The sequence below is a fragment of the Allokutzneria sp. NRRL B-24872 genome (genome assembly GCF_002155965.1).
In the GTDB taxonomy this organism is placed as follows: domain Bacteria; phylum Actinomycetota; class Actinomycetes; order Mycobacteriales; family Pseudonocardiaceae; genus Allokutzneria.
On sequence record NZ_MUMH01000018.1, the window covers coordinates 55,824 to 113,075 of the forward strand.

At 70.2% G+C, this 57,252-nt stretch carries 53 protein-coding genes, 1 pseudogene and 1 riboswitch (2 of these 55 running past the window's edge); of the genes and pseudogenes, 25 read left to right on the forward strand and 29 right to left on the reverse strand.

Features of this window, described 5'->3' with window-relative positions; translation table 11 throughout:
• Positions 1–60: the beginning of a CoA-binding protein gene (locus CCN37_RS05120; protein WP_086819482.1), read on the reverse strand. 351 nt of this gene lie to the left of the window's left edge; 60 of the gene's 411 nt are visible here — the first part of the coding sequence; its start codon is at positions 58–60; its stop codon lies beyond the left edge, outside the window.
• A gap of 61 nt (positions 61–121) precedes the next feature.
• Here CCN37_RS05120 and CCN37_RS05125 point away from each other — a divergent pair, with 61 nt between their 5' ends.
• The 4 genes from CCN37_RS05125 (at position 122) to CCN37_RS05140 (ending at position 4,817) form a co-directional block, all read left to right on the forward strand.
• Positions 122–910, forward strand: a complete 789-nt coding sequence (locus CCN37_RS05125; protein ID WP_371503623.1) for an isoprenyl transferase — start codon at positions 122–124, stop codon at positions 908–910.
• Between the two features lie 15 nt (positions 911–925).
• A complete protein-coding gene (locus CCN37_RS05130) occupies positions 926–2,161 on the forward strand; it encodes a DUF885 domain-containing protein (protein ID WP_086819484.1) in 1,236 nt (411 codons plus the stop codon).
• A complete protein-coding gene (locus CCN37_RS05135; protein ID WP_246842819.1) occupies positions 2,151–3,083 on the forward strand; it encodes a PfkB family carbohydrate kinase in 933 nt (310 codons plus the stop codon). The genes CCN37_RS05130 and CCN37_RS05135 overlap by 11 nt, the downstream gene beginning before the upstream one ends.
• A gap of 456 nt (positions 3,084–3,539) precedes the next feature.
• Positions 3,540–4,817: a PhoH family protein gene (locus CCN37_RS05140; RefSeq protein ID WP_371503625.1), complete on the forward strand. Its 1,278-nt coding sequence runs from the start codon at positions 3,540–3,542 to the stop codon at positions 4,815–4,817.
• A 57-nt stretch (positions 4,818–4,874) separates the two neighbouring features.
• Here the strand turns inward: CCN37_RS05140 and CCN37_RS05145 are convergent, their stop codons facing one another.
• From CCN37_RS05145 to CCN37_RS05170, 6 genes are all read right to left on the reverse strand, one after another.
• Positions 4,875–6,314 carry a GuaB1 family IMP dehydrogenase-related protein gene (locus tag CCN37_RS05145; RefSeq protein WP_086819486.1) on the reverse strand — a complete coding sequence of 480 codons (1,440 nt, stop codon included), beginning with the start codon at positions 6,312–6,314 and terminating at the stop codon, positions 4,875–4,877.
• A 55-nt stretch (positions 6,315–6,369) separates the two neighbouring features.
• Positions 6,370–6,660, reverse strand: a complete 291-nt coding sequence (locus tag CCN37_RS05150; protein ID WP_168200525.1) for a DUF4288 domain-containing protein — start codon at positions 6,658–6,660, stop codon at positions 6,370–6,372.
• A gap of 22 nt (positions 6,661–6,682) precedes the next feature.
• Positions 6,683–6,904, reverse strand: coding sequence for a hypothetical protein (locus CCN37_RS05155; RefSeq protein ID WP_086819488.1), 222 nt, complete (start codon positions 6,902–6,904; stop codon positions 6,683–6,685).
• Positions 6,901–7,773, reverse strand: a complete 873-nt coding sequence (locus tag CCN37_RS05160) for a DUF4097 family beta strand repeat-containing protein (RefSeq protein ID WP_143261436.1) — start codon at positions 7,771–7,773, stop codon at positions 6,901–6,903. Before CCN37_RS05160 ends, CCN37_RS05155 begins: the two co-directional genes overlap by 4 nt.
• Before the next feature lie 122 nt (positions 7,774–7,895).
• Positions 7,896–9,410, reverse strand: a complete 1,515-nt coding sequence (locus CCN37_RS05165) for an ATP-dependent DNA ligase (protein WP_086819490.1) — start codon at positions 9,408–9,410, stop codon at positions 7,896–7,898.
• A gap of 72 nt (positions 9,411–9,482) precedes the next feature.
• Positions 9,483–10,871: a PLP-dependent aminotransferase family protein gene (locus CCN37_RS05170; protein WP_086819491.1), complete on the reverse strand. Its 1,389-nt coding sequence runs from the start codon at positions 10,869–10,871 to the stop codon at positions 9,483–9,485.
• 46 nt (positions 10,872–10,917) lie between these two features.
• Here CCN37_RS05170 and CCN37_RS05175 point away from each other — a divergent pair, with 46 nt between their 5' ends.
• Positions 10,918–11,844 (forward strand): DMT family transporter, encoded by a 927-nt coding sequence (locus tag CCN37_RS05175; protein ID WP_086819492.1) that lies wholly within the window; start codon positions 10,918–10,920, stop codon positions 11,842–11,844.
• Here CCN37_RS05175 and CCN37_RS05180 read toward each other — a convergent pair.
• Positions 11,783–13,180, reverse strand: a complete 1,398-nt coding sequence (locus CCN37_RS05180; RefSeq protein ID WP_086819493.1) for an aspartate ammonia-lyase — start codon at positions 13,178–13,180, stop codon at positions 11,783–11,785. The two genes, CCN37_RS05175 and CCN37_RS05180, sit on opposite strands and share 62 nt — an antisense overlap.
• A 65-nt stretch (positions 13,181–13,245) precedes the next feature.
• Between CCN37_RS05180 and CCN37_RS05185 the strand changes: the two genes are divergently transcribed.
• The gene (locus tag CCN37_RS05185) at positions 13,246–14,226 is read left to right on the forward strand and encodes an NAD(P)/FAD-dependent oxidoreductase (protein ID WP_086819494.1); all 981 of its coding nucleotides are present in this window, start codon (positions 13,246–13,248) and stop codon (positions 14,224–14,226) included.
• A gap of 48 nt (positions 14,227–14,274) precedes the next feature.
• Here the strand turns inward: CCN37_RS05185 and CCN37_RS05190 are convergent, their stop codons facing one another.
• The 10 genes from CCN37_RS05190 to CCN37_RS05235 form a co-directional block, all read right to left on the reverse strand.
• The gene (locus CCN37_RS05190) at positions 14,275–14,883 is read right to left on the reverse strand and encodes a L,D-transpeptidase (RefSeq protein WP_371503600.1); all 609 of its coding nucleotides are present in this window, start codon (positions 14,881–14,883) and stop codon (positions 14,275–14,277) included.
• 189 nt (positions 14,884–15,072) lie between these two features.
• Positions 15,073–15,861: a trypsin-like serine protease gene (locus tag CCN37_RS05195; protein WP_086819555.1), complete on the reverse strand. Its 789-nt coding sequence runs from the start codon at positions 15,859–15,861 to the stop codon at positions 15,073–15,075.
• Positions 15,862–16,078: 217 nt separating this feature from the next.
• Positions 16,079–16,846 (reverse strand): trypsin-like serine protease, encoded by a 768-nt coding sequence (locus CCN37_RS05200; protein WP_086819495.1) that lies wholly within the window; start codon positions 16,844–16,846, stop codon positions 16,079–16,081.
• Positions 16,847–17,065: 219 nt separating this feature from the next.
• Entirely contained in the window at positions 17,066–17,830 is a 765-nt protein-coding gene (locus tag CCN37_RS05205; protein WP_086819496.1) for a trypsin-like serine protease, read from the reverse strand.
• 172 nt (positions 17,831–18,002) lie between these two features.
• Positions 18,003–18,764: a trypsin-like serine protease gene (locus CCN37_RS05210; protein WP_086819497.1), complete on the reverse strand. Its 762-nt coding sequence runs from the start codon at positions 18,762–18,764 to the stop codon at positions 18,003–18,005.
• 144 nt (positions 18,765–18,908) lie between these two features.
• Complete coding sequence (glpX, locus tag CCN37_RS05215; protein ID WP_086819498.1) at positions 18,909–19,955, reverse strand: class II fructose-bisphosphatase; 1,047 nt, start codon at positions 19,953–19,955, stop codon at positions 18,909–18,911.
• A gap of 257 nt (positions 19,956–20,212) precedes the next feature.
• A complete protein-coding gene (locus CCN37_RS05220) occupies positions 20,213–20,455 on the reverse strand; it encodes an exodeoxyribonuclease VII small subunit (RefSeq protein ID WP_086819499.1) in 243 nt (80 codons plus the stop codon).
• Positions 20,452–20,781, reverse strand: coding sequence for a sugar ABC transporter substrate-binding protein (locus tag CCN37_RS05225; protein ID WP_371503601.1), 330 nt, complete (start codon positions 20,779–20,781; stop codon positions 20,452–20,454). Before CCN37_RS05225 ends, CCN37_RS05220 begins: the two co-directional genes overlap by 4 nt.
• Positions 20,782–20,899: 118 nt before the next feature.
• Entirely contained in the window at positions 20,900–22,129 is a 1,230-nt protein-coding gene (gene xseA, locus CCN37_RS05230; protein WP_086819501.1) for an exodeoxyribonuclease VII large subunit, read from the reverse strand.
• Complete coding sequence (locus CCN37_RS05235) at positions 22,126–22,638, reverse strand: lipid droplet-associated protein (RefSeq protein ID WP_086819502.1); 513 nt, start codon at positions 22,636–22,638, stop codon at positions 22,126–22,128. Before CCN37_RS05235 ends, xseA begins: the two co-directional genes overlap by 4 nt.
• 155 nt (positions 22,639–22,793) lie before the next feature.
• Here CCN37_RS05235 and CCN37_RS05240 point away from each other — a divergent pair, with 155 nt between their 5' ends.
• The gene (locus tag CCN37_RS05240; protein WP_086819503.1) at positions 22,794–23,762 is read left to right on the forward strand and encodes a 4-hydroxy-3-methylbut-2-enyl diphosphate reductase; all 969 of its coding nucleotides are present in this window, start codon (positions 22,794–22,796) and stop codon (positions 23,760–23,762) included.
• Between the two features lie 107 nt (positions 23,763–23,869).
• Here the strand turns inward: CCN37_RS05240 and CCN37_RS05245 are convergent, their stop codons facing one another.
• Positions 23,870–24,787 carry a DUF6542 domain-containing protein gene (locus tag CCN37_RS05245; protein ID WP_086819504.1) on the reverse strand — a complete coding sequence of 306 codons (918 nt, stop codon included), beginning with the start codon at positions 24,785–24,787 and terminating at the stop codon, positions 23,870–23,872.
• A gap of 179 nt (positions 24,788–24,966) precedes the next feature.
• Positions 24,967–25,929 (reverse strand): DNA recombination protein RmuC, encoded by a 963-nt coding sequence (locus tag CCN37_RS05250; protein WP_246842831.1) that lies wholly within the window; start codon positions 25,927–25,929, stop codon positions 24,967–24,969.
• 320 nt (positions 25,930–26,249) lie between these two features.
• On the opposite strand from CCN37_RS05250, the gene CCN37_RS05255 reads away from it, so the two are divergent.
• Together CCN37_RS05255 and CCN37_RS05260 are read left to right on the forward strand one after the other, a co-directional pair.
• Positions 26,250–27,401, forward strand: a complete 1,152-nt coding sequence (locus CCN37_RS05255) for an exonuclease SbcCD subunit D (RefSeq protein WP_086819556.1) — start codon at positions 26,250–26,252, stop codon at positions 27,399–27,401.
• Complete coding sequence (locus CCN37_RS05260; RefSeq protein ID WP_086819506.1) at positions 27,398–30,349, forward strand: AAA family ATPase; 2,952 nt, start codon at positions 27,398–27,400, stop codon at positions 30,347–30,349. The genes CCN37_RS05255 and CCN37_RS05260 overlap by 4 nt, the downstream gene beginning before the upstream one ends.
• 6 nt (positions 30,350–30,355) lie before the next feature.
• On the opposite strand, the gene CCN37_RS05265 is transcribed toward CCN37_RS05260, so the two are convergent.
• Both CCN37_RS05265 and CCN37_RS05270 read right to left on the reverse strand, forming a co-directional pair.
• Positions 30,356–30,868 (reverse strand): methylated-DNA--[protein]-cysteine S-methyltransferase, encoded by a 513-nt coding sequence (locus CCN37_RS05265; RefSeq protein ID WP_086819557.1) that lies wholly within the window; start codon positions 30,866–30,868, stop codon positions 30,356–30,358.
• Positions 30,865–32,361 carry a DNA-3-methyladenine glycosylase 2 gene (locus CCN37_RS05270; protein ID WP_210407875.1) on the reverse strand — a complete coding sequence of 499 codons (1,497 nt, stop codon included), beginning with the start codon at positions 32,359–32,361 and terminating at the stop codon, positions 30,865–30,867. Before CCN37_RS05270 ends, CCN37_RS05265 begins: the two co-directional genes overlap by 4 nt.
• 127 nt (positions 32,362–32,488) lie before the next feature.
• Between CCN37_RS05270 and ychF the strand changes: the two genes are divergently transcribed.
• Positions 32,489–33,568, forward strand: coding sequence for a redox-regulated ATPase YchF (ychF, locus tag CCN37_RS05275; RefSeq protein WP_086819507.1), 1,080 nt, complete (start codon positions 32,489–32,491; stop codon positions 33,566–33,568).
• 205 nt (positions 33,569–33,773) lie between these two features.
• Entirely contained in the window at positions 33,774–34,949 is a 1,176-nt protein-coding gene (locus CCN37_RS05280; RefSeq protein WP_086819508.1) for an alkaline phosphatase PhoX, read from the forward strand.
• On the opposite strand, the gene CCN37_RS05285 is transcribed toward CCN37_RS05280, so the two are convergent.
• The gene (locus CCN37_RS05285) at positions 34,927–35,244 is read right to left on the reverse strand and encodes a 4a-hydroxytetrahydrobiopterin dehydratase (protein WP_086819509.1); all 318 of its coding nucleotides are present in this window, start codon (positions 35,242–35,244) and stop codon (positions 34,927–34,929) included. The two genes, CCN37_RS05280 and CCN37_RS05285, sit on opposite strands and share 23 nt — an antisense overlap.
• Positions 35,245–35,292: 48 nt before the next feature.
• A riboswitch (TPP riboswitch) is annotated at positions 35,293–35,404 on the forward strand.
• 41 nt (positions 35,405–35,445) lie between these two features.
• Here CCN37_RS05285 and CCN37_RS05290 point away from each other — a divergent pair.
• The 3 genes and pseudogenes from CCN37_RS05290 to CCN37_RS05300 form a co-directional block, all read left to right on the forward strand.
• Positions 35,446–36,489 carry a thiamine ABC transporter substrate binding subunit gene (locus tag CCN37_RS05290; RefSeq protein WP_246842822.1) on the forward strand — a complete coding sequence of 348 codons (1,044 nt, stop codon included), beginning with the start codon at positions 35,446–35,448 and terminating at the stop codon, positions 36,487–36,489.
• Positions 36,490–36,492: 3 nt separating this feature from the next.
• Positions 36,493–38,088, forward strand: coding sequence for an iron ABC transporter permease (locus CCN37_RS05295; protein WP_210407876.1), 1,596 nt, complete (start codon positions 36,493–36,495; stop codon positions 38,086–38,088).
• Positions 38,088–38,789: pseudogene (locus tag CCN37_RS05300) on the forward strand (ABC transporter ATP-binding protein); the annotation flags it as partial. The gene CCN37_RS05295 and the pseudogene CCN37_RS05300, both read left to right, overlap by 1 nt.
• 51 nt (positions 38,790–38,840) lie before the next feature.
• Here the strand turns inward: CCN37_RS05300 and CCN37_RS05305 are convergent.
• From CCN37_RS05305 to CCN37_RS05315, 3 genes are read right to left on the reverse strand one after another with little or no spacing between them, the layout of a single operon-like run.
• Positions 38,841–39,707: an ABC transporter permease gene (locus CCN37_RS05305; RefSeq protein WP_086819512.1), complete on the reverse strand. Its 867-nt coding sequence runs from the start codon at positions 39,705–39,707 to the stop codon at positions 38,841–38,843.
• Complete coding sequence (locus tag CCN37_RS05310; protein ID WP_086819560.1) at positions 39,704–40,687, reverse strand: ABC transporter ATP-binding protein; 984 nt, start codon at positions 40,685–40,687, stop codon at positions 39,704–39,706. Before CCN37_RS05310 ends, CCN37_RS05305 begins: the two co-directional genes overlap by 4 nt.
• A gap of 2 nt (positions 40,688–40,689) precedes the next feature.
• Positions 40,690–41,799: a sigma-E factor regulatory protein RseB domain-containing protein gene (locus tag CCN37_RS05315; protein ID WP_086819513.1), complete on the reverse strand. Its 1,110-nt coding sequence runs from the start codon at positions 41,797–41,799 to the stop codon at positions 40,690–40,692.
• 145 nt (positions 41,800–41,944) lie between these two features.
• Here CCN37_RS05315 and CCN37_RS05320 point away from each other — a divergent pair, with 145 nt between their 5' ends.
• From CCN37_RS05320 to CCN37_RS41345, 3 genes are read left to right on the forward strand one after another with little or no spacing between them, the layout of a single operon-like run.
• Complete coding sequence (locus tag CCN37_RS05320; protein WP_246842823.1) at positions 41,945–42,646, forward strand: response regulator transcription factor; 702 nt, start codon at positions 41,945–41,947, stop codon at positions 42,644–42,646.
• Complete coding sequence (locus CCN37_RS05325) at positions 42,643–43,986, forward strand: cell wall metabolism sensor histidine kinase WalK (protein WP_086819514.1); 1,344 nt, start codon at positions 42,643–42,645, stop codon at positions 43,984–43,986. Before CCN37_RS05320 ends, CCN37_RS05325 begins: the two co-directional genes overlap by 4 nt.
• Before the next feature lie 18 nt (positions 43,987–44,004).
• A complete protein-coding gene (locus CCN37_RS41345; protein ID WP_246842824.1) occupies positions 44,005–44,850 on the forward strand; it encodes an NUDIX domain-containing protein in 846 nt (281 codons plus the stop codon).
• Positions 44,851–44,908: 58 nt separating this feature from the next.
• Here the strand turns inward: CCN37_RS41345 and trpS are convergent, their stop codons facing one another.
• A complete protein-coding gene (trpS, locus tag CCN37_RS05335; RefSeq protein WP_086819515.1) occupies positions 44,909–45,880 on the reverse strand; it encodes a tryptophan--tRNA ligase in 972 nt (323 codons plus the stop codon).
• Between the two features lie 203 nt (positions 45,881–46,083).
• Here trpS and CCN37_RS05340 point away from each other — a divergent pair, with 203 nt between their 5' ends.
• Together CCN37_RS05340 and typA are read left to right on the forward strand one after the other, a co-directional pair.
• Positions 46,084–46,389: a YciI family protein gene (locus CCN37_RS05340; protein WP_086819516.1), complete on the forward strand. Its 306-nt coding sequence runs from the start codon at positions 46,084–46,086 to the stop codon at positions 46,387–46,389.
• A gap of 368 nt (positions 46,390–46,757) precedes the next feature.
• Entirely contained in the window at positions 46,758–48,668 is a 1,911-nt protein-coding gene (gene typA / locus CCN37_RS05345) for a translational GTPase TypA (protein ID WP_086819517.1), read from the forward strand.
• A gap of 50 nt (positions 48,669–48,718) precedes the next feature.
• Here the strand turns inward: typA and CCN37_RS05350 are convergent, their stop codons facing one another.
• On the reverse strand, positions 48,719–49,081 hold the full coding sequence (locus CCN37_RS05350) for a hypothetical protein (RefSeq protein ID WP_086819518.1): 363 nt from the start codon (positions 49,079–49,081) through the stop codon (positions 48,719–48,721).
• Positions 49,078–49,530, reverse strand: a complete 453-nt coding sequence (locus CCN37_RS05355; protein ID WP_246842825.1) for a hypothetical protein — start codon at positions 49,528–49,530, stop codon at positions 49,078–49,080. The genes CCN37_RS05350 and CCN37_RS05355 overlap by 4 nt, the downstream gene beginning before the upstream one ends.
• Before the next feature lie 300 nt (positions 49,531–49,830).
• Here CCN37_RS05355 and CCN37_RS05360 point away from each other — a divergent pair, with 300 nt between their 5' ends.
• The 6 genes from CCN37_RS05360 to CCN37_RS05385 form a co-directional block, all read left to right on the forward strand.
• The gene (locus CCN37_RS05360) at positions 49,831–51,606 is read left to right on the forward strand and encodes an ABC transporter family substrate-binding protein (protein WP_371503606.1); all 1,776 of its coding nucleotides are present in this window, start codon (positions 49,831–49,833) and stop codon (positions 51,604–51,606) included.
• A gap of 482 nt (positions 51,607–52,088) precedes the next feature.
• Entirely contained in the window at positions 52,089–53,861 is a 1,773-nt protein-coding gene (locus CCN37_RS05365) for an ABC transporter family substrate-binding protein (RefSeq protein WP_246842826.1), read from the forward strand.
• Between the two features lie 218 nt (positions 53,862–54,079).
• Positions 54,080–55,078 (forward strand): ABC transporter permease, encoded by a 999-nt coding sequence (locus CCN37_RS05370; protein WP_086819564.1) that lies wholly within the window; start codon positions 54,080–54,082, stop codon positions 55,076–55,078.
• A gap of 7 nt (positions 55,079–55,085) precedes the next feature.
• Complete coding sequence (locus CCN37_RS05375) at positions 55,086–55,991, forward strand: ABC transporter permease (protein WP_246842832.1); 906 nt, start codon at positions 55,086–55,088, stop codon at positions 55,989–55,991.
• A complete protein-coding gene (locus CCN37_RS05380; protein WP_086819521.1) occupies positions 55,991–57,124 on the forward strand; it encodes an ABC transporter ATP-binding protein in 1,134 nt (377 codons plus the stop codon). The genes CCN37_RS05375 and CCN37_RS05380 overlap by 1 nt, the downstream gene beginning before the upstream one ends.
• Positions 57,121–57,252, forward strand: the 5' portion of a protein-coding gene (locus CCN37_RS05385) for an ABC transporter ATP-binding protein (RefSeq protein WP_086819522.1). Its footprint extends 909 nt past the window's final position; 132 of the gene's 1,041 nt are visible here — the first part of the coding sequence; its start codon is at positions 57,121–57,123; its stop codon lies beyond the right edge, outside the window. Before CCN37_RS05380 ends, CCN37_RS05385 begins: the two co-directional genes overlap by 4 nt.

Consider the following 57,252-nt stretch of genomic DNA (forward strand, 5'->3'; position numbering starts at 1 on the left):
GATCGTCCGCATGGACCGCAGGACCTGCTCCATCATCGTTGACTCTCCGTGTCCGCTCATGTGTCGAGTGTGGCCGGTTCGAGTGCCCCTTTCACCGCGCGTACCCTTTTCAGACGTGGGTGTGCGTGATACGCGGTTGTGGAAACGGGCCCGGGACATCGTCTACAAGGGCTACGAGTGGCGGCTCAGCCGGGCCATCGTCGGCCAGCAGCACCCCCGGCACGTCGGCGTCATGCTCGACGGCAACCGCCGGTGGGCGCGCGAGGCCGGGCTCGTCGACGTCAACGACGGCCACCGGGTCGGCGCCAGCCGGATCGCGCACCTGCTGAACTGGTGCCAGGACGCCGGGGTCGAGGTCGCGACGCTCTGGTTGCTCTCCACCGACAACCTCAACCGCGAGGAGTCCGAGCTCAAGCCGCTGCTGGAGATCATCGCGGGCGTTGTCGACGAGCTGGCCGCGCCGGAGACCCCGTGGCAGGTCCGCATCGTCGGCACACTGGACAAGATGCCGGAGGAGATCGCGCACAGCCTCTCCGCGGCCGCCGTGCGCACCAAGAACCGCACCGGCATGCAGGTCAACATCGCGGTGGGCTACGGCGGGCGGCAGGAGATCGCCGACGCCGTGCGCAAGCTGCTGCTCAAGCACGCCGAGGCGGGCACCAGCATCGAAGAGCTGGCCGAGGTCCTGGACGTCGACCACATCGCCGAGCACCTCTACACCTCCGGCCAGCCCGACCCGGACCTGGTCATCCGCACCTCCGGCGAGCAGCGCCTGTCCGGCTTCCTGCTGTGGCAGTCCGCGCACTCGGAGTTCTGGTTCTGCGACGCGTACTGGCCGGACTTCCGCCGCGTCGACTTCCTCCGCGCCCTGCGCGAGTTCGGCGCGCGGCACCGGCGTTTCGGGAACTAGCTAGGCTCCCCCTCCGTGGAGGGAACCCAGCTCGTTCGCGAGTACCTGCTGCTAGGCCTGCGGTTCGACCGCTTGGTCGAGGGCTTCGTCGACGCGTACACGGGAGATCCCGCGCTGCGCAGGCAGATCGAGAACGAGCCGAAGCCCGATCCGGCCGCGCTGGCCGCCCGCGCCAGGGACCTGCGCGGTGAGCTGGCGGGGATCGACCTCGCGCCTGAGCGCGTCCGCTTCCTCGACGCCCACCTCGTCGCGCTGGAGTGCTCCGGCCGCAAGCTGGCCGGGCAGGACGTCGGATTCGTCGACGAGGTCGAGGCGTACTTCCAGGTCCGCATCTCCCGCGGCGAGGAGGACGGCTACCGCGAGGCCCACCGCGAACTGGACCGCCTGCTGCCGGGGGACGGATCGCTCGGCGAACGCCTCAGCGCCTTCCGCAAGCGCGACGAGGTCCCTGCGGAGAAGCTGGAGCCGTGCGTGCACGCGCTCTCCAGCGTGCTGCGGGACAAGGCGCGCACGGTGTTCGGCCTGCCGGAGCAGGAGACCGTCGAGTACGAGGTCGTCACGGACAAGCCGTGGAGCGGCTTCAACTACTACCTCGGCGACTACCGCTCGAAGGTCGCGATCAACGCCGATCTCGGGCACCGCATGGCCAATCTGCCGCACCTGATCGCGCACGAGTCCTACCCGGGCCACCACACCGAGCACTGCCGCAAGGAGTCCGGGCTCGTCGGCAAGCAGGGCCAGGACGAGCAGACGATCTTCCTGGTGAACACCCCGCAGTGCCTGATGGCGGAGGGCCTCGCCGACCTCGGCCTGCACGCGCTGGTCGGCGCGGGATGGGGGCCGTGGACCCAGGAGGTCCTCGGCGACTTCGGCCTGCGCATGGAGGGCGAGCAGGTCGAGCGCATGGAGGGCGCGCTCGGCGGGCTGATCTCCGTGCGGCAGGACGCGGCGCTGATGCTGCACCACCACGGCGCCGACCCGGACGAGGTCTCGGCGTTCCTGCAGCGCTGGCTGCTGGTGAACGAGGCGCGGGCCAAGCAGATGCTGCGCTTCCTCTCCGACCCGCTGTGGCGCGCGTACACGACCACCTACGTCGAGGGCTACCGGCTGCTGCGCGCGTGGCTGGACGCCCGCCCCACCGGCCAGGACCTCGCGGAGCGCTACCGCAGACTGCTCGACGAGCCCCTGGTGCCGGTGACCGTTCGCGAAGAGCTCGCCGCGGCCGTTCCGGTGGTCTCGCGTGGCGGCTGAGCAGGCTGAGACACCGGCGGGTTCGGTGCTCTGCGTCGGCCTGGCGACGGTCGACGTGGTGCACCGCGTGCCGGCCTTCCCCGAAGCCAACACCAAGCTCACCGCGACCCGTCAGGACGTGGCCGCGGGTGGTCCCGCGACGAACGCGGCCGTCACCGCCGCCGCGCTGGGCTCGCGGGTCACGCTGCTCACGGCGCTCGGCACGCACCCGCTGGCGCACTCCGTCCGCGATGAGCTGACCGCGTTCCGGATCAGCGTCCGCGACGCGACTCCCGACCGCGTGGACGCTCCCGGGGTCTCCTCGGTCGCGGTGCACGAGGGCACGGGGGAGCGCAGTGTCGTCTCAGCTGACGCCCGTGGTGTCGACCCGTGCCCGCCCGCCGAGCTGACGCAGCTGGTGTCCTCGGCGGACGTGCTGCTGATCGACGGGCACCACCCCCGGCTGGCGCTCGCGGCGGCGCAAACGGCTGCCCGGCTCGGCGTCGTGGTGGTCTTCGACGCGGGTCGCTACAAGCCGCACCACGACCAGTTGTTGGACTGGGCGGACGTCGCGGTGTGCTCCGGGGACTACCGGTTACCGAATTGTGAGCAGGAAGAACGGACAATTCGGGCACTCGCCGAACGGGTCGCGGTGGGCGCGATGACCCGTGGACATGATCCGATCGTGTGGTGGCGCGACGACCTCCGCGGCGAGGTTCCGGTGCCGGTCGTATCGGTTCAGGACACGCTCGGTGCCGGTGACGTCTTCCACGGCGCCTTCGCCCACGCGGTGGCCGCCGGGGCCTGGGACGGCGGGAAAGTTGCTGATCACCTGGCGTTTGCCGCCCGCGTCGCCGGGCTCAGGGTGCAGTTCGCCGGGCCGCGAACCTGGCTGGAGAAGTTACCCTCCGTAGTCGATTTGGGCTCCGTGCAGGCGCGCTGAGCAGGGCCTCTCACGGCGCGCGTCCGTTGTGTAAGCGGTACGTAGCGTTGCGATGACGATCTAGCGAATCACCTGTGTGGCTCTCTGCGTGGGGCCGGTGTTCGGGGGTAACTTCCGTTGTGGTAGGTCGTGTCCGAAACGGCCTGCCCCGGGAGGCCCTGGTCTTGGTTGTCAACTGCGGGACGGTCACTCCGTCCACACGACACCCGAGGGGGCCGGCGCCCGGCCCTCGCGACCGCGGGGTGTGAAACCGGACCACCGGTTCCACGCACCGAGGAAGCACCAGGGGCGGATGCCCGGCCCACCGAGGTAAGCGGACGCGGACGCCGCGTTCGTGAGGGAGTTGCCGTGACAGCACGACGTTCCCAGGCGCAGGCGAACAACAGTTCCTCCAACACTTCCAGGACCACACCGAAGCAGGACGCCGCCGACGGCGCCGTCCCCAAGCGCACCTACGTGATCGACACTTCGGTGCTCCTGTCCGATCCCTGGGCGATAACCCGCTTCGCCGAGCACGCGGTGGTCCTGCCGCTGGTCGTCGTCGGGGAGTTGGAGGGGAAGCGACACCACCCCGAACTGGGCTGGTTCGCGAGAGAGGCGTTGCGCCTGCTCGACGAACTGCGGTTGCTGCACGGTCGACTGGACACCCCGGTGCCGGTCGGCGAGCAGGGCGGAGTCCTGCACGTCGAGCTCAACCACTCCGACCCCTCGGTGCTGCCCGCGGGGTTCCGCACCGATTCCAACGACGCCAGAATCCTGGCGTGCTCGCTGAACCTGGCGGCGGAGGGGCTGGCGGTCACGCTGGTCACCAAGGACATGCCGCTGCGGGTCAAGGCGGGTGCCGTCGGCCTGGACGCGGACGAGTACCGCGCCCAGGACGTGACGCCGTCCGGCTGGACCGGCATGGCCGACCTGGAGGTCAACTCCGGCGTGGTCGACGCGCTCTTCAAGGAGAGCGTGATCGACAACGACGAGGTCAGGGACATGCCGTGCCACACCGGTCTGCGGCTGCTCGCGGGCTCGGCCAGCGCGCTGGCCAGGGTGACCCCGGAGAAGCGCGTGCGGCTGGTGCGCGGTGACCGGGAGGCCTTCGGCCTGCACGGCCGGTCGGCGGAGCAGCGGATCGCGCTGGACCTGCTGCTGGACCCGGACATCGGCATCGTCTCGCTCGGCGGCCGGGCCGGAACCGGCAAGTCGGCGCTGGCGCTGTGCGCGGGCCTGGAGGCGGTGATGGAGCGCCGCCAGCACCGCAAGGTCGTGGTGTTCCGGCCCGTCTACGCGGTCGGCGGCCAGGAGCTGGGCTACCTGCCCGGCTCCGAGCTGGAGAAGATGCAGCCCTGGGCGCAGGCGGTCTTCGACACGCTCGGTTCCCTGGCGGGCAAGGACGTCATCGACGAGGTGATGGACCGCGGGATGCTCGAAGTGCTGCCGCTGACCCACATCCGAGGTCGGTCGCTGCACGATTCGTTCGTGATCGTGGACGAGGCGCAGTCCCTGGAGCGCAACGTGCTGCTCACGGTGCTGTCCAGGCTCGGCTCGGGGTCGCGGGTGGTGCTCACCCACGACGTCGCTCAGCGCGACAACCTCAGGGTCGGCCGCTACGACGGCATCGCGGCGGTGATCGAGAAGCTCAAGGGGCACCCGCTGTTCGCCCACGTCACGCTGACCCGCTCGGAGCGCTCGCCGATCGCGGCGCTGGTCACCGACCTCCTGGAGGGTGACATCATCTCCTGACGCACCAACGCCGAAGCGGCTCCCACCGATCCTGGTGGCGGCCGCTTCGGCGTTGCGTCACCAGCCTCCCGGCAGCGGGCGGCCCTCGGCGAAGCCCGCAGCGGACTGCGTGCCGAGCACGGCGCGCTCGTGGAACTCCTCCAGCGTGTGCGCGCCCGCGTAGGTGCACGAGGAGCGCAGCCCGGAGCAGATCGAGTCGAGCAGGTCCTCGACGCTCGGCCGGTTCGGGTCCAGGCGCATCCGCGAGGTGGAGATGCCCTCCTCGAACAGCGCCTTGCGGGCCCGGTCGAAGGCGTTGTCGGTGCGGGTCCGCGCGCTGACGGCCCGCTTGGACGCCATGCCGAAGGACTCCTTGTATGCCCGCCCGGACTCGTCGCGCAGCAGGTCGCCGGGGGATTCGTAGGTGCCCGCGAACCACGAGCCGACCATCACCGACGCGGCTCCCGCGGCCAGCGCCAACGCGACGTCGCGCGGGTGCCGCACGCCGCCGTCCGCCCACACGTGCTTGCCGAGCCGCCGCGCCTGCGCCGAGCACTCCGCGACGGCGGAGAACTGCGGGCGGCCGACGCCGGTCATCATCCGCGTCGTGCACATGGCACCCGGCCCGACGCCGACCTTGATCACGTCAGCGCCCGCGTCGACGAGGTCGCGCACGCCCTCCGCCGTGACCACGTTGCCCGCCACCACCGGCACGTCCGGGGCGGCCGAGCGCACGGCCTTGAGCGCACTGATCATCTTCTCTTGGTGGCCGTGCGCGGTGTCCACGATCAGCGCGTCGACACCCGCCTCCAGCAGCTCGCGGGCCTTCGCGGCCACGTCGCCGTTGACCCCGACCGCGGCGGCCACGCGCAGCCTGCCGTGCCCGTCCAGCGCTGGGCGGTAGATCTCGGCCCGGAGCGCGCTCACGCTCGTCAGGGCGCCCGCCAGCCTGCCTTCGGTGTCCACGGCGACGGCGAGCCGCCCGGAGCGGCCGTGCAGGGCCTCGAAGACCTCGCGCGGCGCGGTGTCCAGCGGCAGCGCGACCAGGTCGGAGTCGGCCACCTCGGCGAGGCGGGTGAAGCGGTCCACCCCCGTGCAGGACTCCTCGGTGACGATGCCGACCGGGCGCTGCGCGTCGTCCACCACGACCACCGCGCGGTGGGCGCGCTTGGGCAGCAGGTTGACCGCGTCGGCCACGGCGTCGTGCGGGTGCAGCACGAGCGGGGTGTCCCAGACCGGGTGGCGGGCCTTGACCCACCCGACGATCTCGGCGACGGCTTCGGGGGAGACGTCCTGCGGCAGCACCACGAGGCCGCCGCGGCGGGCCACCGTCTCGGCCATCCTGCGGCCGGCGACGGCGGTCATGTTGGCGACCACGATGGGGATCGTGGCCCCCGTGCCGTCCACAGTGGACAGATCGACGTCGAACCGCGACTCGACACCGGAGCGACCCGGTACGAGGAAGACGTCGTCGTAGGTCAGGTCGTAGCGGGGCTCATGCCCGTCGAGGAAGCGCACGAAGAGGTGAGCGTACTCGCGCGAACGCCTTCCCGCCGCTGTCGCGGACGAGCTCCTACGCGACGTGCGTGGGCACCGCGGGGACCGCGTCCTGCGGTCGGTCTGCGGGCACCGCGTCCTGCTCGCACACGTCGAGCACGCGCAGCAGCGACCAGAGGACCGGGCCGTCCGGCCCGCGCGTCACGGTGCTCATCGCCCTGCCGTGTCGCTCGGCCTTGTCGTAGGCCTCCTCCGGCGAGGAGGCGTTGAGCACCAGGTCCACCCGCTCGTACTCGGGCTGGTGGACCTCCCGGTCGGCGGAGGAGATCAGGACGACGACCGCGCGGTAGCTGGATGTGCCGCTCATCAGGCTCATGCCGTCCCCCTGATCACGTTGTAGCGCTGATCGTTGTCGCGCTGATCACAGTGTGGCGCTGGGCAAGGATGGTGCCAGTAGTCTCCGTCGCCGCTCCGCGCAGGTCCGCCTTGATGATCACGCCTGACTCGACGACCTCGATCCGTGGCGGGTCGGGCTCGCCGCGCGCCGCTTCGGCACCGACGAGCACCACCCCGAGGACCGCGATCGGAACCAGCACGGCGAGCCTGGTCATCCCCGGCCCAGGGAGACATCGCCAGTGCCCACGACCACGCGGACGGAGCGCTCGCTGGTCGCGTCATCGACCACGTCGGAGTGCCGGTCGCCCCGGTCCGCGCGCACGTCGAGCCGGTAGCGCTCCTGGCCCGCGGGCAGTTCGACCCGCGCGTCGCCCCGGGTGACCTGGAAGTCGACCTTGGTGGGCGGCGCGGTGAAGGTCGCCCGGAGATCGCCGTTCTCGGACTTGGCCTCGGCCTGTCCGCCGCTGAGCCCGTCGAGCGAGACGTCGCCGTTCTTCGCGGTGAGCTTGAGGGTGCCGGTCGCCCGGTCCACCCGGAGGTCGCCGTTGTCGGCGTTGACCTCGGCCTGCGGACCGGTCAGCCCGCTGAGCGAGACGTCGCCCTTGCGCGCCACGACCTTGAGGCTCCCCGCCGCCTGGTCCACGCGGACGTCGCCGTGCTCCACGCTGAGATCCAGCGCGCCACCGAGCCGCTCCAGGCGCGCGTCACCGTTCGCGACGGTCACCACCAGGTTCACCTTCGGGGGCACCTTGACGACGTAGCGGTTGTCACAGATGCCGCGCGAGCCGTCCTTGCAGCCGTCGTCCAGCCACAGGTCGGAGTTCTCCAGAGCCAGCCGGTTGACGCGGTCCACGCCGCCGCCGGTCCGGTACCGGGTGACCTCCAGGGACTTCTCCGCGCCCGGCTCGAAGCTGATGTCACCGCTGTCCCGCACATGCACGCGCAGCTCGGGGCCGGGGAACTGGAAGGCCGTCGTGGCCGGGGGCTCCGCGCCGTTCATCTGCGGCCGCGTGTCGCACGCGACCAGCGCGAGCGCTCCCATCGCCACCGCGACCGCGGTCATGGCCCCCCTGCTGCGTGCCACGTGATCCTCCTGCGAATCGCTGGTTTCCGTCGTCGGCAACTCTGCCCGCCGAGCGCGCGCCACGGGATCAGGGAAGCCCCCGATCCCGTGCGGGGGTTTCCCGTACCCCCGACCGGGGCTCCTCAGCCGCCGACGAGCAGGGCTCGGACCGCGTCGATGGTGTCAGCGTCGGCCGGGTCCTTGTCCGGGCGGTAGCGCAGCACCCGCGCGAAGCGCAGCGCGACGCCGCCCGGGTAGCGCGGGCTGACCTGGGCGCCGTCCAGTTCGATCTCCACCACCAGCTCCGGCCGCAGGTGCACCGTGTAGTCGCTCCTGCTCACCTCCCGTTCCTGGAACTCCGCCGTTTGCCAGGCCAGCAGCTCGTCGGTGAGCCCCTTGAAGGTCTTGCCGACCATGATCGGCGGCCCGCCGTCCGGATCGCGCGCGCCGAGGTGCAGGTTGGACAGGAACCCGGTGCGCCTGCCGTGCCCCCACTCCGCCGCCAGCACCACCAGGTCGAGCGTGTGCACCGGCTTCACCTTCTGCCACGCCTTGCCGCGCCTGCCCGCCGCGTAGCCGGAGTCCAGCGCCTTGACCATCACGCCCTCGTGCCCGGCCGCGAGCGCGTCGTCCAGCAGTGCGGACGCCTCTTCGGCGGTGGGGTTCACTGTGGACGGTATGCGGTGCTGGCCGGCGACCTTCTCCAGCGCCACCAAGCGTTCTCGCAACGGCGCGTCCAGCAGGTCGGTGCCGTCGAGGTGCAGCACGTCGAAGAAGTACGGGCGCAGCAACAACTCTCGCGGGTCCGTCGCGCCGAACCGGCTCATCGTCTCCTGGAACGGGCGCGGTCTGCCGTCGTCGGTCAGCGCGAGCGTCTCGCCGTCCAGGACCACCGAGCGGCACGGCAGCGCCCGCACCAGCTCGACCAGTTCCGGGACGCTCGCGGTTATCTCGCGCAGGGTCCGTGTGTAGACGTGCACCTCCTCGCCGTCGCGGTGCACCTGGATGCGCGCGCCGTCGAGCTTGTACTCCACGCTGGACGAACCCTGGTCGGCGATGGCCGCGTCCAACGACTCCGCGGGCGAGGCGAGCATCGGTCGCACCGGCCTGCCGAGCCGCAACCGGAACGCCGCCAGCCCGGCCTCGCCCTCGGCCCGCGCCGTGACGGCGGTCGCCACCAGGTCTCCGCTGAGCATCAGCGCCCGCCGCACGGCCTCCGCTGGCACCTCGTGCGCGGCGGCCACCGCATCCACCATGACGCCCTCCAGAGCGCCCTGGCGCAGCTCGCCGACGAGCAAGCGGAACAGGAACTCTTGCTCCGCCCGGGTCGCGCGCGAGAACAACTCCGTCAGCAGCACCCGTCTTCGCTCCGTCGAGCCCTTGCCGGAGACTTCGGCGATGCGGTCCAGGTAATCGTCCACATCGGACAGTGACAGGTTCGGCTCCGGTGCCGGCGGGACCTTCAGCTCGGACAGCTGGCGCCAGCCGACGCCGATCTTTCCCTGACGCGGCACGCCGATCAGCAGCGCGACGACCAGCCCGGCGAAGGCGGGGCTGAGCGCCGCGCGCAGGAGATCCGCGAGCGCGCTGGTCTTCGCGCGGCGGGAGCGGGTGGCGCCCACCGCCGCTGACGTCGTGACGACCTCGGCGAGCAACATGGACCCATCATGAATCGGGGGTCTGACACTCTGCCTAGCTCAACCGTCAGCCGTTCGGGTTGTTCCCGAGAGCTAGCTCTCCAACACCTCTGCCATTTCGGCCACCGCCGCGTGCAGCCGGTCAGGACTCAGCGCCGCGTACCCGAGGACGAGCCCGGGGTACGGCGATGGCAGTCCCCACGAGTGCTTCGACAGCGCCAGAGCGTGGATTCCCCTTGCCGCCAAAAGATCTTGGGCAGCGTTGTCATCCATCCGCTCCGGCAGCCGGACGACCAGGTGCAGCCCGGCCGCGATGCCCACGACCTCCCAGGACGGGAAGTGCGCGCGGATCGCGGACAGCAGCGCGTCCCGCCGCTCCCGGTAGACCAGCCGGGTTCGCCGCAGGTGCCGGTCGTAGCCGCCTTCACGCAGGAACCGCGCGAACGTCGCTTGGGGCAGAGGGCCACAACCCAGGTCGTGCATGAGCTTCCGTGTGACCAACGCCTGCGTGATGGGGCTCGGCGCGACGAGCCACCCCAGGCGCAGCGCGGGCGCGAGTGTCTTGCTGACGCTGCCGAGGTACACCACGCGCGTGGGGTCCATCGCTTGCACCGCGCCCACTGCGGGCCGGTCGTAGCGGTGTTCCGCGTCGTAGTCGTCCTCGATCACCACGCCATCGCGCGCACGCGCCCACGCGAGCAACGCATGTCGCCTCTCTGGGCTCAACGCGACACCGAGCGGGAATTGGTGCGCGGACGTCACAAGTGCCACGCGGCAGTCCGTGGCTTCAAGGTCCGCTACGCGCAACCCGTGCTCGTCCACGGCGATGGGTATCGGATTCAGGCCGTGTGAGCGCAAGAGGTTCGCCTGCCCCTCGTGGCTCGGATGCTCGACCGCGATGCTCGTGTGTCCGTTGTGGTGCAAGACGTTCGCGAGCAACGCCATGCCCTCAGAGGCCCCGTGCGTGATCAGCAACTCGTTCGGCGTTGCGACCACTGAACGGACGCGACCCAAGTAGCCGACTAGCTCTTCGCGAAGCTCGGCAAGCCCTGCAGGATCTGGATACCCGAGCGCGGCATCAGGCAGCTCGGCGAGCGAAGACCTCGCAGCGGCCAACCACGCGGCCCTGGGAAACATGCCCAGCGCGGGCAGTCCGGAGCGCATGTCGTAGCGCCACTGCCTTATAGGCGCGGCCGGAGCGTCGGCAGGCGCCACGGCCGTGTTCACCGCGTTGGCGACACGGGTTCCCGAACCGCGCTTGCTGATCAGATAACCCTCAGCGATCAACTGTTCGTACGCGGCGGTCACAGTGCCGCGCGAGACACCGAGCTGCGCTGCCAGATCGCGGCTCGACGGCAGCCGGGTGCCCGCACGCAGGCCGCCTGAGCGCACTGCCGCTCGGAGAGCGCGCTCGGTCGACCGCGCCGAGCCGTCGAGGGCCGGGAGCAGCAGTTCTCGCAAAGTGGTCCAGTTCCGCGCCATCAAAGTGGAGCTTAATCCTGGACCACTTCGCCAGCACGCTGAGCACATGACACGTTCTCGGACCAGTGGAGTGCTCGCCGGTGTCGTGACCGCCGTGCTGCTCGGCAGCATGGTGCCGGTGACCGCATTGCTCGCTGACTACCCGTTGTTCCCTGCCCAAGCTGCCCGCTACACCATCGCTGCTCTGCTGTTGCTCACCTTCATGGTTCTGCGCCGTAGGCCCTTACCGCGCCCGTCAGTCCGCGATGTGTTTGCGCTGATCGCCACCGCAGTGACCGGAATGGTCGGCTTTAGCGCTGCAGTGCTCTACGCGCAGGATTACGCCGAAGGTGGCTTCGTCGCCGCTGTCATCGGCGGTAGCCCACTGGTGGTCGCGATCGCCGCTCCGCTGCTTGTAAGGCAACGTCCGGTCGCAAAGGCGGTCTCGGGTGCTGCACTTGTAGTCGTGGGAGTGGCGATTCTGACCGGTGGAGGCGCGTGGCACGGGCCTGGTCTTGTGCTCGCGTTGCTTGCGATGCTCGGGGAAGCGTCCTTCACACTGTTCGCCGTCGGAGCCATCGCGCGGCTCGGAGTCGTTGCTGTGTCGGCTTATTCGTGCGTGGTGGCCGCGATCGGCTCCGCGTTCATCGGGCTGTGGAGCGACTGGCCGATGCCTACGGGCACCGAGCTGTTCGCGATTCTGTTCCTCGCGGTGATGGTGACCGCGGTCGCGTTCGTCGTTTGGTACTACTGCGTCTCCGTGCTCGGTGCGGCGAACGCGGCGGTGATGGTCGGACTGGTGCCGGTGTTCGGCTTGCTCGCCACGGTCGCGCTTGGCAGACAGGAGTTCACGGCGATCGCGGTGCTCGGCGCGCTCGTCGTGGCGACGGGGTGCGTGGTCGGCCTCCGCGCGTCACGCACCCCGCCTGACGTCAGTGACCGCCGCGAGCCATCCGAAGCACATCAAGAGCTTCGTCCAGCTGCGCCTCTGTGATCCGTCCACCGGAAACGTGTCCGCGCTCCACGACGACCTCACGGATCGTCTTGCGCTCCTTCAAGGACTGCTTCGCGATGCTGGCCGCCTCCTCGTAACCGAGGTAGCGGTTCAGCGGCGTGACGATCGACGGCGAGGACTCCGCGTACTCCCGCGCGCGCTCCACGTCCGGTTCGGCGCCGATGAGGACCTTGTCCGCCAACAACGTCGCGACGGAGGCGAGCAGGCGCGTCGACTCCAGCACGTTGCGCGCCATCACCGGCATCATCACGTTCAGCTCGAAGTTGCCCTGCGTCCCGGAGAACGCGACGGTGGCGTCGTTGCCGATCACCTGTGCCGCCACCATCATCGTCGCCTCGCAGATCACCGGGTTGACCTTCCCCGGCATGATCGACGAACCGGGCTGGAGGTCGGGCAGGGCCAGCTCGGCGAGGCCGGTGCGCGGCCCGCTGCCCATCCACCGCAGATCGTTGGCGATCTTGAACAGGCTCACCGCGACCGTGCGGAGCTGGCCGGAGGCCTCCACCAGGCCGTCCCGCGAGCCCTGCGCCTCGAAGTGGTCGGGTGCCTCGCGGACGTCCAGCCCGGTGCGCTCGACCAGCTCCGCGACCACGGCCGCGCCGAAGCCCTCCGGCGTGTTCAGCCCGTTGCCGACGGCGGTGCCGCCGATCGCGAGCTGGCCGAGCCGGGGCACGGACTCGCGCAGCCGCTCAACACCGTGGCGAACCTGCGTCGCCCACGCGCCGACCTCCTGCCCCAGCGTCACCGGGACGGCGTCCATCAGGTGCGTGCGGCCCGCCTTGACGACCTCGGCCCAGTCCTGCGCGCGGCGCTCCAACGTGGTCAGGAGGTGGTTGAGCGACGGCAGCAGCTCGGCCGTGACCGCCTCGGTCGCCGCGAGGTGGATCGTCGTGGGGAAGACGTCGTTGGACGACTGGGAGGCGTTCACGTGGTCGTTGGGGTGCACGTCCCGCCCGAGCGCGCGCGTGGCCAGCGTCGCGATGACCTCGTTGGCGTTCATGTTGGAGGACGTGCCGGAGCCGGTCTGGAACACGTCGACGGGGAAGTGCTCGTCGTGGCGGCCCTCTGCGACCTCGTCCGCTGCGGCGGCGATGGCCTCCGCGAGGTCGGCGTCGAGCACGCCGAGCCGTCCGTTCACCCGCGCGCACGCGGCCTTGACCAGGCCGAGCGCCCGGATCTGCGCGCGCTCCAGGCCCCGGCCGGAGATCGGGAAGTTCTCCACCGCGCGTTGCGTCTGTGCGCGCCACAGCGCCTGTGCGGGGACCCGCACCTCACCCATCGTGTCGTGCTCGACCCGGTACTCGTGCTCAGCCATACCCGCAGTGTTCTCCGATCATCTTGAGTGGGCAGCGTGAGGAGCAGCACGTACTGTCGGAATGCATGGACACCGAAGATCTGCTTGCGGGATCGAGCACCGAAACCGATCTGCTGATCGTCGGTGCGGGACCCACAGGGCTGTTCGCCGCCTACTACGCGGGTTTCCGGGACCTCAGCGTCGCGGTGGTCGACTCGTTGCCCGAGCCGGGTGGCCAGGTCACCGCCATGTACCCGGAGAAGATGATCTACGACGTGGCCGGGTTCCCCGGCGTGCGCGGGCGCGATCTGATCGCGGGGCTCGTCGAGCAGGCCGCGCAGTACGAACCGGCCTACCTGCTCGCCCGCAAGGCCCGCACACTGTCCGATGTGGACGGTCGACTGCTCGTCGGTATGGCGGACGGCAGCTCGGTGTCGGCGCGCGCGGTCCTGGTCACCGCCGGACTCGGCGAGTTCCGCCCGCGACCGCTGCCCGCGGGGGAGCGCGGTGTCGTGTACTTCGTCCCCGAACTGGCCGTCCACAGTGGACAGGACGTGGTGATCGTCGGCGGCGGTGACTCGGCCTTCGACTGGGCGCTCGCGCTGCACCCGATCGCCCGCAGCGTCACGGTCGTCCACCGCAGAGCGGTTTTCCGGGCTCACCAGGCCACCGTGCGCCAGGTGCGCGAACTGGGCGTGCCGATCATCGTCGACACCGAGGTGACCGAGCTCGTCGGAGATCCGCTCGCGTCGGTGCGGTTGAGGGCCAAGAGCGGCGAGGCCTCGGAGCTGCCCGCCCAAGCCGTTGTCGCCGCGCTCGGGTTCACCGCCGACCTCGGCCCGATCGAGACCTGGGGGCTCGAGCTGGACAAGCGCACCGTGCTCACCGACTCCACCGGGAAGACCTCGCGCCCGCTGGTCTACGCGGCCGGAGATGTCGCCCAGTACCAAGGAAAGGTCCGACTCATCGCTACCGGCTTCGGCGAGGCGGCGACGGCGGTGAACAACATCGCGGTCGCGCTCGACCCCGCCGCGCACCTGTTCCCTGGGCACTCCAGCAACATGTGAAAGGGCGCCTCCCACGCGGGAGACGCCCCTTCGAAGCCTGTGCGGTGCTTACGGAACGACCTGGACCGTGTCGCCGTAGCCGAGGTAGCTGAAGTACTTCTGCGAGGCCGCGGGCGACAGGTGGATGCAGCCGTGCGAGGTCTGGCGCAGGCTGCCCTGGTGGAAGGCGATGCCGCCGTTGAAGAACACCGAGTTCGGCATCGGCGCGTTGTTGAAGATGCTGCTCTTGTGGTTCCTGTTCTTGTGGAACACCCGGAAGCTGCCCGGCGGCGTCCGGTAGCCCTTGCGCCCGTGGGTGATCGGCACCGGGCCGTAGACGACCTTGCCGTTGTCCAGCAGCCAGGACTTGTTCGCTGAGAGGTCGATGCACGCCTTGGCCGCGATGTTGGTGCACGGCGCCTCGCCCGTCGGCTTCGGCTCGGGCTTGGGTTCCGGCTTCGGCTTGGGCTTCTCCGACGTCGTGCTCGGCGGCGTGGTGGTCGTGGGCTGGGTGGTGCTCGGCTGCGTCGTTGTCGGAGCCGTCGTCGGCTGGACGCTCGAGGAGGTGGGGATCGGCTGTTGCTGCGCGGCGTTCTGCACGTCGCTGGTGCCGCCGCAGGCTGTCAGCAGCAGCCCCGCCGCTGTCAGCGTCGCCATGGCCATCACGGTCTTGCGCACGTACACGTCGCACCCCCAAGGTCTGCCGGAACCGGCATCACGAGCCGCACTTGTTGGCTCGTATTCCATGACGCGACTCATCCGGCCTTGGTTGCCTTCACGGGAGATTTACCCGAAATGATCAATCAGCAAACCGGAAATGGGCTGGGGCCCGCCGCAGGGTTGCGGGCCCCAGCCGTCCGGGTGGCCTTACCGAATCGATCCCAGCTGCTGGTTGATCCAGTCGCGGTGACTGGTCACATCGCTGTAGATCGTGTCGCCCGACGTGCACCGCAGGCTCTGCCCGCGACTGGTCGCCCCGGCCAGCCGCCACACGCCGTCCGCCTTGAGCAGCGCGGGACCGCCGGAGTCGCCGAAGCAGGCGCTCGCGGTGTTGTTCGGCGCGTCCACGCACAGCTCGTGCTGCGCGTCGAAGGGGATCGCCGAGCAGGAACTGTCAGATTCGATCTTGGTGTTCAACTCCTGGAGCGTCACCGGGGGCTGGCCGCAGCCGCGCTCGGGGCAGGTCAGGCCCCAGCCGATGATCCGCGCGGCCGTCTGCGCGGCCGGCGAGGCGTCGGCGATCTTGATCGGCTCCGCGCTGACCGGGGCGCTCAGGTGCACCACGGCGATGTCGTTCCAGCCCAGGAAGACCGGGATGTACCAGGGGTGCTGGACGAACTTGTCCGCGCCGACCAGTTCACCGCCGCCGGTGCGGCTCGTGCTGCCGATGCGGAACTGGTAGTCGGCGGGGTTCTGCTGGGCGACGCAGTGCGCGGCCGTGACCAGCCACTGCGGCGCGATCAGGGAGGCCCCGCAGCGGTGCGCGCCGGTGGCCTTCGCCTGCATCGACGCCATGAACGAATAGGTCTCGGTGGCGTCGCCGCCGCCGACGATCCGGGAACCCACGTCTCCGGCGGGAGTCGCGGCGGCCGTTCCCTGGCCGAGCAGGGTGGCGGCGACGGCGGTCACCGCGATGAGCAGAGAACGCATTTTCATGGTGTTCACGCCCCTTCAACCCCGGTGCCCTCAACCGGGATGAATGGAAAGTAAACGCTCGTTCCTAATTGGGCGGTACCGGCAAAAGGGGAATCGAATGCGCCGTCCCTCCAATGGCCCATAGCGCGTCGATTCGAGCGCACAGGGCGGCCGTGATGGCCCGAACGCAGTAAAGGAGCGGCCCGCCGGAGTGCGACGGGCCGCTCGAACACCGTTGTTAGACGGCGCCCGCGATTCCGCTGATCCAGCTGCGGAAGGCGGGGACGTCCTCGTAGATCGACGGGCGCACGGCGCACGTCGAGCCGCCGCCGGAGCGGCTGGTCGCGCCGATCAGCTGCCACTGGCCGCTGACCATCTTGATCTGCGGGCCGCCGGAGTCGCCGTAGCAGGCGCCCGCGCTGCCGCCGGGGTTGCTGGTGCAGATCTCCACCGAGCCGTAGATGCCGCTGCACGAGCCGTCGGCCACGATCGAGGTGTTCAGCTCCTGCAGGGTGACCGGCGCGCCGCAACCGCCGGGGCTCGGGCAGGTCTGGCCCCAGCCGATGATGCGGGTCGCGGTCCCGACCGCGCCGGAGCTGGCCGCGACCTTGATCGGGGCCTGCGCCACCGAGCTGGACAGGCGCACCAGCGCCATGTCGTAGCTCGGGTGGGTGTGGATCGCGGCGGCGCCGACGTAGCTGCCGCCGCTGGTGCGGTTGGTGGTGCCGATCCTGGCCCGGATCGAGGCCGGGGACTTGCCCTGGACGCAGTGCTTGGCCGTCACGACCCAGTTGGCCTTGATCAGCGAGCCGCCGCAGAAGTGCCCGCCCGAGGTGTTCTGCAGGGACACCATGAACGAGTAGGTCTGGGTGGCGTTGCCGCCGCCGACGATCATCGTGCCGACGTCACCGGGGTCCGCGGCGGGGGTGGCCACCGCCGTCCCGGCCATGCCGAGCGCGGTGGCCGCGGTGGCGAGCAGACCGACGAGAAGTGCGCGAATCTTCACGGAAGTGCTCCTCTCGCTCCGGCGCCCTCTGCCGGAGCTGAGAATGAAGCTAGTGATCCACGACACGTTCCGAGTACCGCCTGTTGGCAGCGTCGGAGGTGTACAACTCCGTGGCACTCGGCGGCATAATTCCTCACCCTTTCACCAATTCGGATCAAAGTTTCTGAGAACGCCAAAGAGCCCCTTTCCGTCGTGACGGAAAGGGGCTCTCCAGTGGTTCTACAGTCCGCCGGTGTTCGAGGAGACCCAGCTGCGGTGCGCCGGGACGTCCACGTAGATCGACGGGCCGGTCGCGCAGATCGAGCTGCCGTTGCCGCTGCGGCTGGTCGCCCCGATCAGCGTCCAGTTGCCCGCGCTGCCCTTCACCTGCGGGCCGCCGGAGTCGCCGTAGCAGGCGCCCTGGTTGCCCGAGGTGTTGTCGGTGCAGATCTCGGCGGGGCCGTTGATGCCACGGCAGTCGCCGTCGGAGCGGATGGAGGTGTTCAGCTCCTTCAGGGTGATCGGCGCCGAACCGGGGCCGCTCGCCACGGTCTGGCCCCAGCCCATGATCCGGGTCCTGGTGCCCACCGCGCCCGAGCTGTCCGCGAGGGACACCGGCCGCTGGGTGGAGGAGCCGGAGAGCTGGACCAGCGCCAGGTCGACGCTCGGGTGCAGCACGATCCGGCTCGCGCCCAGCACCTGGCCGCCGCTGGTGCGGTTGGTGCTGCCGATCCGGGCCTGGATCGAGGAGGCACTGGTGCCCTGGACGCAGTGCTTCGCCGTCACGACCCAGTTGGCCTTGATCAGCGAGCCGCCGCAGAAGTGCCCGCCGTTGCGCTGCAGGGACACCATGAACGAGTAGGTCTCGGTGGCGTTGCCGCCGCCGACGATCATGGTGCTGACATCGCCGTCCGGTGTCGCGGCCGCGACACCGGGCAGGGAGAAGCCGCCGACCGCGGTGGCGGTCGCGGCCAGGAGACCGACGATCAGAGAACGAGTACGCACTGTTCTCTCTCCTTTCACGCCTTCCGGCGCCCTCTGCCGGAAGGGTCACGAAAAGGTAAACAGCGCTCGCGTTCGTCCGGACACCTACTTTGGACGGGGCTACCCACCGTCACCGGGAGAGGGTTCGGCCCCGCCGTCGCGGGGGACGGCGGGGCCGAGTTCAGCGGGCGCCTCAGGCGCCGGTGTTCTGCGCGATCCAGTCCTTGAAGGTGGTCACGTCGACGTAGATCGACGGGCCGGTGGCGCAGGTCGGGTTGCCGTTGCCGGCGCGGCTGGTGGCGCCGATCAGCTGCCAGGTGCCGCCGACCTTCTTCACCTGCGGGCCGCCGGAGTCGCCGTAGCAGGCGCCGGAGTTGCCGCCGGGGTTGTCGGTGCAGATCTCCTGCGCGCCGGTGATGCCGGTGCACGCGCTGTCCGGCTTGATCTTGGTGTCCAGCTCCTGCAGCTGCACGGGCACGTCGCCGCAGCCGCGGGTCGGACAGGTCAGGCCCCAGCCGATGATCCGGGTGGCCGTGCCGTCCGCGCCCGCCGAGTCGGCAACCGCGATGGTCTTCTCCTGCACCGGGTTGGCCAGCTTGACCAGCGCGATGTCGATGGACTGGTGGGTGACGACCTTGGCCGCCTTCACCACCGTGCCACCGGCGTTGTGGGTCTTGGTGCCGATCCGGAACTGCATGCCGGTGGCGCCGGAGCCGACGCAGTGCTTGGCCGTGACGACCCAGTCGGCCTTGATCAGCGAAGCACCGCAGGAGTGCTTGCCGGAGCTCCCCTGCAGGGAAGCCATGAACGAGTAGTCCTCACTGGCGGGCTTGCCGCCGATGATGCGGGAAGAGACGTCGTCCTGTGGGGTTGCCGCCGCGGCGGCGGGCAGGGTGAGACCGCCGATGGCGGTTACTGCTGCGAGGACCCCGACGATCAGAGAACGAGTACGCACTGATCACTCCTCATTCCGCCCCTGGCGCCCTCTGCCAGGAGTCACAATGAGCGTGCTTCTTTAATCCTTTCGGGGTAACCCGCTGGAGGTATCCGCCCGAACGGACTTCCGGAGTGGACCGTTCGGGCCGGACACCTGCGCCCGTCAGGGCAGCGGCAGGGCCTCCTGGTCCTCGTCCTCAGCACGGTCGAAGTCGACCGAGGAGTACTCACGCAGCTTGGTCAACCGGTGGTAACCGTCGATCAAGCGCACCGTGCCCGATTTGGACCGCATCACGATGGACTGCGTCGTGCAACCCCCCGAACGGTAGTGGACTCCACGGAGAAGGTCCCCGTCGGTGACACCGGTCGCGCAGAAGAAGATGTTGTCGCCGCGCACGAGGTCGTCGGTGGTGAGCACGCGGTCCAGGTCGTGCCCGGCGTCGATGGCGCGCTGCCGCTCCTCGTCGTCCTTGGGCCACAGCCGCCCCTGGATCTCGCCACCGACGCACTTCAGCGCGGCCGCGGCGATGATGCCCTCGGGGGTGCCGCCGATGCCCAGCAGCATGTCCACGCCGGTGTTCGACCTCGCGGCGGAGATCGCCCCCGCCACGTCGCCGTCGCTGACGAAGTGGATGCGCGCGCCCGCCCTGCGCACCTCGTCCACCAGCCGCTCGTGCCGGGGCCGGTCCAGGATGCAGACGGTCACGTCGGAGATGTCGGTGGACTTCGCCTTGGCCACCCTGCGGATGTTCTCCGCGACCGGCGCCTCCAGGTCCACCACGCCCGCCGCCTCTGGTCCCACCGCGAGCTTCTCCATGTAGAACACCGCGGACGGGTCGTACATGGCGCCGCGCTCGGCGACGGCCAGCACCGCTAGCGCGTTGGGCATGCCCTTGCTCATCAGCGTGGTGCCGTCGATCGGGTCCACCGCGACGTCGCAGTCGGGCCCGTCGCCGTTGCCGACCTCCTCGCCGTTGTAGAGCATGGGCGCCTCGTCCTTCTCGCCCTCGCCGATCACCACGACGCCGCGCATCGAGACGGTGCCGATCAGCTTGCGCATGGCGTCCACGGCGGCGCCGTCACCACGGTTCTTCTCACCGCGCCCCACCCAGCGACCCGCTGCCATCGCGGCGGCCTCGGTGACCCTGACCAACTCAAGGGCGAGGTTGCGGTCGGGGGCTTCCCGACGACGGGCCGAACTGGTGCTCATATCGCGCCTCCCTGGTGGGTGCGGCGGATCGCCGTTGATCTGCCGTGCGCGGTGGATCGAACACCGCGCACGAGCGATCCTCGCAGATCAGACACCTGCCGAGTCAGCCGCGAACCAGGTGGTGGGCCCCGATGGTGACCAATCCAACACCCCTGTGGGCAGCTCCCCCAGGTGTGGACAAACCTGTGGACAACTCCGTTCGGAGCGTCCACGGCGTCAGACGTCGCTGGAAGAATCGATTACGAGGGAGACCCCGTCTAGCGGTCGTCACCCTCGACGGAGGCCAGCGCCTGGTCGACCCGCTCCCGCGCTCCGGCGAGGTGGCGGTCGCACACCTTGGCAAGCGCCTCGCCGCGTTCCCAGAGCGCCAGCGAGTCCTCAAGGGAGAGCCCGCCCGCCTCCAGCTTGCGCACCACGTCGGCCAGCTGCTCGCGCGCGGCCTCGTAGCTCAGCGCGGCCAGTTCGGGATCAAGCTCCGTGCTCGCGCCGCTGTCGTTCACGCTGTGGGACTCCCCAACCTGCTCTGCATCCGGACCACCGCGGTGGCCACCGCCTGGTCGTATCCGATGAAGGCCTCGGCGAACTCGGCCCCGTCGCCCTCGAAGAGCGCCTCGCCGATCCGGTCCTCCGCCGCGGTCACCCTGCGCCGCTGGACCGAACCGCCGCCGAGCCACCAGACATCGCCGACGTAGATCGACGTCGCCTCGGACAACGCGCGCAGCCTAGCCGGAAGGCCGAGCCGCGCCGCGGACACGCAGCCGCCCAGCAGGGCTGACCAGCACTCGGCCGCCGCGGCGTTGGCCTCCTCGGCACGCCGCTGCACCACCCGCGCGCTCCCGCGCTCCGGTGGACCGACCTGGCTGTCCGCCGCACTTCGGGCAGCGGCTACGGTCAATGGCAGGAACGTCGGCTCTCGGGCCGGAAAGGGCACCGCACACCTCCGTTCAGCGCTGTTCGCTCTCCTCAGGCACGACGGCATGCACCGAACCGTCCACGACGCGCACGCGCAAGCTGGTTCCCGGGGGAGCGTCGGCCACATGGCGCAGCACGTGTGTGCTCCCATCGGGTGCGAGGCGTTGGACGATCGCGTACCCGCGGGCCAGAGTGGACGCAGGTCCCAAGGTCGTCAAGCGTGCTTTAGTCGCTTCTAGCCCGGTGTAAGCCGCGCTGAGCTCAGCGCGGACCACGCGGCGGGCCCGATCGCGCAGCCCCCTTACCTCGTCAGCTCTGTTGCGCAGCGGAGTGATCGGATCGGCCAGCGCCGGTCGACTGCGCAGCGAGTTCAGCAACCGGTGTTCTCGATCCACCCATCCGTGTAGAGCTCGGCGAGCACGATTCCGCAGTTGCCTGATGCGCTCGCTCTCCTCGCCCATGTCCGGCACCACGCGCTTGCCCGCGTCCGTCGGCGTGGAACAGCGCAGGTCCGCGACGTGGTCGACCAGCGGGGTGTCCGGCTCGTGGCCGATCGCGCTGACCACCGGCGTCCGGCACTTGGCCACCGCGCGGCACAGCGTCTCGTCGGAGAAGGGCAGCAGGTCCTCGACACTGCCCCCGCCCCTGGCCAGCACGATCACGTCCACCGCCGCGTCCGCGTCCAGCTTCCCGAGCGCCTCGACGATCTGCGGCACCGCCGTCGGGCCCTGCACCGCGACGTTGACCACCTCGAAGTGCACCGAGGGCCAGCGCGCGCGGGCGTTGGTCAGCACGTCCCGCTCCGCGGCGGAGGCGCGTCCGGTGATCAGGCCGACGCGGTTGGGCAGGAACGGCAGCCTGCGCTTGCGCCGCGAGTCGAAAAGGCCCTCCGCGCCCAGCAGCTGCCGCAGCCGCTCGATCCGCGCCAGCAGTTCGCCGACGCCGACCGCGCGGATCTCGTCGACCCGCAGGCTCAGCGTGCCGCGCCCGGCGAAGTAGGAGGGGCGGCCGTGCACGACCACGCGGCTGCCCTCGGAGAGCTCCATGCCGCGCAGCAGTGCGGGCGCGCAGGTCACCTGGAGCGAGATGTCGGCCGCCGGGTCGCGCAGCGTCAGGAAGGCCGTGCCCGTTCCCGGGCGCGCGGAGATCTGCGTGACCTGGCCCTCCACCCACACCGCGCCGAGCCGGTTGATCCACTCAGCGATCTTGCGGGCGACCGTGCGCACCGGCCAGGGCTCGTCGGCGCTGCTCGGTGAGCTCATGTGCCGCGAACGGTGGCGAGCCGGTTGGACAGCATCCGCACGAACGCCTCGCGGTCGGCGTGCGCGCGCTCGTGGGCGAGCAGGTCGTCCAGCTGCTCAGCGGTCAGCGTCTTCAACCTCCCGCGCAGCTGGGCGAAGGTGAGATCGTCGTAGCCGGGCAGGGCCTCCGGGCCGCTGTCCTCGATGTCGCTGTCCTTGGTGTCGCCGTCCTCGTTCTCGACGGCCTCGTTCTCGACCGGCTCGGCCGCGGCGGGCGTGCTCAGGTCGACGTCCTCGTCGAAGGTCGCCCATTCGGGGGCCTCCTCGGCGGGGCGGAACGTGGCGAGCGCCTCATCGCCCTTGATCGCCAGCTCCGTGAGGTGCTGCTGCGCCCGCATGGACGCCTGCATGGCGACGCTCGCGACGGTGACCGGCAGCCCGGCGAGGGACTGCGGCAGCTTCCGGGCTTGTTCCACGGCCGTGACCGCCAGACCAGCGGCGACGCGCAGTGGCAGTGGCAAGGACTTCATGCGTCTAGCCTGCCTCAGTTCGGTCCTGGCTGGGAACTCGTGCGTGCTTTTCGCGGCCCCGCGCGATCAACTAGGCTCGGTGTTTCCCGTTTGGCCCAGTGCGCTCAGTCGACGGTGGGATGACTCGCGCGCGCGGCCGTCCGTAGGGTGGGGGCATGACCACCTCCAAGCCCAAGCGCGTGCTGCTGGCAAACCCCCGTGGCTACTGCGCAGGCGTGGACCGAGCAGTGATCACCGTCGAGAAGGCGCTGGAGACCTACGGCGCCCCGGTCTACGTCCGCAAGGAGATCGTCCACAACAAGTACGTGGTCGAGACCCTGCGCGACCGCGGTGCGATCTTCGTGGACGAGACCGACGAGGTGCCCGAGGGCGCGCTCGTCGTCTTCTCCGCGCACGGCGTCTCACCCGCCGTCCACGAGCAGGCCGCCGACCGCAACCTGCGCACCATCGACGCCACCTGCCCGCTGGTGACCAAGGTGCACAACGAGGCTCGCCGCTTCGCCAGGGACGACTACGACATCCTGCTCATCGGTCACGAGGGGCACGAGGAGGTCGAGGGCACCGCTGGTGAGGCCCCCGACCACGTGCAGCTCGTCGACACCGCCGAGGACGCCGACAAGGTCGAGGTCCGCGACCCGTCCAAGGTGGTCTGGCTGTCCCAGACGACGCTGAGCGTCGACGAGACGATGGTCCGGGTGAAGCAGCTGCGCGAGCGCTTCCCCGAGATGCAGGACCCGCCCAGCGACGACATCTGCTACGCCACCTCCAACCGCCAGGTCGCGGTGAAGACCATGGCGCCGGACTGCGACCTCGTGCTCGTCGTCGGCTCGAAGAACTCGTCGAACTCGGTGCGCCTCGTCGAGGTCGCGCTGCAGTACGGCGCCAAGGCCTCCTACCTCATCGACTACGCCAAGGAGGTCGACCTGTCCTGGCTGGATGGCGTCGGCACCATCGGCGTGACCAGCGGCGCGTCCGTGCCGGACATCCTGGTGATGGACCTGCTGGCGATGCTGGAGAAGCGCGGCTGGGAGGACGTGGAGCTGGTGACCACCGCCAACGAGCGGATCACCTTCCAGCTCCCGCGCGAGCTGAAGCGCGACCTCAAGCAGGTCGCCAACTCCTGAGTCCGGCCAACGCGTCCGAACCAACGCACGAGCCCGGTGACACCGTCACCGGGCTCGTGTCGTTCTGTGGGGTGTCGTTCTGTGGGGTGTCGCGCCGCGCGCAGGCCTCAGTAGCCGTCGTCCCGGCGAGGACGCCGCTCAGGCGGCTGCTGACTCGGTCGCTGGGGCCGCCCGCCCGGTCCCGGGCGCGGCGGTTGCTGGCGCGGGGGCGGCTGCTGTCCCTGACCCGGCTTCTGCCTTGGACTCTGTTCCTGACCTTGCCGCCCCTGACCCTGCGCGGGACGCGGAGCCCGCGACGGCGGCTGCTGCCGCGCGCCACGCGGGTCCTGCTGCCCGCGCGCGGGCCTTCCCGCTCGATCGGCTTCGCCTCGCTCGCGCGCGCCCGGGCGCGGCCGGTCCGCCTGCGGCGGCCGCTGAGCCCGCTCGCGCGGCGCGCGCTCACCGCCTCGTCCGCGGTCGTCCCTCCCGCGCTCCTCGCGCCCGCCACGGCCGTCGACGTGGCCGTCGTCGAAGCGGTCCTCGCGCCGCTCGTCCCGCGTCGCCCTCCCAGAGGGCCGAGACGGACGCCTCGCCTCCGGCTCGCCCACGTCCTCGGCGGGCCGACGCTGGTTGAACATGCGGACCACGCCGATGCCGACGGTGACCGCGGTGGTCAGCGCCATCGTCGGGAACGACTCGATGAGCGGCTTGCCGATGCTCAGCGCCTTGCCGGACAGCCCTTCGCCGCCCGCGCCGGAGAGCAGCACCACGATCGGCACCACGCCCACCATGACCAGGGGCGGCTGGACCATCGGACCGAAGATCGCGATCCGCTGCACCATCGCCACGGCGGCCACGCAGCTGAGAAAGAAGAACGCCGAGAACAGGAAACCGTCCGGGCCAGCGATGAACGCGATGACCGCCGAGACACCGGCGGCGAGCCCCGCAGCGGCCCACCACGGTATGCCGTTGTCGCTGAAGGCGGAGCGCAGCGCCCAACGCGGGTCTGGCCCGACGTCGCTTCGACGGTCGCGTGTGGCGGTCACCCGTTCCACGTTAGTCCGTGCGGAGTCAACGTCCGCAGCATGGAGTGACGTGGATGGCTTGACCACCCCACTGGAACGCCATTCACCAGCGGTATTTCAGGAAACGTGAAGACCGCCTCCGCAATTCGACGTGTCCGGACTTACCCGAAACGGTGATCCGGGCCGTCTCGGTTGCCCGGTCAGCGTTCGTCGTCGATCACCCCCTGCCCGTCGAGCCGCTTCCCGCCGACCGCACTGGCCCGATCTCCAACCTGACCGCCGACCTCACCGTTGCCCGAACCGGAGAGCTCCTCGGAGTGCCGAACGGCCGGGATCGGCGTCGGACTGGCCGCGGCCTCGGTCAACGGCTGCGCCGAACCCCTGAAGCTGTCCAGCGCGTCCAGTTCGCGGCGCCGGGCCGACAGGAATCGCTGGAGGTGGGTGCTCGACAGGTTGGCCGCCTCCACCGCGTTGCTCGCCGACCGGTGCGCGCGGGCCGCCTGCGCGCGCACGTTCTCCATGTCCTCGACCAGCGTCCGCTCGGTCGCGGCGAACAGCGCCGCCGAGGCCAGGACGGCGAAACCCGTTGGGCCGCAGAGGAAAATCCGTCGGTCGAGCAGCCAGCGCAGCAGGTTCGGGTCGGTGTCCAGCGCCGCGACCACCGCCGCGTCCGACGGCACGAACATGATCGTCCCGTAGATCGCGTCGGCCCACCGCTGATAGCCCTTGCCCGCGAGGTCCGCCGCCCTGGACCGGATGTTGCGCACGTGCACCCGGAGTGCGTCGGCCCGCTCGGTGGCGTCGTCGGTCTCCACCGCCTCGGCCCAGCAGGCCATGCTGGCCTTGGCGTCGACCGGCACCCTGCGGTCGCCGCCGACCAGCAGCAACAGGTCCGGTTTCGCCGAACCGCCGCCCGCGAGGTCGGTCTGCAGCGTGAAGTGCAGGCCCTCGCGCAGTCCCAGCGCCCGCGCGGTCTCCACCAGCACCTGCTCGCCGAGTTCGCCCCTGCCGGTGACCGAGGAGAAGGCCACCTCGTACCTGTGCAGGGCGGCCTGCTGCTCCCTGCCCCTGCCGCGTTCGGTCTCCACCATGGCCATCGCCATGTCGGTGCGCCGCACGCCGTCGGTGTAGAGGCGCCACAGCATGAACAACGCGCCGGCCATCAGCAGGGCCAGCACGGCGAGAGCGGTGATCACAACGGAGGTCACATGGCGATGATGTACCGCCGCCCCGACAAAGTGGAGCTGGGGTGGGCCCTGGGTGGAATTCGCTTCACCCCGTCCAGACAACTTCGCCGGTCGCGAAGTGCCGTCAGAGCACCGTTCCGGAGACATGCGGTGGCCCCTGACCGGGCGAAAAGCGCACTACGCGAACAAAACGCGGATCGCGGCCGACCGAACCCGGTGAAGCGATTTTCACCCAGGCCGCGACTTGCCCTTGGCGTTGCCGGGAATTCCCGGCGACTGTGTCTACCGTGATCGCCATGCGAGTGCTGCACACCTCCGACTGGCACGTCGGCCGCACCTTCCACGGGAGGGATCTGCTGGCCGACCAGACCGCCGTGCTCACGGGTCTCGCCGACCTCGTGGCCGCGGAGCGGGTCGACGTCGCCGTGGTGGCCGGTGACCTCTACGACCGCGCCGTGCCCTCGGCGGAGGCGGTCGAGACGTGCGTGCTGGCGCTGCGCTCGCTGCGCGAGGCGGGTGCGCAGATCGTGATCACCTCCGGGAACCACGACTCCGCGCCGAGGATGGGGGCCTTCGCCGAGTTCGCCGCCGCGGGCGGGCTCCACCTGCGCACCAGGATCTCCTCGCTGCACCAACCCGTTCTGCTCGCCGACGAGCACGGACCCGTTGCGTTCTACGGCATTCCCTACCTCGACCCCGACCCGGCGCGCAGGGCGCTCGGCATGACGGAGGGGCGAGGACACACCGCGGTGCTCACGGAGGCGATGCGCCGTGTCCGCGAGGACCTGCGAGAGCGCGCGTCCGGAACGCGGTCGGTGGTGGTCGCGCACGCCTTCGTCACGGGCGGAGCGGGCAGCGATTCCGAGCGCAAGATCGCGGTCGGTGGCGTCGAACAGGTTCCCGGTGCCGTCTTCGACGGGGTCGACTACGTCGCGTTGGGGCACCTGCACGGACCACAGGTGCTCGCCGAACACCTCCGCTACTCGGGGAGCCCGCTCGCGTACTCGTTCTCCGAGATGCGGCAACGCAAATCGGTGTGGTTGGTCGATCTGGACGCCTCGGGACTGGCCGAGGTGCGGCGCGTCTACCTCCCGGCACCGCGCGGGCTGGCCACGGTCTCCGGCGAGATCGAGGACCTCCTCGCCGATCCCGCGCACGCGGAGCTCGAGGACAAGTACCTGTCCGTGGTGCTCACCGATCGCGTGCGCCCGCTCGACGCGATGAGGCGGCTGCACCAACGGTTCCCGCACGCCGTGCACATCGACTTCCGTCCGGCGGGGGTGGACGACGCGCCGCTGCGCTACGTGGAGGCGGTGCGCGGGCGCAGCGATGTCGAGATCTCCCACCGGTTCGTCGACGACTGCCGTGGTGCGGAGCCGAACGAGCGCGAGCGGCGGTTGCTGGACGAAGCGATCGAGTCGGTGCGGGAAACCGAGGTGCAGGTATGAGGCTGCACAGGCTCGACATCACCGCGTTCGGTCCCTACCCGGGGCGCGAGGAGGTCGACTTCGACGCGCTGGGTGGGGACGGATTGTTCCTGCTGCACGGGGAAACCGGCGCAGGGAAGACGACGGTCCTGGACGCGGTGGCGTTCGCGCTGTTCGGCAGGGTTCCCGGCGCGCGCGATGAGGCGAAGCGGCTGCGGTGCGACTACGCCGAGCGGGACACACCGACCGAGGTCGTGCTCGACTTCAGCGTGCAGGGCCACCGCCTCCGGATCACCAGGAGCCCGGAGTACGTCCGCCCCAAGCGCCGTGGCGGCGGTGAGACGACGCAGAACGCCAAAGCGTCGCTGACCTGGCTGAGCGATGCCCCGCCCGGGCACACCAGCGAGGGCGTCACCCGGATCGACGAGGTGGCCAGGACGGTCCAGCGACTGCTCGGGATGAGCGCCGAGCAGTTCTTCCAGGTCGTGCTGCTGCCGCAGGGAGATTTCGCCCGTTTCCTCCGCGCGGACACCTCTGAGCGGGAGAAGCTGCTGGAGCGGCTGTTCAGCACCGAGCGGTTCCGCGAGGTGGAGCTGTGGTTCATGGAGCACCGCAGGGAAGCCGGTCGCAAGCTCGAAGAGCGGCAGCAGGGTGCGCGGATGCTCGTCGCACGCATCGCGCAGGCCGCGGGGACTGAGTTCTCCGAGGACGAGGAGGGCTGGCTCGACGGGCTCATCTCGTCCTGCACGGCCGTTGTCGAGCAGGCAGCGGAGAAGGAGCGCGAGACGAAGCGCGTGCACGGGCTCGCCGACGCCGAACTCGTGCGCCGCCGCGAGCTGGCCGACCGGGTGCGGCGAGTGCGCGTCGCAACAGCTGAACTGTCCACTGTGGACGAGATGCGTGCGGAGAAGCGGACGTGGGCCTTGGCGTTGACCGCGGCGCGGAAGGCGGTTCCGGTCCGCGAGGCGCACGTGGTGCTCACCGGGGTCGAAGCCGAGCTGCTGCGAGCGCGAGCCGCGGTGGAACGAGCTGCGGCGAGGGTCGGCGACGAGGGCAGCTCGGTGGAGCAGCTGCGGTCCAGGGCCGCAGAGGCCCAGGAACTCGCCGGTCAGCTCGCCGAACTCGCTGCGGAAGCCCAGCAGCAGCACCACGACCGCGTGCGCTTGGTGCAGGTGGAACGGGAGCTGGAGACGTTCCGCAGGCGGGTCAAGGAACTCGACGAGATCGTCAGCGCACTGCCGGAGAGGATCACCGGCTGCCGGGCCGCCGTCGACCAGGCGAAGGCCTCGGCGCTGCGGCTGGATGACCTTGTCGGGCAGCGGGACCAGCTGCGATCACTGGTGCGCGACGCGGAGGCGCTACCCCAGGCCGCGAGCGTCCACGAACGTGTCGCCACGGCGTTCCGAGGCGCCGTTGACGAGCACCAGAACGCCAGGGAACTCCTGCTCGACCTGCGGCAACGCCGGCTGCACGGCATCGCCGCGGAGCTGGCTGAAGGGCTCGCGGAAGGGCAGCCATGTCCCGTGTGCGGTGGCGAGGAGCACCCCTCGCTCGCGAGTCGCACGGCGGAGCGCGTCACCGAATCGGACGAGCGTCGAGCGGAAAGCGTTGAACAGCAAGCACTTCGTCGTCGTGACATGGCCAGCGAGGCGCTGCGCGAGGCCGAACGGACTGTCGCGGCGCTCCGGGAACGGCTCGACGGTCGCAGTGCCGACGAGCTGAAGAAACTGCTGGGCGAAGTCGACGCGCAGCACAGGACGGCCAACGCCGCTGCTGCCGCTGTGCGCACTCGGACGGCGGAGCTGCACCAACTGGAGGCCAAGCTCGACCAGTCGCGCAGCGAGCACGGCGAGGCTGACCGGTCGGTGGCGGTTCGCACGACGGAGCAAGCAGCACTGACCGAGGCGATCGAGCGTCGCGCGGTGCGGCTGGAGGAGGCGCGTGGCGACCACCCTGATGTGTCGGCGAGGCGAGCGTGGCTTCTCGACGCCGCAAAGGCCCTGACCGCACTCGTCGACGCGCGCCGGGCATTCGCGGACTCCGAGGACCGCGCTGACCGCCAGCGCGCGGCCGTGCTGGCCGCCGTCGCTGAAGCGGGATTCGACAACCTCGACGCGGCCTTGGACGCTGTGGTGAAGGAAGCCGAGCGAGAGCGGCTGGAGCGAGGCATCCGCGACCTCGACCGCAGAGAGGCGGCCGCGAGATCGGTGCTGGCGGAGCCCGAACTCTCCGACATCGACCCCGGTGCCTCGGTGGACGTGGCCGAAGCCGAAGCTGCCGCACGGGAGGCGAGCGCTGTCGCTTCGGCTGCGCTCAGCGAGGTGAACGCGGCGCGGCGGCGCAGGGACGACGTGGTCGGCCTTGGCCGCGAACTCCGCGCGGCCTGGGCCGTGCTCGCGCCGTTGGAGGCCGAGTTCGCCGAGCTGAACGCCCTGACCGACGTGGTCAACGGTCGTGGGCAGAACACCAGGAAGATGTCGTTGCGCTCCTACGTCCTCGCCGCCCGGCTGGAGGAGGTCGCGGTCGCGGCCACCGAACGCCTGCAACGGATGAGCCAGGGGCGCTACTCCTTCGTCCACTCCGATGCCGCAGGGGCTCGGGGCACGCGCGGCGGTCTCGGGCTCGACGTGCTGGACGGCTACTCCGGGCGGACGAGGCCCGCGAAGACGCTCTCCGGCGGGGAGTCCTTCCTGGCCTCGCTCGCCCTCGCGCTGGGCCTCGCCGACGTCGTCGCGGCGGAGACCGGTGGCGCGCTGCTCGACACCCTGTTCGTGGACGAGGGCTTCGGCACCCTCGACGCGGACACCCTCGACCTCGTGATGGACACCCTCGACGAACTGCGGGCCGGCGGGCGCGTCGTGGGGTTGGTCTCGCACGTGGAGGAGCTGCGCCAGCGCATTCCAACCCGGTTGCGGGTGCGCAAGGCGCGGGACACCACCGGCTCCAGTCTGGAGGTGGTCACCGGCTGAACGACGTCACCCCAGGTCCTCGTGGTCCAGCAGCCAGCGCTTGGCCTCGACGCCCCATCGGAAGCCCCCGATCCCACCACCGGTGCGCAAGACTCGGTGGCACGGCACGAACAGCGCGGCGGCGTTGCGAGCGCACGCGGACGCGGCCGCGCGAACTGCTTGGGGGCGCCCGGCGAGGGCGGCGTAGTCGGCGTAGGTCACCGGCTTGCCCGCGGGCACGGTGCGCAGGGTGGTCCATGCGTGCTCCATGAACTCTCCACCGCGCTGCCGCACGGGCAATTCGGCTGCCGCGTCCAGCTCACCGGCGTGGTAGTCGCGGATCGCCTTGGTGACGGCCCCGAGTTCGGCGCGGGGCTTGACCTCGGCCGGGCGCAGGCTCGGCGAGATCACCACGAGCAGGTCGTCGACGGCGCCGGTCCAACCGGAGGCCAGCACGACACCGTCCTCGGCCGTGATCGCGGTGAACGGTCCGATCGGCGTGTCCACCGTCGCGGAGTGGGCGGTCGTGGCCGTGCTCATGCGGTTCTCCTCGAGTTCGGGGCGGACGCGGCCAGCGCGGCGGCGCGCCACAGGTGCATTCCGGCGTAGGACCGCCAGGGACGCCAGGACCTGGCGCGGGTCCGGAGACCGTCCACATCGGACGGTAGTCCGAGTGCTCCGGCCCCCTTGCGCATGGCGGTGTCCGTGGCGAGCAGGACGTCCGGCGTGCCGAGGACGCGCATGGCCACGTAGTCAGCGGTCCAGCGACCGATGCCGGGCAGTTCCTGGAGTTCGGCGACCAGTTCCTCGTCGTCGCGCCCGATGTGCAGGTCCAGCGATCCGTCGGCGAGGGCGGCGCAGGCGGCGAGCACCGTCTCGACGCGCTTGCCCGGGCCTGTGAGCACATCGGCGCCGTGCGCGGCGATGGCCTCCGCCGTGGGGAACAGCGTGGTCAGCTGCCCCTCGGCGGCGGGGAGCGGGGTGCCGAGTGCTCGGGCCAGCGCGGTGACGCTGGTGCGGGCCGAGGCCACGGACACCTGCTGGCCGAGCAGCGCGCGCACGAGCATTTCGTGCGCGTCCATGGTGCCGGGCACCCGAATCCCGGGTGTCGCGGTCACGAGCGAGCGGAGGGAGGCGTCAGCGGACAGCACCTCGTCCACGGCGAGCGGATCGGCGTCCAGGTCGAGCAGCCTGCGGACGCGGGACACGGCCGCGCCCAGATCGCGCACGTCGACGAGGCGCAGGCGGCAGTGCACGTGGGTCGGGGTGGGCTCCAGCTGCACGGTCGCGGCGCCGTGCGGCAGCGCGATCGCGCGGGAGTAGACACCCGCCTCGACGTGCTCCACGCCCGGAATCGCCCGTGCGGCGAGGAAAGCCAGCGCGCCCTCGGCGTCCATGGGCGGGCGGAACGGCAGGCGCAGGGTGATCGTCCCGGTCCTCGGCTCGACCGGGGCGTCCGACCTGCGGCGCTTCTGCGCGCCCGCGCGCAGCACGGACGGTGACGTGGCGAAGACGGCCTGGATGGTCTCGTTGAACTGGCGCACGCTGGAGAACCCGGCGGCGAAGGCGATGTCGGCGAAGGGCAGCGCCGTCGTCTCGATCAGCGTGCGCGCGGCGTGGGCCCGGTGCGCTCGGGCCAGCGCGAGCGGTCCCGCGCCCAGTTCGGCGGTGAGCACCCGGGACAGGTGCCGCTCGGAGTAGCCGAGCCTGCGGGCGAGCCCCGGCACGCCCTCGCGCTCGACGACACCGTCACCGATCAGCCGCATCGCCCTGGACGCGAGGTCGGCGCGCAGGTCCCACTCCGGGGAGCCGGGCACGGCGTCGGGCAGGCAGCGGCGGCAGGCCCGGTAACCCGAGGACTGGGCGGCCGCCGTTGTCGGGAAGAACTCGACGTTGCGGCGCTTCGGCGTCATCGCCGGGCAGGACGGGCGGCAGTAGATGCCCGTGGTGCGCACGGCCAGCACGAAGCAGCCGTCGAAGCGGGCGTCGCGGGAGGCGACGGCCCGGTAGGCACGCTCTGAATCGACCAGCACGGCACCGATGCTGCCAGCAGCGGCGTGCCTCGGCTGGCGGAAATCCGCCGCGGCGATCACCGGGGGCGCAGGCGTTCTCCCCGCCCGTGGCCGGAGGCGCTCGGGCGGGCACCTAGACTCCCCAGACGTGAGTCTCACCCTCGGCATCGTCGGGCTGCCCAACGTGGGCAAGTCCACCCTGTTCAACGCGCTGACCCGCAACGACGTGCTCGCCGCGAACTACCCGTTCGCCACCATCGAGCCCAACGTCGGCGTGGTCCCGCTGCCCGACGCGCGGCTCGACCAGCTCTCGAAGATCTTCAGCAGCGAGCGCATCGTCCCCGCGACCGTGTCCTTCGTCGACATCGCGGGCATCGTGCGCGGCGCCTCCGAGGGTGCGGGCCTTGGCAACCAGTTCCTCGCCAACATCCGCGAGGCGAACGCGATCTGCCAGGTCGTCCGCGTCTTCGACGACCCGGACGTGATCCACGTCGACGGCACCTTCGACCCGGTGTCGGACATCGAGACGATCAACACCGAGCTGATCCTCGCCGACCTGCAGACCCTGGACAAGGCGCTCGCCCGCCTGGAGAAGGAAGCGCGCGTCCAGAAGGACCGCCGCGCGGCGCTGGAGGAGGGCAAGAAGGCCAAGGACATCCTCGACGGCGGCCGCACCCTCTTCGCGGCGCAGTCCGAGGTGGACCTGACCGAGCTGCGTGAGCTGAACCTGCTCACCACCAAGCCGTTCCTCTACGTCTTCAACGCCGACGAGGGTGTGCTGACCAACGAGGCCCGCAAGAAGGAGCTGCGCGAGCTGGTCGCCCCGGCCGACGCGGTGTTCCTGGACGCCAAGGTCGAGGCCGAGCTGCTGGAGCTGGACGAGGAGTCCGCGCGCGAGCTGCTGGAGACCATCGGCCAGGAGGAGCCCGGCCTGCACTCGTTGGCCCGCGCCGGGTTCCACACCCTCGGCATGCAGACCTACCTCACCGCGGGGCCCAAGGAGTCCCGCGCGTGGACCATCCGCAAGGGCTGGACCGCTCCGCAGGCCGCCGGCGTCATCCACACCGACTTCGAGCGCGGCTTCATCAAGGCGGAGATCGTCTCCTTCGCGGACCTGGTCGAGGCCGGGTCGATGGCCTCGGCTCGCTCGGCGGGCAAGGTCCGCATGGAGGGCAAGGACTACGTGATGGCCGACGGCGACGTGGTCGACTTCCGCTTCAACGTCTAGGCCCTGCCCTGTCAGTGGTCGAGCTCGCCGATACCGGTGCGGCTGGTGTCGCCGCGCAGGCTGACACCTGCCCTGACGCAGTGACGCAATGATTGCGTCAGCGAGCTGAGTCAGGGGATTCGAAGCGTGTGGTGAGTGTTGCTCACCTCTTGTCAGGATCGATGGGGCCGGCGTGTGCCGGACGTCGAATCTGGGGAGATCGCACGTGGAACGTCGAGGTTTTCTTCGGGCCGCGGTGGTGGGCGCCACCGCCGCGGCCTTTGGCGGGGCTTCGTGGCACGGGGCGCTCGCGGCGGGGGCGCAGCCCGGTCCGAGTCCGTACGGGGAGCTGCGGCGGGCCGATGCCAACGGGGTGATGCTGCCGAAGGGCTTCACCAGCAGGGTGATCGGCCGGGCCGGGCAGAAGGTGGCGGGCACCGACTACGTCTGGCCGGGGGCACCGGACGCGGGGGCGTGCTTCCGGGACGGCAGCGGGTGGATCTACGTCGCCAACAGCGAACTGCCGAAGTCGCAGGGGTTGCTCGGCGGCGTGAGCGCGATCCGGTTCCGCAGGGACGGCAGCGTCGCCGATGCCTACAACGTGCTGCACGGGACGGACACCAACTGCGCGGGCGGGGCGACGCCGTGGAACACCTGGCTCTCCTGCGAGGAGGTGCCGCGCGGTCAGGTCTACGAGACCGATCCGTGGGGGCGGAGGAAGGCGATCGTGCGGCCCGCGATGGGCACGTTCATGCACGAGGCCTGCGCGGTCGACCCGGAGCGCAAGGTCATCTACATGACCGAGGACCAGCTGGAGGGCGGTTTCTACCGCTTCATCCCCGACGCTTGGCCGAACCTGTCCTCGGGCCGGGTCGAGGTGCTGTGCGCGCCGGACGAGCTGACCTGCGGTCCTGTCGCCTGGAAACCAGTGCCCGATCCGTTCGGTGATCCGGTGGAGACCCGTTTCCAGGTGCCGGGCATGAAGAAGTTCTTCGGCGGCGAGGGCTGCTTCTACGCCAACGGCACGTGTTGGTTCACCACAGCGGGAGACAGCCGCGTGTGGACTTACGACGCCCGCAACAGCACGCTCGACCTCGCCTACAACGGTGCTGACCAGCCGCAGCAGCCGCCGGTGCTCTTCGGCGTCGACAACATCACGCGAGCGGGCAGCGGCGACCTCTACGTCGCCGAGGACGGCGGCAACATGGAGATGTGCGTCATCACGCCCAAGGGTGTGGTGGCGCCGTTCTGCCGCCTGGTGGGCCAGCACGCGAGCTCCGAGGTCACCGGGCCGACCTTCAGCCCGGACGGCACGCGGCTCTACTTCTCCTCGCAGCGGGGGCTCTCCGGCGAGGTCACCGACGGGATCACCTTCGAGGTCAAGGGGCCGTTCCGCCGCTGAGACCGCCGAGCGCCTCCAGCACGCCCTCGATCTCCCCGGCCAGCGACACGTCCAGCGCGGTGACCCCGCCCTCGGAGTGCGTGGAGCACCGGAAGATCAACGTGCGCCAGCGGATGTCGATGTCCGGGTGGTGGTCGTCGTTCTCGGCGATCTCCGCCACACGGTTCACCACCCGGATCGCATCGGTGAAGCTCGCCAGCTCCGCCGTGCGGACGAGCTCCCTGCCCTGCTGGCGCCAGTGCGGAAGGGCGGAGAGCGCCTCGGTCACCTGTTCGTCGTTCAGCAGTCGGGCCATGTCCCCATGGTGGCCGCGGCTCCCGCTCGACGCGAGTCCGACGTAGGCTGGGGCCGCCACGGGAGCCCGGTGTAGCCGGGCTGAGAGGAGGGCCGCCAGCCCTCGACCGTACGAACCTGATCCGGGTCATGCCGGTGTAGGGAGGTTGCGCGCCGCTCGCGGTGCCTCGTGGTCACGACAACGGCGACCAGGAGGGACGAAGTGCGGAGCAGAACACTCGGAGCGCTGATGGTGCTCGCGCTGGTCAGCGGGTGCTCGCTGACGGGCGGCGGCGAGGCGGAGACCGGCGGCGAGAAGGTCGTGCTGGTCACGCACAACTCGTTCGCGCTGCCCAAGCCGGTGCTGGACGAGTTCACCAAGAACACCGGCATCACCGTCGAGATCAGCCGCCGCGGCGACGCGGGCGAGATGACCAACCAACTGGTGCTGACCAAGGGGAACCCGCTGGCCGACGCGGTCTTCGGGATCGACTCCACCTACGCCTCGCGGGCGATCGGGCAGAACCTGCTGCAGTCCTACCGCAGCCCCGAAGCCGCCAAGGGCGCGCAGCGCTACGCGGTCGCGGGGGCGGAGGACAAGCTCAACGCGGTCGACGTCGGCGACGTGTGCCTCAACATCGACACGGGTTTCCTCGCCCAGCGCGGCATTCCGGAGCCGACTTCGCTCGCGGACCTCACCGATCCCCGCTACAAGGACCTGCTCGTGGTGCAGAACCCGGCGACCTCGTCCCCGGGGCTGGCCTTCCTGTTCGCGACCGTGGCCACCTTCGGCGAGCAGCAGTGGGCGGAGTACTGGACGAAGCTCAAGGCCAACGGCGTCAAGGTCGCCAGCGGCTGGGAGCAGAGCTACACGCAGGACTTCTCCGGCTCCTCCGGCAAGGGGCCGCGCCCGCTCGTGGTGTCCTACGCCTCCTCGCCGTCGGCCGAGGTCGGCCAGGACGGGAAGCCGCGCACGAAGGCGCTGCTCGGCGGGTGCTACCGGCAGGTCGAGTACGCGGGCGTGCTCACGGGCGCGAAGAACACCGAAGGCGCGCGCAAGGTCGTGGACTTCCTGTTGTCGGACAAGGTGCAGTCGCAGCTGGCCGAGCAGATGTTCGTCTACCCGACGCGTGAAGGCGTTGCGCTGCCCCAGTCCTGGCAGACGGCGGCGCCGTTGCCGACCAAGGCGCTTGAGCTGCCCGCGCAGCAGGTCGACCGCGACCGTGAGCGCTGGCTCGCCCTGTGGCGGTCCATCGTGCAGGGCTGACGGGTGCGCGGTACGAAGATCGCTCTCGGCGTGGGAGCGGCGGTTCCGCTGCTGTTCCTCGCCGTGTTCTTCGCCTGGCCGGTCGCGGCCATCATCGGCTTGGGGCTGGGGGAGTCCGGGGTCGGCGCGGTGCTGGCGGACCCGCAGACCTGGGAGCTGGTGGCCTTCACGCTCGGCCAGGCGGCGGCGTCCACCGTGGTCGCTCTGCTGGCGGGGCTGCCCGTCGCGTACCTGCTCGCGCGCTGCGCCGTGCGCGGGCGGGGGTTCGTGCGGCTGATCGTCACGATTCCGTTCGTGCTGCCCACATTGGTGGTGGGCATGGCTTTCCGCTCGTTGCTCGGCGACAGCGGAGTGGTCGCGATCGTGCTGGCCAACGCGTTCTTCAACGTAGCGGTGGTGGCGCGGACCGTGGGCGGTCTGTGGGCGAACCTCGATCGGCGAGCTGAGGACGCGGCGCGTGCGCTGGGCGCTTCTCGTTGGCGCGCCTTCACTTCGGTGACGTTGCCCGCGCTCGCGCCCGCGATCGGCTCGGCGCTCGCGGTGGTCTTCCTTTTCTGCGCAACGAGTTTCGGCGTGGTCCTGGTGCTCGGCGGCTCGGAGTACCGGACGTTGGAGACCGAGATCTACCTGCGCACGGTGCAGTTGCTCGACCTGCCAGGAGCCGCTGCGCTCTCGCTCGTGCAGCTCGTCGCTGTGGTCGGCGCGCTGCTCGTCGGAGCCGTTGCGCGGCGCAAGCGCGAGACGGCGCTGGCACTGCGGCGAAGCGCGGAGACCGCGAGAAGGCCCGAAGGAGCTGAGCGGGTCGTGGTCGGCGCGGCGCTGACGATCGTGGCTCTCCTGTTGCTGCCGGTGTTCTCGCTGATAGTCCAGTCACTGTCCACAAGGGACGGTTGGAGCCTGGCCGGGTACACGGCGCTCGCGGGGGACGCGGCGGCGTCGACGTTGGGGGTGTCGGGGCTGACCGCGGCGATGAACTCGTTGCGGACCGCCTTCGACGCGACCCTGCTCGCCATGTTCCTCGGAGTTCTCGCAGCGGTCGTGCTGTCCCAGTTGCGGAGACGGCGCGGCCGGCTCGCCGAGGCGATGGACATGGCGCTGATGCTCCCGCTCGGCGTCTCCGCCGTGACGGTCGGGTTCGGCTACCTCGTCACGATGGACTCGCTGCCCGGAGATCTCCGCTCATCGCCGATCCTGGTGCCGTTCGCGCAGGCGCTGGTGGTGATGCCGTTGATCATCCGGACGGTGTTGCCCGTGCTGCGCGCGATCGACGACCGCCTGCGCCAGGCAGCTGCGACGCTCGGGGCCTCGCCGCTGCGCGTGTGGCGCGAGGTCGACCTCCCGTTCGCGGGACGCTCGCTGCTCGCCGCCGCCGGATTCGGCTACGTGGTCGCGCTCGGCGAGTTCGGCGCGACCAGCTTCCTCGTGCGGCCGGACGCGCCGACGCTGCCGGTGGCGATCTCGCGGTTGATCTCGCGCCCTGGGGAGCTGAACGTGCAGATGGCCTACGCCTCGTGCGTGCTGCTGATGATCGTCACCGTCGCCGCTGTCGCGCTGGTCGAGCGCGTCCGCGTCGGCTCGGAAGCCCTGGGAGAGTTCTGATGGGCCTGCGGGTCAGCAACTTGAGCGTCCACTATGGACAAACCATCGCAGTGTCCGACGTGGACCTGGGGATCGCCGACGGCGAGGTGCTCGCGCTGCTCGGTCCTTCCGGCTGCGGGAAGTCGACGCTGCTGCGCGCGGTCGCAGGCCTGGAGCAGAGCAGTTCTGGCGCTGTGGCGTGGGACGACGCGGACCTGGCCGGGGTGCCGGTCCACCGGCGGGAGTTCGGCCTCGTCTTCCAGGACGGCCAACTGTTCCCGCACCGCGACGTGGCGGGCAACGTGGCGTTCGGGCTGCGCATGCGCGGCGCTGACAAGAAGGCGCAGGCGGAGCGCGTCGCGGAACTGCTCGACCTCGTCGGCCTTCCCGGATACGGCTCGCGGCGCACCACGGAGTTGTCGGGGGGAGAGCAGCAGCGCGTGGCGTTGGCGCGTGCTCTCGCGCCGAGGCCGAAGCTGTTGCTGCTGGACGAACCGTTGTCGGCGTTGGACCGCGCACTGCGCGAGCAGTTGGCGGCTGATCTCGCCGTGCTCCTGCGCCGGGCCGGAGCGACAGCGCTCCTGGTGACCCACGACCACGGCGAGGCGTTCGCGCTGGCCGATCGAATCGCGTTGATGCGCAAGGGAAAGATCGTGCAGACGGGCACTCCCGAAGAAGTCCGGAAGCGCCCGGCCGACGATGGTGTAGCCGCTTTCCTCGGCTACAACGGCGAATCGGCGAGCTGCCCCTGCTGCGGCTCGCCGATCCCCGACTCAGCTGTCCTTGGTCGCCATGCGGGCCACGGTCGCTGACAACCCGATCACGACGTAGCACAGCGCGCGCATCGCGCCCTCGGTCAGCGCCGCCGTCTCCATCGGATCGCGGATCACGTCGATCAGCGACATCCACCCGGTCGTCAGCAGCACGGGGTGCAGCCACGACAGGTTGGCGATCCCCCCGAGCACCGCGAACACGATCAGCGTGCCCATCATCACCGTGAGCACCACGAGCGGGTGGTCGGTCAGCGACGACAGCGCCAGCGCGACCGCGGCCACCGCGAACATCTGCAACCACACCCACGCGGCCGCGATGCCGACCCGCCCCAGGGCATCCCCGAAGCTCAGCGCCGTCCCCGAGATCGACGTGAACTCCGTGGTCCCGGTGAACACCGCCCCCGAGGTGATCCCCAGCACCGCGAGCACGGCGACGGCGATCGCGGTCACCGCGGCCACGCCCGCCGTCTTCACCACGACCAGTCTGGTGCGGCCGATCGGAGCGATCAGCAGCCCGCGCAGCGTGCCGTGGCTGGACTCACCGGCGATCGCGTCGGCCGCGGTCATCGAGATGATCATCGGCAGCAGCAACGGCATCGCCATGCTCATCGCCGCCAGCGGCAGCACCATTCCGTTGCCCAGCAACGAGGCCAGCATCGGTGGCCCGCCCACGACGGGTGAGCCGCCGATGTCCAGCGCGCTCATCAGGATGCCGAGCCCGATCGGGACGAGGGCGAGCACCCCGAAGGCCGCCAGCGTCCTCGGGCGCCGCAGCACCCACCGCAGCTCCGAGCGCAACAGCCTGCCCAGCGGTGCCTTGGGCGTCCTCTCCAGGAGATCCGGCGAGGCGATCGATGCCGTGGTCATGACCCCTCCCGCACGTCGGCCTCCGTCAACCTGGCGAACAGCTCTTCGAGCCCGGTCCGCTCGCGTCGTGCCTCGCGCACGCCCACCCCGGCGAGCACGAGCTTCTCGATCACCTGCTGCGGCGTCACGGAGACCAGCTCCGCGCGCACACCGTCCACATCGGACTTGTAAGGAATTCTGTTGTCCCGCAACGTGTCCACTGCGAGCTGAACATCCTCGGTGGACACGGTGAGCGTTGGTGTCCCCCCGTCGAGCAGCTGGGCGAGCGAGCCCTGCGCGACCGCCGTGCCCTGGTGCAGCACGGCGACGTGGGTGCAGGTCGCCTCGACCTCGGCCAGCAGGTGCGAGGACACGACCACCGTGGTCCCCGCCTCGTGCAGCTCGGCCATGACACCGCGGATCTCCCTGGTACCCGCGGGGTCGAGCCCGTTGGTGGGCTCGTCGAGCACCACCAGCCGCCTCGGCACCAGCAGCGCGGCGGCCAGGCCGAGCCGCTGCTTCATGCCCAGCGAGTACCCCCGGTACTTCCGCGTCGCCGCGTGCCCGAGACCGACCCGCTCCAGCGCGCCGTCGACGGCCCTGGAGATCCCCTCGGTCGGCAGCAGCGGTTCGGCGGCGGCGCAGCGGCGGAGGTTCTCCCGCCCGGAGAGGAACGGGTGGAATCCGGGTCCCTCCACCAGCGCGCCCACGTGCGGCAGCGCGCGGTCCGCGCCGTCGGGCATGGGCACCCCGAGCAGCTCGACGCTGCCCGCGCTCGGCCTGGTCAGACCGAGCAGCATCCTGATCGTGGTGGTCTTGCCGGAACCGTTGGGTCCCAGCAGGCCGAGCACCGCGCCCTGCGGGACCTCGAGGTCGACGCTGTCGACCGCGACGGTGTTTCCGTAGACCTTGCGAAGGCCGGTGGTGCGGGCCGCGAGGGCGGGGGCGGCGGACTTCGCCGCCCCCGCCGCACCGGTCGCCGCAAGCGGCTCGGTGCTCAGACTCACTTCACGGTGCCGATCGCCTCGATGAGCACCTGGGACGGAACGGCGCCCGCGGCGAAGCGGCCGTCCTCGGTGAGCAGGCCGGTGCCGACCTTGGTGGTGATCAGGTAGCCCTTGCCCCACGGGCCCTCGACCTTGGCGCCGAACTGCTTGATCAGGTCCATCGGGTTCTGCGGGGACTTGCCGTTCTCGTCCTTGGGCAGCTGGTCGAGCTTGGGCAGGCGCCCGGCGACGGTGGTGTCCCAGCCCTCGCCGACGACCTTGAACTGGTCGCTCTCCGGCAGCTTCGGAGCCTCACCCGGCTTGCGGTTCTTCTCGAACTCCTCGTGCCGCTTCTCGGCGTCCTTGAACTTCGCCGTGCTCTCCTCGACCTTCGAGCCCGCAGGCGGGGTGAAGGTGAACATCTTCGGGTCCTGCGCGCCGATGTCGAGCTTGGTGAAGCCGATCTGCGCGACCGGCTCGCTGGAGCCGTTGGCCAGCACGACCACCCGCAGCGGGATGCGCTTCTCCGCGTCCACCGCGACGCGCACCTCACGCAGCAGCGTGCGCTCGGTCGGGGCGGGCGCGAGCACCAGCTCGTAGGCGTCGCGACCGGCGACGCTGGCCGTGCCGTCCACCGAGATGCTGCTGTGCGGGCGGACCACGTCGATGATCTGCTTCGCCGCGCTGGCCGGGTCGTTCAGCTCAGCGGGGCGCTCCTTGGGGGCCTGCGCCTTGTCGAAGGTGTGCTTGGTGGCGACCTTCGTGCTGGAGTCCCAGGTCCACGCGGTGGTGCCGTCGTTGACCATGATCTTCTCGCCGCCGGTCTGGCTCGTGCTCACCCGGGCCTTGCCGGTGCCGTCGGACCAGATCTTCGCGGACACGCCGCTCAGGTCGATCGGCATGTTGGGGATGGCGGGGAGGCCGAGGTTGGCCTTGCCCTCGACGGTGCCCCCCAGCGCCGGGATCTCGTTCTGGCTGAGCACCGACTGCACCAGCTGCTCCGGGTTCACCGGCGGCAGCACGGGAGCGGCACCCGCACCGGACGGCATGGCCAGCACGGTCAGTCCGACCGCGCCTGCGAGCGCCCCGACCGCGGCAGCTGCGACTGTGGCCTTCTTGCGATCCATGTTCGTCTCCTCCTCGGACGGGTTTCCCTCCGTGATGACGACTGTGCAGGCCCGACGCTGAGATAGACCTGAGACCGCTGCCGTTCGCTGAGAGAGCACTGAGAGGGTGAAGGCCAAGACTCTCAGCTGAGTGCATGCTGTGCACGTGAAGCCACGGGTGCTCGTAGTGGACGACGAGGTCGGGGTGCGCAGGGCCCTCCAGCGGGGACTGCGCGCCGAGGGCATGGACGTGGTCACCGCCGAGGACGGGCCGAGCGGCCTGCGCGCGGCGCTGACCGGTGCTTTCGACCTCGTCCTGCTGGACATCATGCTGCCGGGCCTCTCCGGCTACCGGGTGCTCCAGCACCTGCGCGCGGACGGTGTCACCACGCCGGTGCTGATGCTCTCCGCCAAGGACGGCGAGGTCGACCAGGCCGACGGGCTCGACCTGGGCGCGGACGGCTACATCGTCAAACCGTTCTCCTTCATGGTGCTGGTCGCCCAGGTCAAGGCGCTGTTGCGGCGCAAGGCGGCCGAGGGCGGCTCCGGGCGCTCCCGCCTGCGGCTCGGTCGGCTGGAGATCGACCAGGCCGCGCGCGAAGTGCTCTGGGAGGGCGAGCCGATCCCGCTGAGCCCCCGCGAGTACGCGCTGCTCACGGCGCTGGCCGGGCGCGCCGGGACGGTCGTCGCCAAGGACGACCTGCTCCGCGCGGTCTGGGGCGACGAGCAGGCCGCCACCCGCAACGCCGTCGAGGTGTACGTCGGCTACCTGCGCCGCAAGCTCGACGCGGCCGGAGCCGGGCACCTCGTGCGCACCGTGCGCGGGCACGGCTACCTCGCGAGCGACGAGACCGCAGCCGAGACATGAGGGGCCCGATCGGCGCTGTCCAGCACTGGTGGCGCGGCCGCAGCCTGCGCGGACGGATCACGATGGTCGCCGCGGCGGCAGCGCTCGGCGGCTTCCTCGTGCTCGCGCAGGTGATGTCCCTGGTGCTCACCAAGGGGCTCACCGACCAGATGGACGGCCAGCTCAGGAAGGTGCTGACCGCCGCGTCCAGCTCCGTCTCCGAGGGCAAGCCCGCCGCGCGGATGCAGGGCGCGGTGCAGGTCCGCGTGCTCAACACCGCCGGAGAGCCGCAGGACGGCATCGGCGCCCCCGACCTCTACCCGTCCGAGGTCCGTTCGCTGCTCGGCGGCCAGGCGATCACGATCTCCCGCAACTACGACTCGACCAGGTGGTTGCCGACCGTCGCCAGTGCGCCCGACGGCTCGCAGCGGCTCGTGCTCGCCGGCTTGGACGCGAGCGAGCAGATGAGGCTGTTCGAGAACATCGTGGTGTGGTTCGTGCCCGTGGCGCTGCTCGGCACCGCCGCCGTCGCGTTCACCGCGTGGGTCACCGTGCGCTGGTCGCTGCGGCCGGTGGAGCGGATGCGCTCGGCCGCCCAGGCGCTGCCCGCCGGTGAGCGACTGCCGCTGCCGGAGGCGCGCGACGAGCTGCACGCCCTGGCCGAGGCGTTGAACAGCCTGCTCGCTCGCCGCGACGAGTCCGCCGAGCGGATGCGCCAGTTCAGCGGCGCCGCAGCGCACGAGCTGCGCTCCCCGGTGGCCTCGATCCGCGCCCAGGCGGAGGTGGCCGTCGCCTACCCCGATCCCGACGAGGCCCAGGAGGTCCTCGAAGAGGTCGCCATCGAGGCCGAGCGGCTGTCCGAGGTCGTCGACCACCTGCTCAAGCTCGCGCGCTCCGACACGGCCGCGCTGCCTCCGGTGGACTCCGTCGAGCTGAACGGCCTCGTCCGCGACGTCGTGCGCCGCCAGCCCGACGACGGGCCGTTGGTGCGCGTGGAGACCTTCGTGCCGGTGTGGGTGCGCGCGACCGGCCAGGAGGTCGAGCTCGTGCTGGACAACCTGCTGCGCAACGCGCGTCGCTACGCCAAGAGCCAGGTGCGCGTGATGGTGCTGCCCGCCGGGCCGCAGGCGCGCTTGGTCGTCGACGACGACGGCGAGGGCATTCCGCCGGAGCACCGCGAGCGCGTGTTCGACCGCTTCTACCGCGTGCACGGCGCGCGCGACCGCGACACGGGCGGCGCTGGGCTGGGCCTGGCGATGGTGGCCGACGTCGTGCACCGCAGGGAGGGCAGCGTGCGTGCCGGTGCCTCGCCGGAGGGCGGCGCCCGCTTGGAGATCCGCTGGCAGACCCACAGATCCTGACGTGCCAAGATCGGGCGCGTGCCGGTTCTGAGGTCCACCCTGCTCATCGACGCGCCGATCCGCACTGTCGCGGCGGCCGTCCGCGATGTCACCGTCGTCCAGGCGACTGGCCCGCTTTCGCGGTGCACCGCTCGCGGCGATCTGCTCTGCGTCGGTGACGAGCTGAGCTTCGAGGTCCCGCTCCTGCCCGGTGTCCGCGTTCCCCTGCGCACCAAGATCGTGCGGGCCGACGACACCGGCCTCTCGTCGGAGCTGGCTTCCCCTGATCAGCTCGTGCGGCGGCTCCGGCACGACATCGTGCTGGCCGAGACCCGAGCCGGGACCCTGGTCACCGACTCCGTTCGCTGGCTTTCCCCGTGGGGCCCGATCGGCTCGGTCGCCGACGTGCTGCTGATGCGCCGCTTCGTGCTGAAGTTGTTGCAGCGCAGGGGAGACGCGGTGCGCTCGCGGGTGCTCTCACTCGGCCGCTCCCCGGTCGTGGTGGCCGCCGCGATCGTCCACAAAGGACACTTGCTCGCGCAGCAGCGGTCCTATCCCGAACACCTCGCCGGGCGGTGGGAGCTGCCCGGCGGGCGCGTCGAGGCGGGGGAGACCGATGAGGCCGCCCTGGTCCGCGAGTGCGTCGAAGAGCTGGGCGCGGCGGTCACCGTCGGCACGCGCATCGGCCCCGACGTGCCCCTGCCCAAGGGCTACCTCATGCGCGCCTACGCGGCCACGCTCGCGGACGGCGACGCGGTGCCTTCAGCGCTGGAACACCTTGCCGTGGAATGGGTTCCGGTCGAACGGCTCGCCTCGCTCGACTGGCTCGACCCCGACATCGCCCTGCTCCCCGACCTCCACGCACTCCTGGCCGAAGCCCCCTGACCCCAACGGGTCGTTCAGTGCGTTCAACGCACCAAACGACCCGTTCAGGGCTTAAGCGCTAGCTGAGGCCTACGACTTTGAGCGCGGCTTCGAGGCGCGGGGTGGCCCGGTCGCGGGCCCGTGCGGCGCCGAAAGCGCGGAGGCGGTCGAGTTCTGCCAGGTCGGCCAGCAGCTCGGTCATCCGCTCGCGGACCGGGCGCAGCATCTCCACGACGGTGTCCGCCACGGTGGCCTTGAGCTGGTGGAGGTCGGCGATGTCGGCGCCGATCTCGCGCGGGCTGACGCCGGTGCACGCACCCAAGATCTCCAGCAGGTTCGACACCCCGGGCCGCTCCTTCGGCGCGTAGCGGAGCTCGCCGAGGTCCTCGGCGACCGCGCGCTCGACCTTGCGCCGGATGAGGTCGGGGGAGTCCAGCACGAACACCACGCCGGGCGTCTCACCGGAGGACTTCGCCATGGTGCGCGTGGGCTCGGCCAGGTCCTTGATGCCCGCCCCGACCGCCGGGACTACGCCCTCGGGCACCACGAACACCTCGCCGTAGGTGCCGTTGAAGCGGTTGGCCAGCGCCCGCGCCAGCTCGACGTGCTCGTGCTGGTCCTCGCCGACGGGCACCCGGTCCGCGCCGTAGAGCAGGATGTCCGCCGCCTGGAGCACGGGGTAGGTGAGCAGGCCGAGCCGCACCGAGTCCTGCCCGCCGGATTTCTCCCGGAACTGCCGCATCCGCTTGGCCTCGCCGTAGGTGCACGTGCACTCCAGCACCCAGGTCAGCGCCGCGTGCTCGCGCACGAGGTCGGACTGGACGAACACCACGGCCCGCTCGGGGTCCACGCCGGAGGCGATGAGCAGCGCGAACGCCTGCCGGGCGTACTGGCGCAGCCGGTGCGGGCTGTGCGTGGTGGTCATGCCGTGCAGGTCGGCGACGAGGAACACGTCGTCCGGCCGCTGACCGGCCGCCCACCGCCGCACGGCGCCCAGGTAGTTGCCCAGATGTGCCGGGCCGCTGGTCCTGATACCGGAGAGTTCGGTCACTGCGGAGCTCCTCAGGGGTGGGCCGCGAGGAGACCCTCGACACAGCGGGGGCCGCCTGCGCGGCGGCCGAAGTGTCGGGAATGCGCAATTGATCCTTATGGCCGCCGGGGGCGGCGCCACCAAAGATTAAGAATGCGCATACTTTGAGATTCTATCACCGACGCTTCTCGACCCGAAGATCGGGGAGTCCTACCGTCAAAGTCATGTATATCGCGCTGCTCGCCTATGCGGCCCCCGTTGACGAGATCGACTACCTTCTCGCCGAACACGCCGAATGGATGAACAAACAGTACGAATCGGGCTATTTCCTCGCCTCCGGCGGCAGGCCCGGCGGTGAGGGGCGGGTGGTCATCGCCAGGCCGATGGCGCGGGGCAAGCTGGACGCGGTGCTGGCCAGGGACCCGCTGGTCCTGCGCAGGATGGCGCGCTACCAGGTGATCGACTTCCGGTGCACGAGGACGGACGGGGGGATGCTCGCGTACAACGAGGCGCTCGACGAAGCCTCCTAGGTAAAACCAGTCGGGGTTCACCCAGAAGAGGACTTGTGTGTCCCGTCGGTTGTCCGGAGCCCGGGGGCCGGCGGGTGTCCTTTACTTTTTCTTCTTTTTCTTTGCCTTCTCTTTGTCCTTCAGTAGCGCGAGGATTGGGCAACGCTTGCACCGGGGTTTTGAGCGGCAGCACTTCTTCTTGACTTTTCCCTTGCCCATGCGCGCCCTTGTTCCTCTCAGTGGGGTACCGGTGCGGACAGGCTAGGTTAGGCTCGCCTGACCTTGTGGGCGGTCGGGAGCACGCTCCGTCAGCGGCTATCCTCCAAGTGGGTCACGTGCGCGTAGGAGCCGGTGGCCGCCCCCTGGCATTTCACTTGAGGAGCCCCCGCGTGCCCACCGCACCGACGACCGAACGCACCAGGACTGATCTGCGCAACGTCGCGATCGTGGCGCACGTCGACCACGGCAAGACGACCCTCGTCGACGCCATGCTGCGGCAGTCCGGCGCCTTCTCCGCCCGAGCCGAGCTGGTCGACCGGGTCATGGACTCCGGCGAGCTGGAGCGCGAGAAGGGCATCACCATCCTCGCGAAGAACACCGCGGTGCGCCGGGAGACCCCGGACGGCCCGGTGATCATCAACGTCGTCGACACCCCCGGCCACGCCGACTTCGGCGGTGAGGTCGAGCGCGGCCTCGCCATGGTCGACGGCGTCGTGCTGCTGGTCGACGCCTCCGAGGGCCCGCTGCCGCAGACCCGCTTCGTGCTGCGCAAGACCCTGGCCGCCGGCCTGCCGGTCGTGCTCGTGGTCAACAAGGTCGACCGCCCGGACGCCCGCATCGCCGAGGTCGTCGAGGAGACCCACGACCTGCTGCTGGAGCTGGCCACCGACCTGGAGTCCGCCGGTATCGAGGTCGACCAGGCCGCGATCCTGGACCTGCCGGTCATCTACGCCTCCGCCCGCGCCGGCCGCGCCTCGCTGGCCCAGCCCGGCGACGGCGAGCTGCCGGAGACCGAGAACCTGGACGAGCTGTTCAAGGTCCTGCTGGACTACGTGCCCGCGCCCAAGGCCAACGTGGACGCGCCGTTGCAGGCGCTGGTCACCAACCTCGACGCCTCCAGCTTCCTCGGCCGCATCGCGCTCTGCCGCGTGCACGCGGGCCGCATCCAGAAGGGCCAGCAGGTCACCTGGTGCCGCGAGGACGGCTCCACCCAGCGCGTGAAGATCACCGAGCTGCTGATCACCGACGCGCTGGAGCGGGTGCCCGCCGAGGAGGCCATCGCCGGTGACCTGGTCGCCATCGCGGGCATCCCGGAGATCACCATCGGCGACACCCTCGCCGACCTGGAGGACCCGCGCCCGCTGCCCCGGATCACCGTGGACGAGCCGGCCATCTCCATGACCATCGGCGTGAACACCTCGCCGCTGGCCGGGCGCAACGGCGGCACCAAGATCACCGCGCGGATGCTCAAGTCGCGGCTGGACTCCGAGCTGGTCGGCAACGTCAGCGTGCGCGTGCTGCCCACCGAGCGCCCGGACACCTGGGAGGTGCAGGGCCGTGGCGAGCTGGCGCTGGCCATCCTGGTGGAGACCATGCGCCGGGAGGGCTTCGAGCTGACCGTCGGCAAGCCGCAGGTGGTCACCAAGACCATCGACGGCAAGCTCTGCGAGCCCTTCGAGCGGCTGACCGTGGACTCGCCCGAGGAGCACCTCGGCGCGATCACCCAGCTCATGGCCAACCGCAAGGGCCAGATGGAGACCATGGGCGGGCACGGCACCGGTCGCATCCGGCTGGAGTACGTGATCCCGGCCCGCGGCCTGATCGGCTTCCGCACCGAGTTCCTCACCGAGACCCGCGGCACCGGCATCGCCAACCACGTCTTCGAGGGCTACTTCCCGTGGGCGGGCGAGATCCGGGCCCGGCACACCGGCTCCCTGGTCGCCGACCGCACCGGCGCGATCACCGCCTACGCGATGATCCAGCTGGCCGACCGAGGCACCTTCTTCGTTGAGCCCGGCGCGGACGCCTACGAGGGCATGGTCGTGGGCGAGAACCCGCGCTCGGAGGACCTCGACGTCAACGTCTGCCGCGAGAAGAAGCTGACCAACATGCGCCAGTCCTCCGCCGACGTGATGGAGACCCTGGCCCGTCCGCGCAAGCTCTCGCTGGAGGAGGCGCTGGAGTTCTGCGCCTCCGACGAGTGCGTCGAGGTCGCGCCGACCGTGGTCCGCGTGCGCAAGCTGGTGCTGGACTCGCACCTGCGCGGCCGTGAGCGCGCCCGCGCCAAGCGGATGAACTAAGCACAGCGCTTGAACGCTGAGGGCCCGCCGGGAACCGTCCCGGCGGGCCCTCAGGCGTCGGTGGCCTTGGGGTGGCCGGTTCCGGCGTACTGCACCCAGACCGTGCGCTTCTCCGCGTCCAACAGGTACCAGATCCGACCGCCACCGGTGACTTCGAGCTGCCACTGCGGCAGGTGGTGGCCGCCGCGAGTGCCTGCGGCCAACTGTCCTTTGAGCCGGTGGTGTCGCGAGGTCGGCTTGCCGGGCCCCGGTCCCGGATCGGTCCGCATGGTGTCCCACGCCTTGCGCGGGTTGCCAGCCGCGGCGTTCTCCAACTCCTGCCACCCCTTGGCTGCTTCTGTTGTTCCGTAACAGATCCGCCACTCCGCACCGGTGACCGGCGGTGCGACGGCGTCCCCCTTCTTCGGGCTCACTCGGCGGAAGCCTCCGGTGCCGGGATCTCGCCGAGGTCTTCGACGTCCTCGCCCAGGACGGCCAGCAGGCGCGGGTCGGCGTGGACCTCGGCGGTGTGGCGCCACTCCGCGATCAACTGGCTCACCGGAGCGGGATTGCCAAGCGAAGCCGCCGCCTCCATGACGTCCACCAGCTCCACGACGAAGGCACGCATGTCCACCTTCGGCAGGAAGCGCACCCACGGGAAGACCCTGGGCAGGACGTCGGTCACCAGGTCGCGGACCTCGTCGCTGTGCTGCATGAGCGAGACGAACAACGCGGTGGTGGTCGCAGCGACCTCGCGCCCCTCCTCCGCGCGACTGGCCGTGGTCAGCACCAGGTCCTCCTCGTCGCCGCGGCGACGCACGAGTAGCGAGCGGCTTGGCGATTCCTGCAGCTTGCGGACGGTGTCGAGTGGTTTGTTCGACAACTCCGAGAACGTGACATTCGGCGCGAGGGGCATACTTGCAAATTACCTTAAAGGTCTGGCATCGGCTATTGGGCGCGGATGGGGACCCGTTCGAGATCAAGATCATCGGCCCGGGCAACCGGAACGGCGGCGGGACGTCACCAGAACAGGGGCCAACTCCAAGTAGGTTGGTGACTGCCTGGCCGGGGTGCCGCCGATGGCGCCGAGCGCCCCGTCTGGCAGCCTCGTGCCCGACCCGTCCTCGCGACCGGCCGTGACGAGGACGCCGACTCACGACACTAGCCACGGGAGGTGTGCCGCGTGGGCTCCTCAGGGGAGAAGAGACCCGGTAGAACCGGGCGGCTGCTCGCGCTGCTGTGCGCCACCCTGACCGGGGCCGCCGCCTGCACCGACCTGCCGCCGCCGCAACTGGTCACCTCCACCCCGAGCATCACGCCGTCGAAGGCGCCGAACCTGACCGAGGTCGTCGTCGGCATCGACACCCTCCGGCGCGGCTTCAACCCGCACACCCTGGCCGACCAGTCCGCGCTGACGACCACGCTGGGCGCGCTGCTGCTGCCCTCGGTGCACCGGCCGGGCCCGGACGGCGCGCCGGTGCTGGACCGCACGATCGTCAGCTCCGCCCAGGTCAGCAAGACCGAGCCGTTCACGGTCACCTACACCCTGCGCCGCGACGCCTCCTGGTCCGACGGCGCGCCGATCGCCGCCGAGGACTTCGACTACCTCTGGCAGCAGATGCGCACCTCGCCCGGAGTGGTCAACTCGGCCGGCTACCGGCTGATCTCCGGCATCTCCTCGCGCGACAGCGGCAAGACCGTCGAGGTCGCCTTCCGCAAGCCCTACCCCGGCTGGCGCTCGCTGTTCGCCAACCTGCTGCCCGCGCACCTGCTCAAGGACGCCCCCGGCGGCTGGCTCGGCGCGATGGAGAGCAGCTTCCCCGCCTCCGGCGGCCCGTTCACGCTGAAGAGCGTCGACGTGGACCGCGGTGAGGTCGTCCTGGAGCGCAACGACCGCTACTGGGACCAGCCCGCCGTGCTGGACCGCATCGTGCTCCGCAAGAGCGACCACAACGGCCTGGTGTCGGCGCTGCGCAGCGGCAACGACCAGATGTCGCTGCTGCGCCCGGACCAGATCGCCATGGAGTCGTTGCGGGAACTGGGAAAGACCGTCTCGCTGACCACCGTGCCCAGGCCGACGGTGCTCCAGCTGCTGCTGCGCCCGGCGAGCGCGCGCCTGTCCGACAGCCGGGTCCGCGCGGCCGTGGCGGCGGCGATCGACCGTGACGCGCTCATCGGAGTCGGTACCGGCAACGGCCCCTCCGCCCAGCTGCGCGCCGACGCGCACGTCTACGCGCCCTCGCAGCGCGGCTACAAACCGACGATGCCCCAAGGCATTCCCGGCAGCGGCAAGCCCGACCTGGCCGCCGTGGAGCGGCTGATGGTCGAGGCCGGCTACACCCAGCAGGCCGGGGCGTGGATGCGCAACGGCCAGCAGCTCAACCTGATCATCGCCGCGCCCGCCGAGAACGAGCCGTACGTGATGGTCGCCCACCAGCTCCAGCGCCAGCTCGCCGGCGCGTCCATCCCGGCCAGGGTGGTCACCTCGGTCGGCGACCAGCTCTACGGCGACATGCTCTCGCCCGCCCAGCAGCCCGGCGTTCCGGTGGACAGCGGCGTGGACATCGCGGTCGTGCCCCAGGCGTTCGGCGAGGACCCGGCGACCGTGCTGGCCTCCAACTTCGGTTGCTGGACGGAGAGCGACAGCGACGGCGGGGTCCCGGTGGGCCGCCCCAATCCGGCGAGCTTCTGCGACCGCGCGCTGCAGCCGGTGATCGACGGCGCCCTGACCGGCTCGATGCCGCTGGCCGACGCGCTGCCCGGGATCGAGGCCGCGCTCTGGCAGCAGACGGTGTCGATCCCGTTGTTCCAGCTCAGCGACACCCTGGTGACGCGGCCGGAGGTCTCCGGCGTGACGGCGGGCCCCCCGCTGGTCGGCCCGTTCGTCGAGGCGGCCGACTGGAAGCGCGTCCCGGTCACCTCCAGCAGCGCGACGCCGACGCCCCCGCCGACGAAGTGAGCCATCGTTTGCCCGGCATGGGCCACTGAGTGGAGGTTGGGCCTCGTTGAGGCTCACGCTCCGTCGTCGGTTATGGGCGCGCTCGACCGCCAAGGGAGCCGGAGCGCCCTATCGCCCTATCGGACCGAGGCAGTGACGATCCGTCGATGCGACGGCGGTCACGCTGTCCGAACGAGTTCCGGCATGTAGTTCGAACGGGTGGACGCCTTGTTGAAGATTACGTACTGACGGTGGAAAATCTGTGTAAGTTACCGTTCGGAAAACGAACTCTGGCGTTCGGTAACTGACTCGTCACCCTCCGTCATACCTGAGTTACCCTTTGGTCACGATCGGCGGGCGGAGGATGACCGTCGCCGAGTTGGCTTCCTAGCGTGCAACCCGACGCGCCGGTCGAGGGCAGTGAGAAGGCGCGTCCTTTGATGATGGGTCAGCATGGCCCCGATCGGCCGTGTGGTGTCCCAGCGCTAGGAGGGCTCGTGTCCATGAGGAGATCCAAGGCTGTCTCCGCGTTCGCCGTGCTGACCGTTGGGGTCCTCACGCTGAGCGCCTGCGGTGGAGGTGGCGGTACCGACGGCGGCGCCGGGGGCGGAGGTGTCCTGACGGCTGCCAAGGGTTCGCAGCCGGATGGCATCTACAAAGCGCCCAAGGTGAAGTCGGGCAAGGAAGTCGTCGTTGGTCACGATGCTCCGTACACGACGTACAACAACCAGACCGCGGACGGCAACAACTTCAACAACACGCTGATCGCGAACCTGATCCTGACGGAGCCCTTCTTCGTCGACATCAACAAGAAGGTTCTGCTCAACGGCGACGTGATGGACGCCGTCGAGGAGACCTCGAAGAGCCCGCAGGTCATCACGTACAAGATCAAGAAGGGCGTGCAGTGGTCCGACGGCGCCGCCTGGGACTGCGACGACTTCTACCTCGCGTGGCTCGCGCAGAGCGGTAAGGCGAAGAAGCCGGACGGCAAGTCCAGCTACTTCACCCCCGCGAGCACCAGCGGGTACGAGTACATCACCCCGGAGTGCAAGGACGACCTGACCTTCGTCACCACGTACAGCTCCCCGTACGCGGACTACAAGGGCATCTTCGACAAGGCCTCGATGCTCCCGGCGCACATCCTGGAGAAGGAGACCGGCGTCGCCGACGTCACCAAGGTGACCCCGACCTCGCCCGAGGTGGAGAAGGTCGCCACCTTCTGGAACACCGGCTGGAACGGGTTCAAGAAGGAGGTCATGCCGGCGTCGGGTCCGTACAAGATGGACTCCTGGCAGCAGGGCCAGTTCGTTCGCTTCGTGCGCAACGAGAAGTGGGCGGGCAACCCGGGTGGCCCCGAGGCCATCACGATGAAGAGCATCGCCGACCCGACCGCGCAGAAGCAGGCGCTGCAGAACGGCGAGATGCAGATCATCGCCCCGCAGGCCGAGCCGGTGCTGGCCGGTCAGCTGCGCGAGCTGTCCTCCCAGGGCGTGAAGTACTCCGCCAAGGGTGGCGACACCTTCGAGCACCTCGACCTGAACTTCAAGCGGCCGCTGTTCCAGGACAAGGCCTTCCGCCAGGCGTTCGCGGAGTGCGTCAACCGCAACGAGATCGTCGACAAGCTGGTCAAGGGCGTCGACCCGGCCGCGAAGCCGCTGGGCAGCCTGCTGTTCATGCCGGACGAGGCCAGCTACCAGGACGACTTCACCTCGGTGATGCCCGCGGACCCGGCCAAGGCCGGTAAGACGCTGGAGGCCGCTGGCTGGGCCAAGGGTGGCGACGGCATCTACGCCAAGGGCGGCCAGAAGGCCTCCTTCAAGATCAGCCACACCGACATCCCGCGGCGCAAGCAGACCGTGGAGCTGATCCAGTCCTCCTGCCGCCAGGCCGGTATCCAGATCGAGGACGACACCGACCCGAACTTCCTCGACGAGCGGGTCAGCAACGGCGACTACGACGTCGCGCTGTTCGCGTGGGTCGGCTCGCCGTTCAAGGCGGAGAAGAAGCCGATCTACACCACCGGTGGTGGCCAGAACTGGCAGGGCTACTCCAACGCCACGGTCGACGCCGAGATGCCGAAGGTGGACACCGAGTTCGACGAGCCCGTCCGCGACGCCGCGCTGCAGAAGGCGAACAAGGCGATGGCGGCCGACTACGCGTCGCTGCCGCTGTTCTCGCTGGCCAACCTGATCGCGTTCAACGACAACGTGACCAACGTCGGCTACCACTCGCGCAACGGCTCCACCTGGAACGCGTGGGAGTGGGAGGTCTCCTGATCTCCGCACGTCGCAGCGGTAGAACGAAGTAGAGAACTCGAAGCGGGTCGGGACGTCACCTGGTCCCGGCCCGCTTCGTATTCGAAGCTTTGACGAGCCTCTCGTAATCCGGTTACCGCCGAGTAAGGTTCGCGCTGCGCGTCTCCCGGAACGGCGTTCCCCGAGCCGCCACAAGCGGTGTGTTCGCCCCCGAACTCGCTCCCACCAAGGAAGACAACGTGGTTCGCTACATTCTCCGGCGACTACTGGTCTCGATCCCGATCCTCGGCATCGGATCTTTCCTCGCCTACATGATGGTCGCCTCGGCCGGTGATCCCCTGTCGGGGCTGCGCGGCCGTCCCGGCACGACCGAGGCCGACATCCAGAACCTGGCCCTCGAACTGGGGCTCGACAAGCCGATCCTGTCACGCTACTGGGATTGGCTCACCTCATTTTTGTCCGGTGACTGGGGGACCAGCATCGCGCTGGGCCAGGCCAGGGCCGACGTCTTCGACCGGGTCACCACCGCCTTCGGCACCACCTTCAAGCTGGTGCTCGGGGCCGAGGTCCTCGCGGTCACCCTGGGCATCGCCGTCGGCGTGCTCGCCGCGGTCCGGCAGTACTCGATCTTCGACTACCTCGCGACCTCCACGGCGTTCGTGATGTTCTCGATGCCCGTGTTCTGCGTCGCGATCGTGGTGAAGACCTACGGCATCCAGTTCAACGACGTGCTGACCGGCCTGGGCATGAAGCGCTGGCTGACAACGGCCGGTCCACCGGTCGGCGGGTTCAAGGGCGACATCCTCGAGCAGTTCCGGGTCTACACCGGGACGTTCCTGCTGCCGACCATCGCGCTCGGAGCCATCAGCTTCGCCGCGTACAGCCGGTTCCAGCGGGCCTCGATGCTGGAGACGCTGAGCTCGGACTACGTCAGGACCGCCCACGCCAAGGGCTTGCGCCCGGCGCGGGTGATCTTCCGGCACGCCTTCCGCAACGCGCTGATCCCGGTGACCACCCTGGCCGCGCTCAACATCGGCGCGGTGTTCAGCGGCGCGATCATCACCGAGCGCGTCTTCGGCTGGAACGGAATGGGCAACCTCCTGGTGAGCGCGGTCCAGCAGTTCGACCCACCGATGCTGATGGGGTGGCTGATGATCACCGCCATCCTCGTCGTCGTCTTCAACCTCGTTGCCGACATCCTCTACGGCATCCTGGACCCGAGGATTCGCCTTGGCTAACCCGCAGATCACCGAAACCCCGGCAGCGGGGGCGGCGTCGTCGAGCTACGAGTTCGGCACCGGCGCGCGCAAGCAGTGGCAGACCGTCCTGCGCCGTTTCATGCGACACCGCTTGGCCATGGCCAGCCTCGTCGTCCTCGTCCTGCTGACACTGGGCGCCGTCTTCGGCGGCGCGTTCTGGAAGTACGACGTGACCTACACCGGCGGCTCGTCCTTCGCCTCGCCGAGTGCCGACCACCCGCTCGGCACCAGCCAGATCGGCAAGGACATGCTCGCCCTGATCTTCCAGGGCACGCAGTACTCCCTGCTGATCGCGCTCGTCGTGGCGATCATGGCGACGATCATCGGCGTGACCCTCGGCGCGGTCGCCGGCTTCCTGCGCGGGGCCGTCGACACCTTCGTCATGCGCCTGGTCGACCTGTTCCTGATCGTGCCGCAGCTGGCACTGGTGGCCATCGCGGTGCACGCGTTCCCCGCCAGCTGGTACACGGTGGCGATCGTGCTCGGCCTGTTCAGCTGGATGCAGGTGGCCCGGATCAACCGCGGCCAGACCCTGTCGCTGGCCGAGCGCGAGTTCATCGAGGCGGCCAAGGCGCTCGGCGCGAGCAACAGCCGGATCATCTTCAAGCACATCCTGCCGAACCTGACCGGCATCATCACGGTCAACGCGACCCTGGCGGTGGCGACGGCGGTGCTCTCGGAGGCCGCGCTGTCCTTCATCGGCCTCGGGGTGAAGCCGCCGGACACCTCGCTCGGCCTGATCATCATCGAGAACTACTCGCAGTTCCAAGACCGGCCGTGGCTGTTCTACGCGCCGTTCGTGGTGATCGTGCTGATCTCGCTGACGATCAACTTCATCGGCGACGGTCTGCGCGACGCGTTCGACCCGAGGCAGACGAAGGTGCGTGCCTGATGACCACTTCCGAGAAACTGCTCACCGTCGACGGCCTCGGCGTGGACTTCCCGACCGAGGACGGTGTCGTGCACGCCGTGCGCGGCGTGTCCTTCGAACTCGACCGGGGCGAGGTCCTCGGCATCGTCGGCGAATCGGGCTCCGGCAAGTCGGTGTCCTCCTCGGCGATCATGGGCCTGCTGCCCAAGACCGCGAAGGTCTCCGGCTCGATCGCGTTCAAGGGCACCGAGATCGTCGGGCTGAAGGGCCGGGCGCTCGAGAAGATCCGCGGCAACGACATCGCGATGATCTTCCAGGACCCGATGACCTCGCTGAACCCGGTCTACACCGTGGGCTGGCAGCTGGCCGAGGCCTACCGGGCGCACCACGCGGTGCCGAAGAAGACCGCGTGGGAGAAGGCCGTCGCCTCGCTGGAGCAGGTCGGCATCCCGCAGCCGGACCGGCGGGCCAAGCAGTACCCGCACGAGTTCTCCGGCGGTATGCGGCAGCGGGCGATGATCGCGATGGCGATCATCAACGACCCGGAGCTGATCATCGCCGACGAGCCGACCACCGCGCTCGACGTGACGGTGCAGGCCCAGGTGCTGGAAACGCTGCTGCAGATCCGCGACCTGACGGGTGCGGCGATCATGATGATCACCCACGACCTCGGTGTCGTCGCGGGCATGGTGGACCGGGTCCAGGTCATGTACGGCGGGACGGTCGTGGAGTCCGGCCAGGTCAACACGGTCTTCGAGAACCCGAGGATGCCGTACACGGTCGGCCTGCTCGGCTCGATCCCGCACGCGGGGCTCATCGGCCAGCGGCTCACCCCGATCAAGGGTGCGCCACCCTCGCTGATGAACCTGCCGCCGGGCTGCGCGTTCAGCCCGAGGTGCCCGCTGGCCACCGACGACTGCACGGCGGCCGAGCCCGAACTGCTCCCGGTCGGCATCGACGGGCACTCCGCGCGCTGCATCCGTTGGGAGCAGCTGGCCCAGCACCCGGACCCGAAGAAGCTGTTCGCGCACAGCGAGATCGGCACGGTGGAGAACCCCGCCGAGCTGACCGCGGCCGACCCGAGCCTGCCCGTCGCCGAGGAGCTGGCGACGGTGGAGGCCCGCATGGCGGCTGAGGAGGAGAAGACCTCATGAGTGTCAACACCACTGACGCCGCCGCGCAGGGCACCCGCGACGGCGGCGCGAAGACCGAGCCGCTGCTCCAGGTCCGCGACCTGGTGAAGTCCTTCCCGATCCGGGGTGGCGGGGTCATCCCGCGCACC

Coding starts and splice junctions, on each gene's coding strand:
- glpX (WP_086819498.1), bottom strand. CDS start 19,955: ATGAGCACCAGTTCGGCCCGTCGTCGGGAAGCCCCCGACCGCAACCTC.
- CCN37_RS05165 (WP_086819490.1), bottom strand. CDS start 9,410: ATGTTGCTCGCCGAGGTCGTCACGACGTCAGCGGCGGTGGGCGCCACC.
- CCN37_RS05315 (WP_086819513.1), bottom strand. CDS start 41,799: ATGGATCGCAAGAAGGCCACAGTCGCAGCTGCCGCGGTCGGGGCGCTC.
- CCN37_RS05365 (WP_246842826.1), top strand. CDS start 52,089: ATGAGGAGATCCAAGGCTGTCTCCGCGTTCGCCGTGCTGACCGTTGGG.
- CCN37_RS05250 (WP_246842831.1), bottom strand. CDS start 25,929: ATGGCCGGCGCGTTGTTCATGCTGTGGCGCCTCTACACCGACGGCGTG.
- CCN37_RS05185 (WP_086819494.1), top strand. CDS start 13,246: ATGGACACCGAAGATCTGCTTGCGGGATCGAGCACCGAAACCGATCTG.
- xseA (WP_086819501.1), bottom strand. CDS start 22,129: ATGAGCTCACCGAGCAGCGCCGACGAGCCCTGGCCGGTGCGCACGGTC.
- CCN37_RS05285 (WP_086819509.1), bottom strand. CDS start 35,244: ATGGCCCGACTGCTGAACGACGAACAGGTGACCGAGGCGCTCTCCGCC.
- CCN37_RS05340 (WP_086819516.1), top strand. CDS start 46,084: ATGTATATCGCGCTGCTCGCCTATGCGGCCCCCGTTGACGAGATCGAC.
- CCN37_RS05170 (WP_086819491.1), bottom strand. CDS start 10,871: ATGGCGCGGAACTGGACCACTTTGCGAGAACTGCTGCTCCCGGCCCTC.
- CCN37_RS05240 (WP_086819503.1), top strand. CDS start 22,794: ATGACCACCTCCAAGCCCAAGCGCGTGCTGCTGGCAAACCCCCGTGGC.
- CCN37_RS05265 (WP_086819557.1), bottom strand. CDS start 30,868: ATGAGCACGGCCACGACCGCCCACTCCGCGACGGTGGACACGCCGATC.
- CCN37_RS05325 (WP_086819514.1), top strand. CDS start 42,643: ATGAGGGGCCCGATCGGCGCTGTCCAGCACTGGTGGCGCGGCCGCAGC.
- CCN37_RS05175 (WP_086819492.1), top strand. CDS start 10,918: ATGACACGTTCTCGGACCAGTGGAGTGCTCGCCGGTGTCGTGACCGCC.
- CCN37_RS05305 (WP_086819512.1), bottom strand. CDS start 39,707: ATGACCACGGCATCGATCGCCTCGCCGGATCTCCTGGAGAGGACGCCC.
- CCN37_RS05380 (WP_086819521.1), top strand. CDS start 55,991: ATGACCACTTCCGAGAAACTGCTCACCGTCGACGGCCTCGGCGTGGAC.
- CCN37_RS05195 (WP_086819555.1), bottom strand. CDS start 15,861: ATGAAAATGCGTTCTCTGCTCATCGCGGTGACCGCCGTCGCCGCCACC.
- CCN37_RS05235 (WP_086819502.1), bottom strand. CDS start 22,638: ATGAAGTCCTTGCCACTGCCACTGCGCGTCGCCGCTGGTCTGGCGGTC.
- CCN37_RS05150 (WP_168200525.1), bottom strand. CDS start 6,660: ATGAGCGGCACATCCAGCTACCGCGCGGTCGTCGTCCTGATCTCCTCC.
- CCN37_RS05155 (WP_086819488.1), bottom strand. CDS start 6,904: ATGACCAGGCTCGCCGTGCTGGTTCCGATCGCGGTCCTCGGGGTGGTG.
- CCN37_RS05255 (WP_086819556.1), top strand. CDS start 26,250: ATGCGAGTGCTGCACACCTCCGACTGGCACGTCGGCCGCACCTTCCAC.
- CCN37_RS05260 (WP_086819506.1), top strand. CDS start 27,398: ATGAGGCTGCACAGGCTCGACATCACCGCGTTCGGTCCCTACCCGGGG.
- CCN37_RS05180 (WP_086819493.1), bottom strand. CDS start 13,180: ATGGCTGAGCACGAGTACCGGGTCGAGCACGACACGATGGGTGAGGTG.